We start from the raw sequence: 56,219 nt of genomic DNA, 5'->3' as shown, positions 1-56,219 counted from the left end.
CATATCGCAACCGCACAAACCTTCGGCACCAAATACTCCCGATCATTCGCCAAAACCGGCAACTGAATGTTCATGTCAATTCCTTTCAGTTCAGGAGGCGCTTGTGCTGTCGCCCCGTATCCTTTGAGTGTTTTGATTACTTCGCCCGGTTCACCGCCGCGCGCAGCCATCCCGAGAGAAACTCGGCAATCAGCACCATGACGATGATCGACAGGATGATTGCCGCAACCCGCAGGTTTTCGAGCTGCTGCACGTTGCGCTTGAGGTACCAGCCCATGCCGCCGCCGCCGAAGAACCCGACGACGGTCGCCGCACGAAAGGCCACGTCCCAAGTGTAGATGGCGATGCCAGTAAAGGCGACGCGGACTTGCGGGACAACGGCGAAAAGAAAGACCTGGAAAGAACTGGCACCAGCGGCACGCATGGCCTCAACAGGCCCCATGTCGATCGCTTCGATCTCATCGGCGAAGAGCTTTCCGGCAAACCCGATGCAGAACATTGTCAGTGCGCTGACCCCAGCCAGCATGCCGAAGCCCAGAACCGACACGAAGAGGATGGTCCAGATGGTTTCGTGAATGGCCCGGCAGGAGATCACACCCAGGCGGCCCAGCGGAAACAGGACGCGGCGATTGGGTGACACGTTCCAGGCCGAGAACCAGGCGAGGGGGATCGCCAGGCATACGCCCGCAAACCCGCCGAGAAACGACATTTGCAGCGTATCGAGAATGGATGCGAGATAGCCCCAGTCGAGCACGTATTCGAGATCCGGCGGGTAGTAGCGGTCGCTGACGACACCGGCGAACCGGCCGAGCGCGCCGATGAGCAGCCCGATATCGACATTTAGGAAATGGAGCGAATAGCCCAGAAACAACAGGATGAGCAGGAGCGTGCCGTGTTTGTAGAGGGATTCGGGGTATTTGTAGCGCGACCACTTGGGTGCATCTGCGGCGCCGATTGTGTCGGGTGTGGTGGTTTGTTCGGTCATCTCTACCCCCTCAGATCACGGCTTTGCGCAGGTAATGCGAGATCACTTCACCCAGCAGGATCAGCAGCAGGATCGCGACGATCACCATCGACACGCCGCTGTAGTTGAAGCTGTTCATCTGGCGGAAGAAGAGCAGGCCAAGGCCACCGGCGCCGACCAGTCCCATCACCGCGGAGCGGCGGATGTTGATGTCCCATTCAAAGATCACCGTGGCCAGGACCACTGGATAGATCTGCGGCAGGATGCCGTAATACATCACCTGAAACTGGTTGCCGCCCACGGCGCGGATTGCCTCGACCGGCTTGGCGTCGATGTTTTCGATCGCCTCTGCGGTGATCTTGGAGATGAAACCCACCGAGCGCATCGCGATGGCCAGAATGCCGGGCAGGGCGCCCAGGCCCACGGCGCTGACGAAGATGAGCGCCCAGACGATTTCGTGCACCGAGCGGCTCAGCACCATCAGGAAGCGGCCCACGGGATAGAGGATCGCCTTGCTGGGTGTCACGTTTGCCGCCCCCAGCCACGCGACCGGAAGGGAGAAGAAGCACCCCAGGACCGTCCCGACACAGGCCATCATGAAGGTCTCCAGGGTCGGTATTACCAACTCGGGCAGCAGGCCCAGATCGAGGCTGAAATACCGGCCAACCGAGGCCAGAATGCCATTGCGGCCACCGATGCGGGACCAGTCGGTATCTTCGATGATGGTTCCCTGCACGCACCACCCGATGAAGACCAGCACGAGCGCCCAGATCAGGCCCATCTTGAGGAACCGTTTGCGGCGCAGGTCGCCTTGCTGCGCAAGTGCTGCCGGAGAGACGTCGATGGCAGTCATGCCTATAGTACCTCCATCTCGTAGATGACATCCAGATCAGCGTCGCGCATGGTCTCGGTGGCGCCATCGAATTTCTTGTAGCCGTCTTGCAACCCGATGATCCGGTTGCAGAATTCCTTGGCCAGTTGCACATCATGAATGTTGCACAGCGCCGGGACCTTGAGTTCGCGCGCGATGTCGCGGATGAGCGCCATCACCTCGCGGGAAATCTTCGGGTCAAGTGCCGAAGTGGGCTCATCCAGCAAAAGCAATTTCGGACGTTGCATCAGGGCGCGGGCGATGCCGACGCGCTGTCGCTGACCGCCGCTCAACTCATCGGCGCGCTTGTTGATGTGGTCGCTCAGGCCGACACGGTCGAGATAGTAGAGCGCCTGTTTCACGTCGTCCTGCGGGAAGGCACGGAAAAAGGACCGGATATTGCCGGTATATCCCAGGCGCCCCGACAACACGTTATCCATGACCGACATGCGGTTGATCAGGTTGAACTCCTGAAAGATCATGCCGACATTCCGGCGCAGGTTGCGCAGGGCCTTGGCGTTCAGGCTGCAGACATCTTCACCCAGGAGGCGGATGCTGCCAGCGGTCGGTTCCACCAGGCGGTTGACGCAACGGATCAGCGTTGATTTGCCGGCACCGCTTGGCCCGATGATGGCGAGGAAATCGTCATCCTGCACCTCGAAATCAATGCCCTTGAGAATTTCCGGACCCTTGGCGCTATAGCGTACTTTCAGGTCCTTGACGGTCAACACAGCCATGTCATTCCTCCCTGCCGACGGTCCGACCCGATTGCGCGGGTCAGACCGGGCTTTGCCTTACTTCTTGGCGTCTTTGGCCGCTTTGAGGGCCCGAATGATGTCATAGTCCTCATCCGTCATGGCGACGAATTTGCTGGCGTTGACGTTTTCGAGATACTGCTGGCCTTCCTCGCTTTCGCTTAGTGTCAGGAACGCACCGGTGATCTGATCCACCAGGTCATCGCAGAGCTTGCCCGACACCACGAAGGGATCCTGCGGAATGACCGGCGAGGACCAGATCACGTTGTAATCCTCCATCTTGGCCAGCCCGCGATCAATCACGTTGTCGAGGCGGTGGGTGGCGACAAATGCGACGTCAACCTGTTCTTCCAGCACGGCAATCGCCGAGAGGTCATGGCCGCCGGTGTAGACCACGCGCGAGAAGTGATCTTCGAGCTGTGCGCCGATCACATCGGTAAACGACACCCGCGGCAGCAGGTTGCCCGAGGTCGAGGCCGGGTCGGTCAAACCGACGACCTTGCCTTCGAGATCCTCGATCTTCTCGATCCCGGAATCCGAGCGCGAGACCAGCACGGCCTTGTAGCCGGGGCCTTCCTCCTGGAAATGGCCGGGGTGCTTGGCATATGTGGCGAAGACCTTGAGGGTGGGGTCTTTTTCCTGGGCGATCACGTAGGAATAGGGGCCGTGCATGCCGATATCGACAAACCCGCCCAACATCGCCTCGACGACGGAGGCATAGGATGTGGGCAGGAAGAATTCGACCTCCTTGCCCGTGGCGGCCTCAAGCTGGTTCACCATGGGCTCGTAAAGTGACAGTTCCTGCGTGGTTTCCTCGGTCGGGATCATGGAAAACCGCAAGACCTCCGGGTTCTTGCACTCGTTGGCAGCGACTGCCCCGGCCGCAGCAATCGCCACACCGGAAATCGCCAGTTTGATAACGTTGCTAAATTTCATTTCTTTCTCCTTCGTGTTGGATGGATAGTGGCGGGTTGTTCCCGCCTTGTCGTTCACGCGGCTGACAATCTGATGACATCCTGCTGTTCAGCGGCGGTGATGAAGTTTTCCTTGGTGCCGACGAAATTCTTGCCGCGTTCCCCGGCGAAGGCCTCGTCGATGATGCCGGCGCAGCTTTGGTGCGGAATGCCATGATCGGCGAAACGTGTGCCCACACCCAGATCGTTGAGGAATGTCGCCAGGTGGTCCGCCCCGGCATTGAGATCGGCGCCAAAGATCTCCTGCAGGGCCGCCTCGCGGAAACCGCCCATCCCGATGACCGACCGCAAGACCGTGGGCAGGGTGAACGAGCAGGCGATGCCGTGCTGGACACCCCAACCGAGGGTGATCGGATAGGACAGGTTATGTGCGATGGCGGTTTTCGTATTCGAAAACGCCAGCCCCGCGCTCAGCGACGCCTCCGCCATGTCACTGCGCAGGTCCAGATTGCCCGGATCCCGCATCACGCCGGGCAGGGCCCGCATGATGAGCTTCGACGCCGCAACCGCGTGGCGTGCGGAGACCGGGTTGGCGTTCACGTTCCAGATGCTTTCCAACGAATGCGAGAGCGCATCAAGCCCCGTCGCCATCGTCAGGCCGATGGGTTTTTCCAGCATGAGTTGCGGGTCGACAAGCGCGGTTTCCGGGTAGAGACTTGGATGCGCAAGCGAGAATTTCTTGCCCTGCGCCTCGTTCCAGACGGTCGCCCAGCAGGTGACCTCGCTGCCGGTGCCGGCGGTTGTCGGGACGGCGAGAACCGGGAGAAAGGACAGGGCATCTGCGCCGGTCTTGGTTTCCAGATAGCGCGCGACATGGCCGAAATCACCGTTTGCCGCTGCAAACACCTTGGCCGAATCGATGACCGAGCCGCCACCCAGGGCGACAATGACCTCGATGGTCTCAATGTTCTCCGCAAACCGCGCGCATTGATCTTGAAGAAGCGTGTAATCGGGATTGGGGGCCACATCGGAAATCGTCAGAACGGGCGCGCCCGCTGCGGCCTGCAGCTTTTCCGAGAGAGCCGCGAAGGGCGGCTCCGGATAGGTCACCAGCGCATAGCGCCGCCCGTTGATGAGATCAGCAATCTTTTCAAACGTGCCGGATCCGAAAGTGACGTTGACCGGATTGCTGTATGTCCACATGGCATCCCTCATACATGGTGGGTTCCGAACTGGATTGGTTCGTTGCACCGCAGTGTGAGGTGAAAACAGATATCTAACAAATTGATTATTTGTATATTAACTATATACTGGGTGAATGATTAAACTTGCCTTGCGGTCATTCCACGCTGTGGCCCGTCACGGAGGGTTCTCCCGTGCCGCCAAAGCGCTCCATATCAGTCAACCGACATTGTCGACGCAGGTAAAGGCGCTGGAGGAACGATACGGTGTCGATCTGTTCCGCCGTTTCGGGCGCAAGGTCGAATTGACGGTGCCGGGCAGGGAGCTTTTCGAGATCACGTCGCGGCTGGACCAGGCCGAGCAGGACGCCGAGAACCTGCTCGATTCCTTTCGTGGGTTCAACGCGGGTGCGCTCAATATCGCGGCCGTTGGACCGTTTCACGCCACGGACATGATCGTGGCCTACAAGCAGAAATATCCGTTGATCGACATCGAAGTGCGGTTTGGCAACTCATCGCGTTGCTTTGAACGGATTTTGGCCTTCGAGGCCGATGTCGGCATCATTGCCGAGGTACCGGCGGACCCGCGGGTCAAGACCCTGCCTTACAGCGCCCATGACGTGGTGATCTTCGTGAATTCGGATCATCCGTTTTTTGACCGCGACAGCATCACGATTGCCGATCTGGAAGGGCAGAAGGTGATCCGGCGCGAAGCGGGCTCGACCACCCGCGTGGCCATTGAAACGGCGCTTCAGCAGCGCGGTGTGTCGGTCGAGACGGTTCTGGAACTGGGTAGCCGCGAGGCGATCTGGAAAGCGGTCGAGCAGGGGCTTGGCCTTGGCTTCGTGGCGGATTTCGAATTTGTGCCGCACCCCAACCTTCGCGCGATCCCGATCACGGATGTCGAAGTGCAGACGAAGTACTACCTCGCATTCCTGGCTGAACGCCGGCAGTCGCGGCTGATCGATTCCTTTTGCGAGGTGGCAATCAATCGCATCCGGGCGGACCAGACAACCGCGCTTGTTTGACCGGCAGTACGTCGCCTTTCGTGGTCGGCGTCGATGCTCTGGCGTTTGGAGTTTATCGTTTTGGCGAACTCCGTGACGGCTCAAGCGGCAATCCGCGGGGCAGGCGTCTCAAGTCCAGCGGATCGCAGGGAAACCCCTCAGCCCGACCAATCACCGGGCTGATCCAACCGGGCATACCCGATCCGACATGCCCGATACGGAGACCGCGGGCCGGTCGCGACCTTGCCGGCCCGAAGGTGTTTTTGGGGACGAACGGGTTGGGGTCGATCGTCCATAACGGGCGCAGCGATGGTGACTTAGGGCTTGGCATCATCGCCAGAATCGGCATGGCTATAACTGCCACCATCATCGACCGACCGATCACCGCATGGAGCCGGGAGCGTCAGGAAGAATTGGGACAGGGGACAACATGACAAAACATCAGGACCTGCCACTCACGAGTTCCCATTGGGGAACCTACCGCGCCCGGGTCAGCAATGGCCGGGTGCAGGAACTGCTGCCCTTCGAGCATGACCGCGATCCGTCGCCCATCGGACCCGGCATCCTGGATGTGCAACACGGTCCCACACGGATTGACGCGCCAATGGTACGCCAAAGCTGGCTCGAAGGCGGGCCGGGGACGCGGACCGACCTGCGCGGTAGCGATCCTTTCGTCGAGGTGAGCTGGGAGGAGGCCAACAAGCTGGTGGCGGCAGAGTTGACCCGCGTGCGTCAGACCCACGGCAATCGCGCGATCTTCGGCGGCTCCTATGGCTGGGCCAGTGCCGGGCGCTTTCACCATGCCCAAAGTCAGCTCAAACGGTTTCTCAACTGCATCGGCGGCTATACCGGGTCGAAATTCACCTATAGCTTCGCCGCGGCCGAGGCGATGGTCCCCCATATCCTCGGCAGTTTCCGCGCCTATCTCGATACCTGCACCAGCTACGATTCCATTCGCGACAACACGCAGCTATTTGTCTGCTTCGGCGGTGTGCCCCTCAAGAACGGACAGATCAGCCAGGGCGGGACAGGCTGTCATATTCAACGCGACGCGCTGCTTGCGGCGGGGCGGGCGGAGATTGATTTCGTCAACATCAGCCCCCTCAAGTCCGACCTGTTGGACGAGGTGGGCGGCGAATGGCTGGCGCTGAGACCCAATACCGATGTGGCGCTGATGCTCGGGCTGGCCCACACGCTGGAGGCCGAAGGATTGGCCGATTACGCCTTCCTTGAGCGGTACACGGTCGGGTCCGGTCAATTCCTGTCCTACGTCATGGGCGAAAGTGATGGCGTCGCCAAGACCGCCGACTGGGCGGCGGACATCACCGAGATCCCGGCGGAGACGATCCGCGCCTTGGCGCGCCGCATGGCGGCGGAACGCACGATGATTTCCGTAAGCTGGTCACTCACCCGGCAGGACCACGGCGAACAACCGTTCTGGGCCGCGATCGCGCTGGCGGCGATGCTGGGGCAGATCGGCCTGCCCGGCGGCGGTTTCGGTTTCGGCTATAGCGCGATGAACTTCATCGGCGGCAGGTTCACCATCCTGCCGGGCGCCTCCTTCCCACAAGGCAAGAACGCGGTCAGTGATTTCATCCCGGTGGCGCGGATCACCGACCTTTTGACTCGGCCCGGGGAACCTTTCGATTTCGACGGGGTGCGTTATGAATACCCCGATATCCGGCTGGTCTGGTGGGCGGGGGGCAACCCGTTCCACCACCATCAGGATCTGAACCTGCTGATGGAGGCCTGGACCCGCCCCGAAACGGTGATCGCCAATGAATGGTGCTGGAACAGCCTCGCCAAACGCGCCGATATCGTGCTTCCCTGCACGACGCCGCTGGAGCGGCAGGACATCGCCATGACCCCGCGCGATCCCTATGTCGTGTCGATGTCGAAACTGACCGAGCCCTACGGTCAGGCGCGCGATGATTTCGAAATCTTCGCAGGCATCGCCCGCGAGATGGGTGTCGAGGACCGCTTTGGCGAGGGGCGCAGCTCTGCCGAATGGCAGCGGGAAATCTACGATCAGACGATCACCCGGGCCAGGGGGGCGGGAATTGATATCCCCGACTATGAGAGCTTCATTCGAAAAGGCTGGTTCAAACTCGACGATCCCCCCGATCCGGTTGTGATGCTGAGCGATTTTCGCGCCGATCCCGTGGCCAATCCGCTTGCGACGCCCAGTGGCAGGATCGAAATCTTCTCTCAGACCGTTGCGGATTTCGGGTATGACGATTGCCCCGGTCATCCGGTTTGGCGCGCGCCCTATGAATGGCTCGGCAACGCGGATCGCTACCCGCTCCACCTCTTGTCGAACCAGCCCAAGGACAAGCTGCATTCGCAGTTTGACCATGGCGGTGTAAGCCGCGCCAAGAAGGTCGCGGGCCGTGAACCGGTCCATATCCACCCCGAAGACGCCGCCGCGCGCGGGTTGAAGGACGGTGACATTGTGCGGCTCTTCAATGACCGTGGCGCCTGTCTGGGTGGGGTTGTGACCGACGCGGATCTGCGCCCCGGCGTGGTGCAGATGAGCACTGGCGCCTGGTACGATCCGGATGAGACCGGGCTCTGCAAACATGGCAACCCCAATGTGCTGACTCGTGATAAGGGGACGTCGAAGCTGGGGCAGGGACCAAGCGCGCATTCCTGCCTGGTCGAGATCGAACGCTATACCGGCGCGCCGCCAACGGTCACGGCCCATGACGCGCCCGAAATCTTGCGACCGGAAACACCCGACGCCCCCGAGGTTCAAGAATGAGCGAGCTACAGGAAGCGTCTGATCTGTCAAACAGCGTGGCGATCAGCCCCGGCGCCTTCGAACAATCGCCTTTTGGCGCCCGCACGATCCCCGAACGCCCCGACCCCTGAGCGAGAGACGCCATGCACACCAATACCGAAGCCGAGCTGTTGGCACCGCAGGACTGGATTTTCCCCGTGCCCATTGCCTACGGTCCCGGCCGCCTGTCCGAGATCGGAACGCGCTGTAGGTCGATGGGGCTGCGCAATCCGCTCATCGTCACGGACCGGGGCAGTGCGGGCCTTCCCTTTATCGGCGCGCTGAAGGGCTTTCTTGCCGATGCCGGGCTTCGGTGTGATCTTTTTTCCGACATCTCTCCCAACCCGCGCGATGACGAGATCGGTGCGGGGCGCGCGCGATATCGCGTCGGCGGGCATGATGCGATCATTGCCATCGGCGGCGGCAGTGCGATGGATGGTGGCAAGGCCATCTGCCTGACGGCGAATAACGATGTCGATCTGTGGGATTTCGACTACCTCAAGCCGGTGCCAGAACTCGGGGCGGCTCAACCGTTTCCGATACTCATCACCATCCCGACGACCGCAGGGACCGGCGCGGAGACCGAGGCCACGGCCATGGTCACCCATGTGGAAAAGGGCATGAAGTTCTGCATTGACCACCCTGACGTCAGGCCCGCATTGGCGTTGCTCGACCCGGAGTTGACCGTTGCCCTGCCGGCCAACCTCACGGCCTGGACCGGGGCCGACGCGATGACCCATGCGATCGAGGCCTATATCGTGCCGGGGTTCAATCCGCTTTGCGACGGTATGGCGTTGGAGGGGTTGGCGCTTATCGCGAGGTGGCTGCCCGTGGTCATGCGCGAGCCAGGGAATGTCGCGGCGCGCGGGGGGATGCTGGTCGGATCGTGCCTCGCGGGTGTCGCGTTCCTCAAAGGGCTGGGGCTGGTACATGCGATCTCGCATATGGTGGGGGCCGAGTATGACACGCAACACGGGCTGACCAACGCCATCATCCTGCCGGTCGTGCTGCGCTTCAACCTTCCCGGTCTGGAGGGCAAGGTGGCGCGGATGGCCGACGCCATGGGGTTGCAGGATCGCACGGTCGAGGCGTTCATTGCCGAGATTGAGCGGATGCTTGACGAGATTGGCATCCCGACATCGCTCGGGGAAATCGGTGTCCCGTCTGACTGCGCTGAGCGGATATCGGAGAAGGCGATGCACGACAGCGCCGCCGGTACCAACCCCCGTGTTGCGACAGCGGATGAGGTGCGCAATCTGGTCGAAATCGCCATCGCAAAGGCCCGATGAATGTATCGGAAGTTTTGATGTCTGACCGTATGTTTCGTCCAAGACGTAGTTTCATTTTCACGCCTGGTGTGCGGCCCGAGATGTTTTTGAAGGCGTTGGCCAGCGGTGTGGATATTGTTGTGTTGAGTTGGACGATGGGGTTGCGCCGAAGGACAAGGCGGCGGAGCTGCGCTGCCAGAACGGTTTTGACGCGATGATCTATGCGCGCTCCCGCGTGGTGCATGCCTCGGCGGCGGGGTGGCGATTTGATCGACGTACCGTTCCTGGATCCGCGACACATCATCCACCAGGGACCGGCTGTCGTGCCAATCTCGCGCAACCTGCACTGACATGGACCCTCCCCGCGGTTCAAGACGCTCCCGCATTCGCAGGGTATCGCCAGCGGGAGGGTAGAGTCATCCGTTTGATTTATCGGGAGAATTGACGGGGCGGAGAGAGGGCAGGTAAAGACGAACCGATCGCAAACGGCATCATGGTAGGCCCGGAGGGAATACGGAGTGGTATTAAATTCAATCAGTTAAGTTGGCTAACGTTGAATAAATGCACGTTGATCTAACAAGTTGTTTTTTTAACATGGCTAACCCAGAATTGCTTAAGGTTGTTGGTGGAATTTAACTCCTAAATCCCAATACCAACGGCACAAGTAATTTAAATTGCATGCAATTTGAGGGTTGGACAGATGAGTGCCAAATACATGGAAATCAACAGCATTTATTCCAAGAATGAAATCAAAGCCGTAATTGGACTAATTGGCCTCACGCAAAAAGAAGATGAATACAAAGCTCTAGTCAATTCGCGATTGGCTGCAACACCGAACTACAACCTCAACAAAGAGAGTTTAGAAGCAGGTTGTTTTGATGGTCACGATTTCTTCTTTTTAGTTTCTGCTCTTATGAACGATGTAAACGTCAGGCTTGATGCAATAACGAGGATGCTGACAAACTTATGTAATGCTGGAGTCGTAATGGATCGCAAGTTATTCGATCGTTATGGACCCAAGCCACGTTATTTTTGGAAAAAAGACGCGATAAAATCTCTGACAGAGCTTGGCATCATCGACAACTTAATGTTGGGGCCGTCACATATAGTACAGAAGTATCAAGCCAGCGTACCTCCGATCTTTGTAGAAAAAGATGGTGATAAAAATATAGGAACCGGCTTTCTTACAATAGGCAATACCGAGTTTTCTGACCACGTAGTCGTTACTGCCAAACATGTCATCGATCCTGCAGAAGGAAATATGTTTCTTTCTTTCGGTACTCCCAAAGGCACAACTTACAAACCTTTGCGAGATGAATGGTACTTCCATACCAAGTTAGATCTCGCCGCCATGCCAGTAACAATATCTGGAAACCCGATACCAATTTTTCCGCATGGAAGCGCCCCAGTTTTCTCTAAAACAATTACCTTAGGCTATCCGCATGTAGCCCGAACAAAGGAGGCATATCTATTGGCGCATGCGGGCGAGCTGAATGCCGTCGTTGAAACCTATCACAACGAACCCCGGCTCTTGATTTCCAATATGGTTGCGCCTGGAAATAGCGGGGGTCCGATTCTGGATGAAGCAGGTTTATGTATAGGGATGGTAACTGACGCATTGGAGGCTAAACACAATAAGGACTCTTACAACGTCAACGCTGCATTGCCAGCCCATGTCATTCGCGAATTTCTTCTTTCACTGAAGGCGACTTAGAGTGTACGTGAAATAAGAGTAGCACGAGAATGGCACTCCTTGTTGGACTGCCATGTTTGAATAAATTCAATACATTATAAGAAATTTGGCTGACCAATATTGGTTAGCCAACACCTCGCAGGAAAAAAACAATGATTTCAAATGCCTGAAGAGGGTGGTAGGCCCGGAGGGACTCGAACCCCCAACCAAAGCGTTATGAGCGCTCTGCTCTAACCAATTGAGCTACAGGCCCGACCTGTCGCCCGTGGTAGAAAGCATTCCTGCTGAGGTCAAGCGTCTGTGGTTGCATTTCCCGCGCTGGACCGGGCGAGCCTTTTTCGCCTAAGAGGCGGCATGCGGGACGTCTTGATCTTTTTCGCGGTTTCAATCCCGGTCTTGCTTGGCCTGCAAACGGTCTGGGCCGACTTTCGCGCGGCGTCACCGGACTCGGCGGCGGTCTTGCTGGTATCCGCTCTGGGCTGGGGCATGTATCTATGGGGCTTGCTGATTGGTGATTACTTGCGAGAGCGGCCGTCAATCGACCTGATCCTGTTGCTCGCGCTGGTTCCCGTGCTTGTCACATTGATTTACGCGATGGTTTTCCCGGTTGCGGCACGGTTTCTGGTTGCCCGGCGCGGGGCAGCGGACTAGAGAAGCCGCAAGACCCAAGCGGAGCGGCCAAATGACCCAGAAAAAGAACGGTGTGACCTATGCCGATGCCGGTGTGGATATCGACGCGGGCAATGCGTTGGTGGACCGGATCAAACCGGCGGCCAAGCGGACGACGCGACCTGGTGTCATGGCGGGGCTGGGCGGGTTCGGCGCGCTTTTCGATCTCAAAGGGGCGGGGTATGTCGATCCGATCCTTGTGGCTGCGACCGATGGGGTTGGCACCAAGCTGCGTATCGCGATTGATACCGGCAACGTGGATGGCGTGGGCATCGACCTGGTGGCGATGTGCGTCAATGACCTCGTGTGTCAGGGGGCGGAGCCGCTTTTCTTCCTCGACTATTTTGCCACCGGCAAGCTCGATACCGAGAGCGCGGCGCGGATCATCGAAGGCATCGCCGAGGGCTGCGTGCGCTCGGGCTGCGCGCTGATCGGTGGTGAAACAGCGGAGATGCCAGGCATGTACCCGGATGGTGATTTCGACCTCGCGGGCTTTGCAGTGGGCGCGATGGAGCGGGGAGCGGACCTGCCCGCAGGCGTCGCTGCGGGTGATGTCCTGCTCGGGCTGGCGAGCGACGGGGTGCATTCCAACGGCTATAGTCTCGTGCGCAAGCTGGTCGATATGTCGGGGTTGGGCTGGGACGCTGATTGCCCCTGGTCCGATGGGTCGCTTGGTGCAGCTCTGCTGACGCCGACGCGGCTTTATGTGAAACAGGCGCTTGCGGCGGTTCGGGCAGGGGGCGTGCATGCGCTGGCCCACATCACTGGCGGTGGCCTGACCGAGAACATCCCGCGGGTTCTGCCCAACGAAATGGGCGTGGCCATCGACCTTGACGCCTGGACGCTGCCACCGGTCTTCAAATGGCTGGCGGATCAGGGCGGCATGGCCGAGGCCGAGATGCTCAAGACCTTCAACTGCGGTATCGGCATGGTGCTGTCGGTTGATGCTGACCGCGCGGATGGCTTGCAATCGCTGCTTGAAGAGGCGGGCGAAACCGTCTGCCGGCTGGGCCATATCACGGACACGCCCGGTGTGCGCTATAGCGGGGCGCTGATTTGACGAAACGGGTGGCGATCCTGCTGTCGGGGGGCGGGTCCAACATGGTTTCGCTGGTCGAGAGCATGGTGGGCGATCACCCAGCGCAGCCTTGCTTGGTCCTGTCGAATAACGCCGATGCGGGTGGGTTGCAGAAAGCCTCTGACCGCGGAGTTGAAACCGCCGTGGTGGATCACTGCCCCCATGGCGAGGATCGGGCTGCGTTCGAGGATGTCTTGCATGCGCGCCTGATGGAGGCCCGTCCCGATATCGTTTGTCTGGCGGGGTTCATGCGGGTTCTGACCGAGGGGTTCGTGAGCCGTTGGCAGGGGCGGATGATCAATATCCACCCCTCGCTTCTGCCGAAATACCGTGGCCTGAACACCCACGCGCGCGCCCTTGAAGCGGGCGACAAGGAGGCAGGATGCACGGTGCATGAGGTCACGCCCGCATTGGATGACGGGCCGCTCCTGGGGCAGTCCCGCGTGCCGATCCTGGACGGCGATACGCCCGAGATATTGGCAGCGCGGGTGCTGGCGCAGGAACATGTGCTCTACCCGGCGGTGCTGCGGCGCTTTGCGGCCGGTGACCGGCGGATGATTTCGCTACCCTAACCTTCCGGGGCAGTTGCATTTGTCGCGCGCAGGCCTATACACGAACCTTCCAAGACCGTCGGGAAAGTCAGAAAAAACCATATGAAAACGATCACCACGACCCAGGACCTGGCTGCCTTCTGTCAAAAAGCTGCAACCCATGATTATGTGACCGTCGATACGGAGTTTCTGCGCGAGCGGACCTATTACTCCAAGCTGTGCCTGGTGCAGCTTGCGGTGCCTGGGGACGACGAGGATGACGCCGTTCTGGTCGATCCGCTCGAAGGAGATCTGTCGCTTGAGCCGCTTTACGAGCTCTTTCGCGATCCATCGGTCGTCAAGGTATTTCATGCGGCGCGGCAGGACCTCGAGATCTTCTATGTCGATGCCGGCGTGATACCGATACCGCTTTTCGACACGCAGGTGGCGGCGATGGTTTGTGGTTTCGGCGAGCAGGCGGGGTACGAGACGCTGGTGCGCAAGATCGCCAAGCAGCAGCTCGACAAGACATCGCGTTTCACCGATTGGTCGCGCCGCCCGCTGACCGACGCGCAAAAGAGCTACGCGCTGGCCGATGTGACCCATCTGCGCGGGATCTACGAGTTCCTGGCCGAGAAGCTGCGCGAGAACAACCGCGAGAAATGGGTGGCCGAAGAGCTCAGTATCCTGACCGATCCGGACACCTATATCACCCATCCCGAAGATGCCTGGAAGCGGGTTAAGACGCGCAACAACTCGGGCCGGTTCCTGGCGATCGTGCGCGAGCTGGCGCAGTTTCGCGAAAGCCACGCGCAGGCGCGCAATGTGCCGCGCAACCGGGTGTTCAAGGATGACGCGCTTGTCGAGCTGGCCTCGACCAAACCGGCGACGCATCAGGATCTGGGCCGCTCGCGCCTTCTTCTGCGAGAGGCCCGCAAGGGAGAGATCGCCGACGGCATCCTGGCGGCGGTCAAGGCGGGGCTGGCCTGCGCGCCCAAGGATCAGCCCAAGGCCGATACAAGGCAGGACAAGCTGCAGGTCAACCCGGCGCTGGCGGATCTTTTGCGGGTGCTTCTGAAAGCCAAGACCGAAAGCTATGGCGTCGCGCCCAAGCTCATCGCGAACGCGGCCGAGTTGGACCAGATTGCCGCCGGTATCCGTGATCTTCCGTCGCTCTCGGGCTGGCGGGCGGATGTGTTCGGCAAGGACGCCCTGCGCCTCTGCAAGGGCGAGGTGGCGTTGACCGCGGCGGGCAGCACCATCAAGATCATCGAACTTTAGGCTGCGCTACAGCATCCGACGCACCATCTGCGGGACCAAACACCACGCACCGCGTTGAAATCTTTGATTTCAGGCAGCTTTACGTGTTCAGGATTTTTAGCGTTTTGTGACCCGCTCGTTCCGGGCGCCGATCACGCGGATCGTCCGGGTGGCCGCCAGATCGTTATTGGAGACAAAGCGCGCCGCGTGGATGGTGCGTTGCCGGGGCTGCCCTTGCGGTTGGTTGGTGGGCTGCACCGCCAGGAGTTTGAAGGTCAGCACGCCATCGACCGGATCGCCTTCGGTGTCGGAAATCAGGCGGACGTCAAACGCCCCTTGCCGCAGCGAGATACCGCTCACGTGCACGATGGCGCCCGCGGTGGTGCGTTCGACCTTGAGGTCGGTGATCTGATCCACGGGGGTGCCGGTATAGATTTCGCGGCGGTCCCGGCGGCGGATCGTGGTCCGTTCGGGGATCAGTGGATTGGCCGCATCGGTGGTCGTTGCAACCGGTACCGACCGGCTGCCGCCGAACCAGTTGCCCGGGTTCAGCCGCGAGTCGCGCAGGCGCGAACAACCAGACAACACAATCGACGAAATCAACAGAACTGCAACAAATGTCCGCATCGAACCTGCCCCCTTTACCTTCCATCGGGTTACCCCATCACGTCCGCGTTGAAAAGACAGAAGGTGGGGCTGGACCTTTGGCGGGTGCGCGCTTAGGTGTTTTGGCATCATCTGAAGGACCGCAAGACCATGGCCACCGCCGCGTTTGAAGACATCGTTGCCGATTTCGAATTCCTCGAGGATTGGGAAGACCGCTATCGCTATGTCATCGACCATGGCAAGGCGATGGATGCGCTGGATGAGGCGCTCAAGGTGCCGTCCACCAAGGTCGACGGCTGCGCCAGCCAGGTCTGGCTGCATCCACGGATCGAGAATGGTGTGTTTTCCTTTGACGGCGACAGCGATGCGCTGATCGTGCGCGGGCTGATCGCGGTGCTGCGCGCGCTTTATAACGGGCTGCCGGTGGCGGACGTGCCGCGCGTCGATGCGGGCGGTGAGTTGGCGCGTCTTGGTCTCAACGATCACCTGTCGGCGCAACGTTCCAACGGGTTGCGGTCGATGATCGAACGTATCCGCCTCGTGGCCGCCGAAGAGGCGCAGGGCTGAGGCGAGCCTCGTCGCTTTACGACAAATCCCGCAGCGCTGTTTCCAGATCGCCGTAGCCGGTAAACCGGTACTCAAAGGTCAAACCCAGCCGTTCGGCGCACTCGCGGGCCTTGTCGACGAGGGCGTCATCCTTGATCTGCGCCTGGTAGACCAGCTTGGTGTAATTCCCGAATATCATGTCGCGCAATTCCGGATGACGGTCAAGGCCCATGGGTTTCCACACGAAAGCATCGAATTGTTTGACCAGGAAATCGGTCAGGTAGAACGCGGTGATTTCACCCTCTTCGGTGCGCTCGGCAAAGGCCTCATTACCCTCGAAAAACGAATAACAATGCGGCCCCGCGACCATCTTGACGCCAAGTTCCGCGCATTTCGCCTGCAATTGCCCGCCGGTGCCGCAATCGGCATAAACCACGAAGATCTCGTCATAGTCGGCGCGGTGTTTCGCAACCGCCTCCTCGACCGCCTCGGTGATCTTGTCGGGGTAGAGGTGGTACTTGGCGGGCAGGCAGGCGAGCGTCATGTGATCCCAGCCATTGGCCTTGTTGATCGCCAGGATCTCGCGCGCAAGCGCCCCGCAGGCGATCAGCAGGATGCGCCCGGATTTGCCGGTCGTGCTCAGCCCTTCCTGGGTGAGGGTTTCGTCACTGGGCAGCATTGAGGCGCACCGCTGTACCATAGGCCACGATCTCCGATGCCCCGCCCTTGATCGACGAGGTTTCCATGCGCAGCGCCACGATGGCGTCAGCGCCAAGCTCCTGCGCCTGCACCACCATCCGGTCAATCGCCTGCTCCCGGGCTCCGGCCATCAACGAGGAATAGCCCCGCATTTCGCCGCCCACGAGGTTTTTCAGGCTGGCCACGATATCGGTGCCCAGGTGTTTGGCCCGGACGGTCGAGCCGCGCACAAGCCCGAGGGTTTCGACGACTTCACGTCCCGCGATGTCCGGTGTGGTTGCAAGCAGCATTGTCAGTGATCCATCTTGTCATAGTGGTCTTCTTCGGCATTCCCCACCCGTTCGGCGATGACACGGTAAATCACGTAACCGACCAGCGCCGCGGGGATAAGCGCGGTCCAGCCATAGGGAATGTTGATCGCCGCCGCCAGCAACAGGCCGAGCCAGACCGTCACCCCCGCCGCGATGCAGACGCAAACAAGGATCAGCACCAGTTTGTCCAATGGCATTTCGATCTCCTTTCCCCTGAGATAGGCATGCCCGCCAAACAAGAAAACCCTGCCGCAGGGGCAGGGCTTTGGTTTTCATTCGCCAATTGACCCGCCCTTGGGCTTAGCCTGTTGCGCCCTGGTTGTGTTTGCGCGACATAAAATCCTTGGCGGTTTCCACGGCAACAGCGGCGTCGCGGCAATAGGCGTCGGCACCGATGGCCTTGCCGAATTCCTCGTTCAGGGGGGCGCCGCCCACCAGGACGATATAGTCATCGCGCTTGCCCTGTTCGACCATCGTGTCGATCACGACCTTCATATACGGCATGGTCGTGGTCAGCAGGGCGGACATGCCCAAGATGTCGGGCTCCTCGGTCTCGAGCGCCTCAAGGTAGTTCTCGACCGGGTTGTTGATGCCCAGATCGACCACCTCGAAACCGGCGCCTTCCATCATCATGCTGACAAGGTTCTTGCCGATGTCGTGAATGTCGCCCTTGACGGTGCCGATCACCATCTTGCCCACGCGGGGCGCACCGGTTTCGGCCAGAAGCGGCTTGAGGATGGCCATGCCGCCCTTCATCGCGTTCGCAGCCAGAAGCACTTCGGGCACGAAGAGGATACCGTCGCGGAAATCCTTGCCGACGATGGTCATCCCGCCAACCAGCGCCTCGGTCAGGATGTTGTAGGGTTCCCACTTGCGCTCAAGAAGGATGTTGACGCCTTCTTCGATCTCTTCTTTGAGACCGTCGTAAAGGTCATCGAACATCTGCTGGACAAGTTCTTCGTCGTCCAGTTCCGACAGGATGATGTCGTCTTCTTCGTCTGACATTACCGATTTCCTCGATCATGGGCGCGCTCGGGGCGCGTCGTTTCGTTACCAAACCAATCGCCAATTTGTCGCAGGCGCACTGTGCAAATTGCGACATGAATTCTTCTGCAACCGACTTATAGGCCGAATTTGGTGAATTCGAAATTGAAAAACCTTCATGGTCTATATGGTGTTATTGCAAATGTTCGCTAAATGTTCCAGATTGCGGAAATGGACGATGAAACCAACCTTGATCCTGCCATTCGCGCCGTCGGCCGCGGGGCTGTCTCCAACCGTGTGGGCAGGTTCGAAGCCGTGGATCGGTCGGTTGTCGACGACGGCTGGGCAAGGCAAGAGGATGAGCAGATCCTGCGCACGGAGGTGCGTTTTGAACGCCCGCGCAGCCTCATCACCTATAACCGGTCGCCCGATCTCCCGTTTGACCGGTCGATCAATCCCTACCGGGGATGCGAACATGGCTGCGTCTATTGTTTCGCGCGCCCGACCCATGCGTATCTGGGGTTCTCTCCGGGGCTCGATTTCGAAACCCGCCTGATCGCTCGGCCTGATGCTGCCCTTGTTCTGGAGCAGGAGTTGCGCAACCGCCGGTACAAGCCGCGCCCAATTGCCATCGGCACCAATACCGATCCTTATCAGCCTATTGAAAAAGAACATGAAATCATGCGTGAATGCCTGTTGGTTCTGCGTGATTTCAACCATCCGGTCGCGATCGTGACCAAGGGCACGTTGATCGAACGGGATCTCGATATCCTCGGGCCGATGGGGCAGGCGGGTCTTGCGCGGGTCGGGGTGTCGGTCACGACACTTGATGCGCGCCTGTCGCGGCTGCTGGAGCCGCGCGCGCCCGCGCCCAAGCGGCGTTTGGCGATGATCCGGGCGCTGACCGAGGCGGGCGTGCCGGTGCGGGTTATGTCCTCGCCGGTCATTCCGGGCCTGACCGACGCCGAGCTTGAGGCGATCCTTCAGGCGGGCGCCGAGGCCGGGGCGGATGCGGCAAGCTGGATCATGCTGCGCCTGCCGCGGGAAGTGTCGCCCCTGTTTCAGGAATGGCTGGCGCGGCATTATCCTGGCCGCGCGGGAAAGGTAATGCGCCTTGTCCGCGATATGCATGATAGCAAGGATTATGACCCTGAATGGGGCCGACGCCTGCGTGGCACCGGGCCTTATGCGGCGCTCGTCGCGCGGCGGTTTGAAGCGGCGGCACGCCGGTTGGGTCTGGATGAGGCGCAGCCGGCCCTGCGCTGCGATCTGTTCGAGGTGCCACTCAGTGAGGGGGATCAACCGTCGTTGTTCGCCTAGCGGTATAATTGTTTGGAAGGCGGCTTTGAATCTGAAGCGGAAGCTCGAGTTCGGACCCCGCGCAGAATCAAGGCCGAAGGCCGCCGCGCGATCGCCAGACCGCCCGCAAGGGCTGGCGATTTGGAAAGGTTGCGCAACGAATTTTGGCTTTTCGGACTTGGCGAAGATAAATTGCATCTGAACACGGTTGTTCGCCACCCCGCGGTCTGGCCATCGCGCGGCTCATTCTTGGATGTCCGCTTTGTCCGCTTAGCCGCCATTTATCTTATCGCGAAATTGACCAACTATTTGCTTCAGATGACCGGTTTGAGCCCCTGCGGACATAGCAAGTCGTCCCCGCGCGGAATCAAGCCCGAAGGGCGCCGCGCATCGCCGACGCGCTCCCATGCGGCGGCGATTTGGCCGGGGTTCGCGCAATACGTCGAATTTTTTCGGGCTTGGCAAAGATAAAGTGCCAGGAAATCCCCGCCGGATCGCCTCCGCGCGCGTCGTCAATACACGGCTTGGGTGTGGCAACTCAAACGGCAGCTTTGTCCGCATGCCGTCAACGGATTGCGGCTTGTCCTGCCTATCCCCGGCGGCGGCGCTTCCGGCGGGGGGCGGGTTCGTCCTCTCCTGTCCCGTCAGCCGCGGATGAGAACGCACCAAGCGCGTTTGTGATCTGATCCAGTGTCGGGCGTCCGTTTTGTGGACGGGTTTCCAGCGCCTCGCGCATTTTCGAGATGTGTTCCGGCATCGTCCCGCAGCAACCACCAATGATTGTCGCCCCGGCATCGCGCGCCAAGACTGCATAATCCGCCATCAAATCGGGGGTGCCATCATAGTGGATATGCCCATCGACATATTTGGGGATGCCGGCATTGCCCTTGGCCACGATTGGCCGCTCGGTGCCTTGGGCCACGAAACCCAGAACCGTGCGCAGAAGGTCCGACGCGCCGACCCCGCAATTGGCCCCGAAAGCCAGCGGCGGATTGTCGAGCTTTTCGACCATTGTCGCCATGTCGGCGGAGGTCAGGCCCATCATCGTGCGGCCCGCCGTGTCAAAACTCATCGTGCCGCACCAGGGCATGTCGGCCAGTTTGAAGGCTTCGGCGGCGGCACGGTATTCTTCCGGTGCGCTGATCGTCTCCAGCCAGAGCACATCGGCACCGCCATCCTTGAGCCCCTCGGCCTGCTCGTGAAAGATCTCGACCGCCAGTTCATGGGTCAGTGCGCCCATCGGCGCCATGATTTCACCGGTCGGGCCGACGGAGCCTGCGACGACGATATCGCGGTCGGTTTTGTCCGCGACCTCCCGCCCGATCTCGGCCGAGATCCGTGACAAGGCGTTTGCCCGCTTCTCCTCGCCATGCAGTTTCAACCGCGCTGCGTTGCCGCCGAAGGAGTTGGTCAGGAAGACATCGCTTCCGGCATCGACGGTGGATTTGTAGAGGTGTTGAATGCGGTCGGGATGCTGATCGTTCCAGATCTCGGGCGCCTCGCCGGATTCCAACCCCATGTTGAAAAGGTTCGTGCCAGTCGCGCCATCGGCCAAAATCCAATCGCGCGTTTCCATCAGCCGGCTCAGGGCGTTTGTCATGTCTTGATTTCCCACATGCGTTGCGGATCACCATGTGTCATGTTTGCGATATGGAAGCAAACTCATAATCTTCATGATCTGTTTGAATGGAATTTGTATTTGGCCGATGGATCGCCAGCATGACATCGGCCAGCGCCACCCCCATGGCGAGCCAACTTGTGGAGAGCGCATAGAGCGGTTCGCGACGCCCGCCAAAGCAGGTCTTGAAACGACAGAGACCCGCCTGGCTTTGCGATGCGGGAATCCAGCGATGGAATGGGGATTTAGGATCGCGCGGTGGCAGGGCTGCCAATGACAGCCGAGTGTAGCTTTCCCGAGCGGCGTGGTCGATTGCGGCCCGGATCAGCAGATGCATCGTGCCGTCCGGCGCATCAGCCCCCAGGCGCATCAGGTCTAGGCAGATCTCATGGTTGGAGCTGTGGAAGCTGGCGAAGCCCACCAGAACGTCGCGTTGATAGGCCAGAAGTACGAGCTGATGGCGCAGGTAGTCCGGGCAGAAGACCCCTATCGAAAACCCGCGGGCGGGGCCGGACCGGGCCTGCCATTCGGCGTCGATGGCGCGCATATGTGGGACGGGCAGGGTGGTGGCCATCCGGACGGTTATCCCGGCTTTGTCGGCCTGACGGAGCTTGCGGCGTAACTGCCGGAAGGGCGCGCCATCGGTCGTGAATCCTTGCGGATCAAGGACCACTTCATCGCAGATGTGCAGTGCTTTCAATCCCGCGCGGCGACAAGGCGCTGCGTGGCGGGCCGAAGCCTTGTAGATCAGAGCGGAGCGGTTGCTTCGACGCGCGGCCCGGAGAAGAGCGGGCAGTGCCCGGTGCGCCTCTCCGTTCAAGGGATCGAAAAGCGCGACCTGGGCTTGAGGTGTGGTTGTCACCGCAAGCGTGGTCCCATCATGGTGCAGCGCCCAGGCACGGTTTTGTCGGCTTACACCGAGTTCGGCCCTGGTTGCTTCGCGCAGATCGGTTTCGTGGATGGTGGTGTGTGTTTCCTCGGCCGCGGAGGCGGTGAAGGGCCGATGGAGAATGGCCATCGCGATGATCCCGGGCAGCGCATAGTAGATCAGCCTGAAGGCGACGATCCCCGCCATGATTTCGGTCTGGGGCAAGGTCGGCAGCAGGGTCAGCACGATCAGCTCAAATGGTCCGACACCGCCGGGTGTTCCGGTGATGAGGGCGGCCGTCAGGGCCAGCAGAAAGACCGGAAAGAGCGTTGCAAACCCAAGGTCGATGCCGGATGGCATCAAGATCCAAAGCGCCGCGGCGGCGCAAAGCGTGTCGATCAGGGCAAGGGCCGGAAATAGCAGCATCGCCCGGAGCGGCAGGAGTTTGAATGACCAGCTGAATATCATCAAGTATGGATTAAGTATGGACCTTACGAGTATGAAAATGAGTGATAATCCGATGATCATGGCGGCAACGCGAGGGATGACTTCCACCGGACCGATCAGCGTCGTTGCGGCGATGACGCCGATCAGGCCAAAGAGAAACCAGCCGGTCACACTCAGGGTGATGCGGGCGGCCAGTGACGGCCTCAATCCTGGCAGGGTACGCCATCGCGCGAGCGTTCCGACGAATACCCCCATGCCGAATAACTGCGCCAAGGCGATTGCTGCGCTGCCCGAGATGGCCGACGACCGGGCGTCGTAGCCGGTGTCATAGTGGCGATGAACCAACACGTCATATTGCCCCACGGCCCAGAAACTGATTGCCGTGGCAAGAGCGGCGAGCACCCATTGTCCGACATGGAGCCGGGTAAGGGCATGACCGATCTCGGACAGAGCGCCCGCGCCCATCTGCCGTTGAACCAGCCACAGACATACCGCACCGATGAGCAACGGCAGGCATAGCTTGGCCAACGGCCATCGGCGCAGGTTTCCGCCTGCCCATTGATTTTGCATGATAATCCCCGCCATCTACCAGGCGGGCAGGGTAGGCAGGCAGGCTTTCGCACATCTTAACAGATAAAGATGTCGTTAAAAAAAGCGCGCCCGTGAGGACGCGCTCGATCAGCAGTCTGAGCCTTGGATCAGACTTCGTTCATGATCTGCCCTTTGGCCTCGATCAGAAGTGCCGCCATCTTGTCGCGGATCGTGTCGGCATCGGCCAGATCGCCCAAATCGCCCGCGACCTTGCGTACGACGTCCTCGATACCCGCCTCTTCGAAATCCGATTTGACGACTTCCTTGGCGTATTCATCCGCCTCCGAACCGGTCTTGCCCAGGAGTTCCGCAGCCCAGAGACCCAGCAGTTTGTTGCGGCGCACCTCGGCCTTGAAGGTCATCTGCTCATCATGAGCAAACTTGTTCTCAAATGCGTTTTCGCGGTCGTCGAAGGTGGTCATGGCCGTTCCTTATGCAAGAATTTCGTTGTTCTAGATATGGCTGCCCGGTGGCGAAACCGCAAGGGGTTTGATCCCCGGTCTAAACCGGTACCCGGACGCATTGGCGGCCATCGCAAGGCCGGTCATTCGCGCAGGGGTCGCCCGTCATTGTATTGATCGGTTTAGGTCAAGATTACGACACTTTCGCGCGCGACGAATGCTCTCGTTGAATTATGATAAAGAGGATCATTCACATGGGCATGTTTTCCAAACTCCGCAATGGCGGCAAGGCACAGGCATCACAATCCGAGGAGATCGCGCGCGGCGTGTTGTCCATGCCGATGCTTGTGGCCGCGGCAGATGGCCAGATCGACGAGGCCGAGGTCAACCAGATCCTGAACATGTGCAGCTATAGCCCGATTTTTCATGCAATCGGCGCGCAGCGGACGCTGGAACTGGGCAAAGAAATTGTCGCGCAGCGTGCCAATGAAGGTGCCGAGGCGGTATTTGCCCGCGCGCTGCAGGCCCTGCCGGCCGCCCAACGGGAAACCGCGCTTTGCTTCGCGGTGCGCGCGGCGCTGGCGGATGGTCATTTCGATCAGAGCGAAAAGGACATGCTGATCGCCATGGGCGAACGCATGGGCGTCCCGGCGGAGAAATTCGTGCAGATTTTCGACGTGATGGCCATGATGCAGCGCCCCGCTGCGGCGTGAGCGACCGGAGGCTACCGTCATGAGCAATAAGGCCGATCAGGCGGACGAGAGCAAGGCCAGTTTCGCCGCCTACATTCTTCTATCCGAACCGATCCAGTTCAACACACTGGAGATTGCCGAGGCACTGGCCGAAGATTATCCCAGCCTTGAAGCAACCGAGCTCTTTGCCAAGAGCGGTCAGGAGGGTTTCGACTGCGATACCGACCAGTTCATCACAGCGCCGCTGATGATGGTGGACGGGCAGGACAAGAACACTGTCCTGCTGGTGCGTTTGCCGGGTTATGGTACCTGGGATCCGGCGGCCATTCCTCCCCGGCAGATGATCAATTGTCCCAACATCAAGGACGCATTGGCGCGCAACCGGTCATATATCTGCGTTTCGGTGTCGACCAGGTCCGACGACCTGACCGACCGGTTCCGGGCGGCGCGACTGGCCTCCTGCGTGGCGGCGGTTTTCGCGCGTCTTCCGGTGGCCTTGGCGGCTTATTGGGAGAGTGGCGACCACTTCCTGTCGCCCGAAGCCGTGGTCAACATGGCCGACAAGGCGGTTTCCGGCGATTGGCCGACAAAGGAATGGATCGGGCAGAACCTGGCGCGGGATACCTCGTTCGACCCGCCCGCGGCGCAATCCTGCACCAACGGGCTGCGGCATTTCCTCGACTACGAGATCAGCTATGCCAAGGCGCCGGTCGGGCTGGACGAGGCGGCGATGTGGCTTTGGTCAACCTCCGAGATGGCGCTGGCCTTTGGCAACAAGTTCGAAGATGGCCACACGATCGGCCTCGAAGGCGTCGCGCCCAAGGACAGTCACCTGCTGCGCCGTGCCCCCAAGGGTTTTCAGGGGTCCGAGCATGAATTGCTGGTGATGTTCCACCCGAAGTCCTACGCCAATCATGAAGAGATGTTCGGCCCGCACAACCTGCGACCGCACCCCAATCCCGAGGAGGCGTATGTGCAGCCCAATTACGGCTTCTTCAAACGCATGCTGCACGGGATGCGCACAAGTTAGATAGACCGTACGCCCTGTCTTGCGGCAACCCGTCCCATGCACTATGAGGGCGCAAAGACCACGGGGATTGTCCCTTGGTCCAGCGACGAGGTGTGCATGGCACGGCGCAAGAAGATTTACGAAGGCAAGGCAAAGACACTCTATGAAGGCCCCGAGCCCGGCACGATCATCCAGTATTTCAAGGATGATGCGACCGCGTTCAATGCCGAAAAGAAGGCCGTGATCGAAGGCAAGGGCGTGCTCAACAACATGCTCTGCGAATACTTCATGACCGGGCTGTCGAATATCGGTGTACCGAACCACTTCCTCAAGCGGCTCAACATGCGTGAGCAGCTTGTGCGCTCCTGCGAGATCGTGCCGCTGGAAGTCATCGTGCGCAACTATGCCGCCGGGACCATGGCCAAACGTCTGGGCATGGATGAAGGCACGCAATTGCCCCGCCCGATCGTGGAATATTGCCTCAAGGACGATGCCCTGGGCGATCCGCTGGTAACCGAAGAGCATATCGCCGCCTTCGGCTGGGCAAGTCAGCAGGACATGGATGATATCCTGAGCCTCGCGCTTCGGGTGAACGATTTCCTGTCGGGGATCATGTATGGCGTGGGCATCAAGTTGGTGGATTTCAAGATCGAGATTGGCCGCGTTTTCGAGGGCGATTTCCAACGCCTGATCGTCGCCGATGAGATCAGCCCCGACAGCTGCCGCCTGTGGGATATCGAGACCGGCCAGAAGCTCGACAAGGACGTGTTCCGCCGCGACCTCGGCAGCCTGACTGACGCCTACACCGAAGTCGCCACCCGCCTGGGCGTCATGCCAAAGGGTGCGACACCAATGATCCGGCCCACGCTCATCAACTGACGGGGCAGGGAGTACCTAACCGGCGCCGTGACGCGCCACCGGAAAAATGGGGTAAATCCGATGAAAGCACGCGTGCATGTCATGCTGAAAAACGGGGTTCTGGATCCGCAGGGGGAGGCGGTGCGGCATGCGCTTGGCTCGCTCGGGTTTGATGGGGTCGAGAAAGTGCGTCAGGGCAAGGTGATCGAGCTTGATCTGGCCGAGACCGACGAAGCCTCGGCCCGCGAGACGGTCAACGAGATGTGCGAGAAGCTCCTCGCCAATACCGTGATCGAAAGCTACTCGGTGGAGTTGGTCTGATGCACGCAGCGGTCATTGTTTTCCCCGGATCAAACTGCGACCGCGACCTTGCCGTGGCGCTGGAGAAGGCGGGGGCCAAGGTCTCCATGGTCTGGCACAAGGATACGGACATGCCCGCGGGCGTGGATTTCATCGGGGTACCGGGCGGGTTTTCCTTTGGCGATTACCTGCGCTGCGGCGCGATTGCCGCGAATTCGCCCATTTGCCGGTCGGTGATCGCCCATGCGAACAAGGGCGGCTATGTCTTTGGCGTCTGCAACGGATTCCAGATCCTGACCGAAACCGGCCTGCTGCCCGGCGTTTTGCTGCGTAATGCGGGTCTGAAGTACATCTGCAAGCCCGTGGGCCTTACGGTGGAGACAGCCGACAGCGTCTATACTGGCGGGTATGCCAAGGGGCAGGTCATCACCGTGCCGATCGCGCATCACGACGGCAATTACAATGTCGATGCCGAAAACCTGGCCCGCCTCAAGGGCGAAGACCGGATTGCCTTCACCTATACCGACAACCCCAACGGGTCGGTGGACAACATCGCCGGTGTGCTATCGGAAAATCGCCGGGTGCTGGGGATGATGCCCCATCCCGAACGCATGGCAGAGGCCTTGCACGGCAATGCCGAGGGGGCGACGCTCTTTGCCCATGTCGTGAACCAGCTTGTGCATGCCTAAAGCCTTGAGGCGACGCGCGGGCGGGCGTATCCTAACACGATGATGCGCCCCAAGGCAGACAAAGCCGATCAGCGGCAGGACAACCGGCCACGCACCTTCAGTTGGAAGGCGCGGGGGGCGTTGCTGTTGCTGATGGCGGTGGCCATTGCGATCGTCTTTGTCACCAATCGGCTGCTGACCGATCGTTTCACGGAAAACACCCGCAACCGGGCGGAATTGCGGCTGGTGCTCTATGGCGGTAACCTGCTGTCAGAGCTGCGTCAGAATGCGATTGTGCCACAGCTTCTGGCGCGTGACCCGGCGCTTATCATCGCGCTGAATTCCGGCGATTACACCCAATCAACCGCGCGTTTGATCTCGTTCATCGAGGAGATCGGCGCCAAGACGCTGACGCTTCTCGACAAGGACGGGCGCACGGTCGCGTCGACCGACCGCAACTCCCTGGGCGAAAATCATCAGCAATCGCCCTATTTCGTGGACGCTCTGCGCTCCGCCGATACGGTGTTCAAGGTGCTGGAGAATGAGGCCGGGCAATACCGGTTCTTCTACTCCCGCAGGATCGAAAGTCAGAACCAGCTTGCCGGTGTGATCGTGGTCGAGGTGGACCTGGCCAAGTATGAACGCGCCTGGTCGGGGATTTCCGATGCGGTTCTTGTGACCGATAGCGAGGGCAAGATCATCCTCTCGACGGAGCCGCGCTGGCGTGGGCTGAGCGAGGAGGACGCGCTGGCCCGCCAACCGGTGACCAGCGCCATCGAACGCGCCATCCAGGCGACGCAGGATTGGACGACGCTGCCCGCGGATGCCTATCTGCAAGGCGAGGCGGTGATGCGGGTCGAGGGGCGTGTAGCCTTCCGCGGGTGGCGCATCGCGAGTTTCACAACCTACAAGAGCGTTAGGGAAAAAGTGAATGGTTTCCTCGCGCTGGAAATCATGGTCTTTGCGATTCTCCTGGCGCTGGCCTTCTATTTCCTGAACCGGAAAACCGTGCTTCGGATGGTGCTGTTTCAGCGTGAATCGGCAGAGCTTCGCGCATTGAACGCGAGGCTGCAGCGGGAAATCGCCGAGCGTGAAAGGGTGCAGGAGAACCTCGCCGTGGCGGAACAAACCCTTGCCCAAAGCTCCAAACTGGCGGCCCTGGGCGAGATGTCCGCGGCGGTCAGTCATGAGCTCAATCAACCGCTCGCGGCGATGAAAACCTACCTTGCCGGTGCGCGGCTCCTGCTGCAGCGCAATCGCCCGGATGAGACCCTTTCCTCGTTCCAGCGGATTGACGATCTTATCGAACGGATGGGCGCGATTACCAAGCAGCTCAAGTCCTATGCCCGCCACAACGCGGACGCTGTAGAGCCTGTAAACATGGGTGATGCGCTGGCTTCCGCCCTTGCGATGATGGAGCCGCAACTGCGCCAACGCCAGGTGACCATCGAACGGACCCTGCCGGAGCAGACGGTGCAGGTGATGGGCGACCGGGTGCGCATCGAACAGGTGATGATCAACCTTCTGCGCAACGCATTGGATGCCACCGAGGCCGTGGATGACCCGAAGGTCGAGATTATCCTTGTCGCCGGTGAGACCGCGTCACTGACCGTGCGGGACAACGGGCCGGGCATCACCGACCACGACAATCTGTTCGAACCGTTCTATACTACGAAGAAGCCCGGTGACGGCGTTGGCCTGGGGCTTGCCATTTCCTCGGGGATCGTGAACGACCTTGGGGGCCGGCTGACCGCACGCAACGGTGCGGCCGGGGGGGCTGTATTCGAAATGCAGCTGCCCATATTACCAGAAGAGACCCGTGCAGCGGAGTGACCTGCCATGCCAAGTGCCATGAAAATCGCGATTGTCGACGACGAAAAAGACATGCGCCAATCCATCAGCCAATGGCTGGCCCTTTCCGGGTATGACACCGAAGCCTTTGCCAGCGCCGAGGATGCGCTCAAGAAGCTCGGACCCGATTACCCCGGTATTGTCGTCACTGACATCAAGATGCCCGGCATGGACGGGATGCAGTTCCTCAAGAAACTGATGGGCTCCGACAGTTCGCTGCCGGTCATCATGATTACCGGTCACGGCGATGTGCCGATGGCGGTCGAGGCGATGCGCATCGGGGCGTATGATTTCCTCGAAAAGCCGTTCAATCCTGACCGGATGAACGAGTTGGCCAAGAAGGCGGCGAATGCCCGTCGTCTGACCCTCGATAACCGTGCGCTCCGCAAGGAGTTGAGCGACGGTGGGCAGTTGATGAAAAAGCTCATCGGCGCGAGCCCGGTGATGGAGCGCCTCAAGGAAGATATCCTCGATCTGGGACAGGCCGATGGCCATGTGCTGATCGAGGGCGAGACCGGGACCGGCAAGACCCTTGTGGCCCATGCGCTGCATGCCGTGGGGGCCCGTGCGGGCAAGAAATTCGTCCTCGTGCCGTGCTCGGCCTTCGAGGAAGACGCGCTGATGAAGCGGCTTTTTGGACCGATGAACCCCGAAGATACGCAGCTTCCAGCGGTGGAAGAGGCCCGTGGTGGCACGCTCGTGCTCGAAGATATCGAGGCGCTGAGCGATACGGCACAGGCGCGTCTGCTGACCTTCATGAACGAAGAAGGCACGCCGCCCGAAACCCGCATTGTCGCGATCTGCAACATGCAGGAGCAGGACCGCACCTGCGAAGACGCCCTGCGCCCGGACCTGTTCTATCGCCTGGCCAGCTTGCGCATCACCGTACCGCCGCTCCGGCAGCGGGGCGAGGACATCCTGACGCTTTTCACCCGCTTCGGCGATCAGTTTGCCGATGATTACGGCTGCGAACCGCCGAAGGTCAGCGCGCAAGAGGCAGCACAGCTCCTGCAAGCGCCGTGGCCCGGCAATGTGCGCCAGCTTTTCAACGTGGCGGAACGCGCTGTGCTGCAATCGCGCCGTGGCTCCGGCACCATCGCGTCGCTCCTGATGTCCGACCACCAGGAGATGCAGCCGGTGATGACGACCGAGGGCAAACCGCTCAAGGAATATGTCGAGGCGTTCGAGCGCATGTTGATCGACAACACCATGCGCCGGCACAAAGGCTCCATCGCCGCGGTGATGGATGAGCTCTGCCTGCCGCGCCGGACCCTGAACGAAAAGATGGCCAAGTACGGATTGCAGCGGTCGGACTACCTGTAAGGGGCGCCGACGAGGCGGTTGCGCGGGGATTTGCGCCCCGCGCTCGCCATGACGGCTTTGATAACACACCGAAAATTTCGCATGGTCCCATATATGTTACGCGCGATTTTCGCGTCACCATGCGTTTTGGCCATTGTAATTTCACCACTTCCCGCTTTAGTGTGATCTGACGGCAGGGGTTCAACCGAACCGCGCCCGATGAGATTCGCTGCATCAGAAAGCAACCGGGGTGATCCCGCGCTCCTGAGCAGACCGATTGGGCCTTGGAAAACAGGGTCAAATACATGCCTGTCGCCGACAAACCGGCAAGAGCAGGCCCCAAATGGGCGCTAACGCAAGGCGCCGGAGAAGAAACGCGATGAAGCGCGCGAGGCAACAAGACATCAGAGCAGGGGCCGTAATCGGCACCGATGATGCGCTTTTGCCGTATGCGCCTGCCATCGCCCTTATCAGACATTGCCCGCAACCCGCCGCCCCACCAGGGCAGGTGCGATTGCCGCGATGCAATTGGACATCATGGCTAAGAAAATGCTTATCGACGCCACCCACGCCGAGGAAACTCGGGTCGTGGTGGTTGATGGAAACAAGGTTGAGGAGTTCGACTTTGAATCCGAGAACAAACGCCAGCTAGCTGGCAACATCTACCTCGCAAAAGTTACACGGGTTGAACCGTCGCTGCAGGCGGCTTTCGTGGACTATGGCGGAAACCGTCATGGGTTCCTGGCCTTTTCGGAAATCCACCCCGATTACTACCAGATCCCCGTTGCGGACCGCGAAGCCCTCATGGAAGAGGAGCGCGCGTATGCCGAAGCGATGAAGGCGCGCGACGAGGAAGAGGAAAAGCCCAAGAAACGCCGCTCGCGGTCTCGCTCGAAATCCAAGGCCGAGAAGACGACGTCGGAGGATGCGGTCGTCACCGCCGATCTGGAAGACAGCCAGATTTCCGGCATGGAGACCATCGACCTCGGCGATGACGCGCTCGACCCGGATGAAGGCACGTCGCCCATGGAGGTCGTGGCGGAAACCCCCGTGGAAGAACCGCTCGACGATCAGCCCGAAGCCGACGCCGTAGAGGCCGCCGCGGAGACAGAGGCCGAAGCCGACGAGTCCGATGATGCCAAGGCAGCCGCCGGGGGTGATGACGCGGATGAAGCTGACGGCGGTCACGACGACGATGACGACGAGGCGGAGGACCCCAAGGCCAATGCGTCGGCCAAGGACGAGACCATCGAATCCGTCGCTGACGAGGATGACAGCGAGGACATTCGCCCGCCGCGCAAACCGCGCCCGCGCCGTTACAAGATCCAGGAAGTCATCAAGGTCCGTCAGATCCTTCTGGTGCAGGTCGTCAAGGAAGAGCGCGGCAACAAGGGTGCGGCGCTGACCACCTACCTGTCGCTGGCGGGCCGGTACTGCGTCCTCATGCCCAACACAGCGCGGGGTGGCGGTATCAGCCGCAAGATCACCAATGCCGCCGACCGCAAGAAGCTCAAGGAAATCGCCAACGAGATCGACGTGCCGCAGGGTGCAGGCCTCATCGTGCGCACCGCGGGTGCGAAGCGGACGAAGTCCGAGATCAAGCGCGACTATGAATACCTGCAACGGATGTGGGAGCAGATCCGCGAGTTGACGCTGAAATCCATCGCGCCGACCAAGATCTACGAGGAGGGCGACCTCATCAAACGCTCGATCCGCGATCTCTATAACCGCGAGATCGACGAGGTGCTGGTCGAAGGCGAACGTGGCTATCGCATCGCCAAGGACTTCATGAAGATGATCATGCCGTCCCACGCCAAGAACGTGAAGCACTATGCCGACGCGATGCCGCTTTTTGCGCGCCACCAGGTGGAGTCGTACCTGTCGGGCATGTTCAACCCGACTGTGCAGCTCAAATCCGGCGGCTATATCGTCATCGGTGTGACCGAGGCGCTCGTGGCCATCGACGTCAACTCGGGCCGCGCCACCAAGGAAGGCTCGATCGAGGAAACCGCGCTCAAGACCAACCTGGAGGCCGCCGAAGAGGTGGCGCGCCAGTTGCGCCTGCGTGACCTAGCGGGCCTCATCGTTATTGACTTCATCGACATGGACGAGCGCCGCAACAACTCCGCCGTCGAAAAGCGGATGAAGGACAAGCTCAAGACTGATCGCGCCCGTATTCAGGTCGGCCGAATCAGTGGCTTTGGCCTGATGGAAATGTCGCGGCAACGCCTGCGGCCCGGCATGATCGAAGCCACGACGCAGCCGTGCCAGGCTTGCCATGGGACCGGGCTTATCCGGTCGGATGACAACCTTGCGCTCAGTATTCTGCGCCAGATCGAAGAGGAAGGCACCCGCCGCCGGTCGCGTGAGGTCCTGGTCAAATGCCCCGTGGGCATTGCCAATTTCCTGATGAATCAGAAACGTGAGCATGTCGCGCAGATTGAAGCGCGATACGGGTTGTCGGTGCGGATCGAGGGTGATCCGATGCTGATCAGCCCTGATTTTGCGCTGGAGAAATTCAAGACGGCGACCCGCAAAGTGCCGGAAGCGTCCGATGCCGTGGTCTCAGTCGACAGTTCGCTGATGGACGATATCGACGAAGAGGCCGAGGCGGTACAGGACGAAGCGCCGAGTGCGACGCCCGAAGAAGACGAAAACCGGCCCAAGAAGCGTCGTCGCCGTCGCCGCCGTCGGAAATCCAAATCCGATGCGGCAGCCGATGGACAGGCAGCGGAGACCGAAGGTAACAGCGAAGCGCAAGCGGACTCCGGTGACACGTCAGCGGGACCTGAGTCGGATGCCGCCGCTGACGCAGCACCTGCCGAGGAGGTAGCGGAAGCGCCAGAGACCGCTGAGGCCGCAGAGGCCGAAGAAGCCCCCAAGGCCAAACCTAAGCGCACTCGCAAACCGCGCAAGAAGGCTGAAGCCGCACCTGCGGCCGAAGAAGAGGCCAAGGAAGAGGCCGCAGAGCCGGCGCCAGAACCCGAAGAGAAGCCCAAGAAGCGGCGGTCACGGGCCAAGAAGAAGGAGCCGGAGGCAGCCGAAGCCCCGGCACCGGAAATGGCGGAGGCGGCAGCAGAGCCCGCAGCGATCATCGCCGAGCCTGTCAGTGACGTGGCCGTGGCCGAAGCCCCGCAGACCGAACCAGCACCGGAACCTGCGCCCGAGCCTGTTGCGCAGGAGACGCCGGATCCGAACAAGCCCAAGCGCAAGGGCTGGTGGTCGTTGGGGCGCTAGAGCGTTCGCCGGTCGAGGTAACCGACCTTAACATCGGCGCATAGAATGCTAGAAACGCGGAGCCTTTCCGGCTCTGCGTTTTTCGATTCACGAAAGTTAAAGAGATCTACTGAACCTCGTCTCAGATAAATTCGTAACGATTCCGACCGCCGTGTTTGGCCCGGTAAAGCGCCTTGTCCACATCCTTGATGACACGCTCGGGGTCGGTTTCATCCAAGGGCATGATGCTGATCCCGATGCTGACCCCGATGTTGATGGTGTTCCCGGCGATGATGAAGGGTCTTTGAACCTCCCTGAGGATGGCCGCTGCAATCCCCGTGGCGGTTTCTCGGGTAACATTCGTTGGAGCCTCCAGGATGATGGCGAATTCATCACCTCCGATCCGGGCGATCATGTCGGAGGTCCTGACACATCCCCGGAGCCGATCGGTGACGACCTCCAGTAATTCGTCGCCCACCGGATGACCGAAGGTATCATTGACGCTTTTGAATCGGTCAAGATCGAGCAGCATAAGCACGGTGGAGTGCCCCGGCGTGGCGTCCTCATCAAACACCTTCGAGATGCGTGAATTGAAGGCGAGCCTGTTGGGCAGGCCGGTCAGCGTATCGTGCAGGGCCGCATGTTCGATCCGTTCCGCGGCCAGTGTTTGTGCCGAGATATCCAAATGCGTGCCAACAAAGCCGCCGCCGGGCATCGGCGCATGGGTGGACGAGATCACCTTGCCCTGCCGCGTCCTGAACTCCATCACGACCGTCTCATTCTGCTTGAGGTTCCGGGCGAGTTCCGCCAGGTGCTTGTCGATATCTCCGGGAAAATCACCCCGGTTCTTTTCGCATTGCAAAAGGTGCCGGAACGGGACACCGGGATAGATCTCGCGCGGCGGTTTTTCAAAGATTTCGATGTATTTCTGATTCCAGATCGTCAGGTTCATATCCCGGTCGAAAACACTGACCCCGATCCCCATGCTGTCGATAACAGCTTTGGTGTTCCAATGAACATCAACATACATTTTACGCGTACCCCAACCCGTTGGGCGGCAAGAAAACACACCACAAAGCCGCCTACAGGCTGGTTTAAATCAGATGACCGGGGGGCCAACCAGCGGCAAAAGATGGTGATTTCATGTCTTTTCGAGCGGATTTTAGTCGAATTTTTTTGATTGGCTTGGCCGGCGTCATCACGGGTTATGTTTGCAGGTCAAACACTCTTGCGCAGCACATAGATCTGATGATCAGTCCCGTCCTCGGTCGACACCAGTGTATGACCGGTCTCGCCGGCGTAATGCGGAACGTCGACCACGGCGGCCGGATCATCGGCCAGAAGCCGAACCTCATCGCCCGGGTCCAATGACTTGATCCGTTTGGCCAATTTCAGAACGGGCAGGGGGCAAAGCAGCCCGCGTGCGTCAATCTCAATCGTCTTCATGGGCGCGACATAAGCGCCATGTCACGTCCTGTCCACAAGGTTGTGACCAAAGGGCGCGTGACGCGGGCCAGGGAATTGACTATGTGGGGGAAATGTTCGGCATAGAAATCATCGACGCAAGCCTTTTGCCCGCCATGATCGTGGCGTTGTTGGCAGGTGTGATTTCGTTTCTGAGCCCCTGTGTTCTGCCGATCGTCCCGCCGTACCTGGCCTATATGAGCGGCGTGACCCTGAACGACCTGGCCAGCAGTGGCACTGAGCGCGCCCGCGCCACCGTTCCGGCGCTTTTCTTCGTTCTTGGGCTTTCGACGGTCTTTCTGTTCCTGGGCTTTGCCGCCTCGGCCATCGGCACGGCGTTCTTGCAGTACCAGGGCACGTTCAACACCATCGCTGGCATCCTCGTGATGGGGTTCGGCGCGCATTTCATCGGCATCTACCGCCTCGGGTTCCTGGACCGCGAGGCGCGTATGGATGCAGGCGACCGGGGCGGGTCGGCCTTCGGCGCCTACGTTCTGGGCCTGGCTTTCGCCTTCGGCTGGACGCCGTGCATCGGCCCGCAACTGGGCGCGATCCTGTCGCTGGCCGCCTCCGAAGGCTCGGTGCCGCGCGGGACGTTCCTTCTGGCGATCTATGCCATCGGTCTGGGCGTGCCGTTCCTGCTCGTCGCCGCCTTCCTGCCACGCCTGACCGGCGTCATGGGCTGGATGAAACGCCACATGGAGCAGATCGAACGCTGCATGGGGCTGCTGCTCTGGACCATTGGCCTCTTGATGCTGACCGGCGGCTTCTCGGCCTTTTCCTTCTGGCTGCTGGAAGTGTTCCCGGCGTTGGCCAATATCGGATAATCCTACCGCTTCTGAAAATCCTGCGCTAACGTCGCGCCCATGAGCAGCCGAACAGTGCGCCGCAGGCACGTTTTCTATATCCCGGGCTATGACCCGATCCACCCGCGCCGGTACCGCGAACTCTATCGCAAGGAAGGTGCGGCGCAGGCGGCGATCTCGGGGTATGAGATCGCGCTTTCGCCGGGCGACCCCCAAGGGCGTTACGGCTGGCACGTCACGGCAACGATGGACGGTACCCGGACAGAGACCGGTATCGAGACGCTGATCTGGTCCGATATCGTGCGTGGCAGCATGGATCACGGCATCGCCAGCAGCTATGCGCAGATGCTGCGGACCGCGTGGATCTACATCTCGACCGGCACGCTCTTTCGCCTGATGCGGCTGCGCAAGGGGCCGGTGGTTGCCGCGCTCTATCCGGTGGTTTTCATGCTGTTGCAGCTCGTCTTCGCGGTGCTGATCGCATCAGTGGTCACCTGGGGCGGCAAGCTCGCCCTGTTGCCTTTTCTCGGGACGCCTGGCCATGGGGTCGCGCTGGCGTTCGGCGTGGCGCTTGGGTGGTCTCTTCTGAACTGGTTCAAGAAACATGACGGGCGGTTCTTCACCTATTACCTGATGCACAATTACGCCTATTCGGCGCAGTTCCACGGCGCCAACCCGCCCGAGCTTGAGGCCCGCATGGCCGAATTCACGGCCGAGATTGCCGGGGCGCTTACCGAAGACGTCGATGAGGTGCTTGTGGTCGGGCATTCATCTGGCGCGCATCTGGGCGTGTCAATCCTTGCCGACCTGATCCGGCAAGGCGGCGTGCCGGCAGACGGACCTGCGCTTTCCTTCCTGTCCCTTGGGCAGGTGGTGCCGATGGTGTCCTTTCTGCCCCGGGCGCACCGGCTTCGCGCTGACCTGCAATTTCTCTCCACGTGCGACGACATCACCTGGCTCGACGTCACGGCCCCGGGCGATGGCTGCGCCTTTGCGCTGTGCGATCCGGTCGCCGTGAGCGGCGTTGCAACAAAGGACAAACGCTGGCCGATTGTCATCTCCGCCGCCTTTACCCAGACCCTGAGCAAAGAGCGGTGGCAGGCGCTTCGCTGGCGATTTTTCCGGCTGCATTTCCAGTATCTCTGCGCCTTTGACCGGCCCGGTGACTACGACTACTTCCGGATCACCGCGGGGCCGATGACGCTTGGCGCGCGGTTCAAGGGCCGCGCGTCGTCGAAATCGCGGATCGAGGCGGCCGTTTCGTCTCACCGGAGTGTCACCCCGTGACAATGCCGCCCAAACCCCCGGCGCGCAGCGGGCGCGTGTCGCTCTGGCGCTATCTCCGGCTCTTCCGGCAGGACATCCTGTCGGCGCAACCGGCGCGTCTCTACCGGGCGTGGATGGCCGAATTCCGTACGCCTTTCTTCCGCTCCTACCTGTGTAATCAGCCCGAACTCGTTGATCTCGTGCTCAAGGACCGGCCAGACGATTTCCCGAAGTCCGACCGGGTGCGCGAGGGGCTGACCCCGCTTCTGGGTAATTCGGTCTTTGTGACCAATGGCAAGGTCTGGAAGCGGCAGCGGCGGATCATCGACCCTGCGTTCGAAGGCGGACGGTTGCGCGATACCTATCCCGCGATGTGGGCGGCCGGGCAGGCGGCGGTGGCCCGTCTAGCCCCGCTTGCGGATGGCGCGCCGTTGGAAGTCGAGGCCGAAACCAGCCATGCCGCCGCCGATGTGATCTTTCGCACGTTGTTCTCGATCCCCATTGAACATGAAACCGCGTCGCAGGTTTTCACCGCCTTTCGGGATCACCAACGCACCCAACCGGTGGTCAATCTGGGCGCGCTTCTGCCCCTGCCGCGGTGGTTTCCACGGTTGCACCGCCGCGCGACGCACCGGACCGCGCGGCATATCCGGGCGCTTATCACGGAGCTTACGGCGGCGCGCATGGCACAGATCCGCTCCGGTGAGGCACCGGATGACCTTGCTACCAAGATCATGACCACAGCCGACCCTGAAACCGGCGAGACCTTCAGCACCGAAGAGATGGTCGATCAGGTGGCGATCTTTTTCCTGGCGGGCCACGAGACCAGCGCGTCGGCGCTCGCCTGGGCGCTCTACCTGTTGGCAATGCACCCCGAGTGGCAGGAACGCGTGGCGCAGGAGGCGGAGGTTCTGGGCGATGATTTCGGGTTTTCCGATCTGTCGCGTCTACGTCTCTCGCGCGATGTGTTCCGGGAAACGCTGCGGCTCTATCCGCCGGTGCCGATGATGGTGCGGGAGGCATCGTGCCCGGAGCGGTTTCGCGACCGCGACGTGCCGAAAGGGGCGCAGATCGTGCTCAGCCCCTGGCATCTGCACCGGCATGAACGGCTGTGGGATAACCCCGACGGGTTCGACCCCGCGCGCTATGGCACAGAGAATGGCAAGAGCTGCCTGCGCCAGGCCTATATGCCGTTCTCCACCGGTCAGCGCGTCTGCCCCGGGGCGGGGTTTGCGATGATCGAAGGACCGCTTTTGCTGTCGATGCTGGTGCATGCGTACCGCTTTGAACTGGTTCCTGAAAAACCCGCAGAACCAGTGGCGCATCTGACGGTCAGAGGGAAGGAAGGTATCTGGCTGAGCCTGACTTGCCGCAACGGGTGAAGTGCGGACATAGCGGACATCCACGAACGAGCCGCGCGATGGCCAGACCGCGGGGTGGCGAACAACCGTGTTCAGATGCAATTTATCTTCGCCAAGTCCGAAAAACCTCTGTGCGGTGCACGACCCCACCCAATCGCCAGCCCTTGCGGGGGGGTGGCCATCGCGCGGCGGCCTTTGGCCTTGATTCCGCGCGGGTTTCGAACACGAGCTTCCGCTTCGGGCTCAAAGTCGTTATTCACCGAACTTGGATCGGCTTAGGCAGTGCCAGTTGCTCTTGCGGCTTTGAGCCAGACGGTTGCCAATGCCAGAGCTAAGATGGCATTCCAGCTTGCCATCGACAGGCCGAAAAGCGCCCAGGGGACCTCGTCGCAGCGCACGAGCGGCGCCGACATGACCTGTTCAAAGAGGTCATCTGCCGACAGGCCGGAAACGCCGGAGGAGGAGCATGACGCCGGACCCTCCCACCAGCCACGTTCGACGCCGGTGTGGTAGAGGCCGATGCCGGATGTCGCCAGCGCCGCCAAAGCGCCGACCAGAGGCAACCCGCGGCCGGGCAGGGCGAATGCCGCGACGCCGATGCCGATGGCTATGACATGCGGCCAGCGTTGCCAGATGCAGAGCTTGCAGGGCGGCATGCCGCCGATATGCTGAAACGCCAGCGCGCCCAGCATCAGCAGCACCGATCCAGCGGCGGCAAGAACGACCCATTTGCGCTCGGCGGTCATGATTACATATGCCTCACGAGATAGAACCCGCCGAACAGCAAAACCACGAAAAGGATGGTCATCAAGCCCAAACGCTTTTCGATGAAATCACGAATGGGTGAGCCGAACTTCCACAAAAGCCCCGCCACCAGGAAGAACCGCAAGCCACGCGCCAGCAGCGACGTGATGATGAACGTGGAAAGCGGCATGCCGGTCCAGCCGGACATGATGGTGATGACCTTGTAGGGAAACGGTGTGATCCCCGCGGTCAGCACGGCCCAGAACCCGAAATCGTTGAATCGGACGCTGAATTCGCCCATGGCGTCCGCTTTGCCGAGGGCGGTCAGGATGGGTTGGCCGATCTGGTCATACGCCAGCGCGCCGATGGCATAGCCCAGAAGCCCGCCCACGACGGAGGCAATCATGGCCACCGCGGCAACCAGCCAGGCCCGGTCAGGGCGCGCGAGGATCATCGGGATCATCAGCACATCGGGTGGGATCGGAAAGACCGAGCTTTCGACAAAGGCCACCAGCGCCAGCACCCACAGGGCGCGCGGGTGATCCGCCATGCGAATGGTCCAGTCGTAGAGTTTGCGGATCATGGGCGGCGGCGGTTCCTTTGGGTCATGCCGCCTCAGACCATGGCGGGCTTGGCGGGTCAAGCCCCGCGGTAGGCGGCAGCGGGCCAAAAAACCGCGCGCGGGTACTGGACGCCACCGCCGAGCTTGGATAGAGCTACGGACAGTGCCCAAGTGGCGGAATGGTAGACGCAGGGGATTCAAAATCCCCCGCCTTAACGGGCGTGCCGGTTCGAGTCCGGCCTTGGGTACCAACTCTCCGCAATCATTGCCCCATGATCCACGTCGATTCGTGGGGCAAATCGGCTTTGTTTCCATATGCGAAATGGTCCGCACCTTTCATAGGGATTGGATCGGATTTGGATCATCGGGATTTACCAATATGGCCAAAAAGTGTTCGCCCGTTGAGAGCCGTGATCCGGCGGTGCTGACCCCGGCCGCAAAATAAACCAGGGGTTGAATAAAATTTGCAAACTTCTGGAAAAACACTTGTTTATGCGCTTCACGCAACGTAAGGCAAAGGCAGTGAGTAATCCCAGGGTTGTTGAAACGTGCTTGTATTTGTTAACGAATTTGCTGCCCCGTCAGGAGATACCGACAAATTTCGAACAAATTTCGCTTTTTTGAAAACATCCATTTGGTACAACGGTCCTGCCCAACTGGGGGGCGATGTTTGTAGGTCACGGGGGCGACCGCACAAGACGCGCATCACCAAAGATGCGGGAGACGTGCGAACGCCATTGTCGTTGTGGCAATGCAGTGAACACGCTAGGGCGCGACGGGTTGTTGTCGCGATCCTCGCCACCGTCAACCGGTGGCTCTTCTCCCGACCGGCATCTGAGGTACGCGCAGGTAGCCAGATCCGGCATGTGCCGGGGACGGTACAGGTAAATGGTTTCTGTGGCCCGGCCCTTCGGCACCGGCCAGCCACAGCGTAGGAGAAGACGATGTCGAATAACTTCGATGACCCGAATGCGTCCAACCTGATTGGTCTGTGGGATTTTCTGAACAGCGGCCCCAAGAAAGATACCGGGCTTGCCGATGGCATTGCCCAGGATGGTCACCTGCAGGGCGATGCGTCGATCTCGGGCGGGGCTCTGCACACGGGCGGCTGCGGGATGTTCGAGGTGAATGGCGGGAATGACGCGCCGTTCAACCTTGCCGAAGGGACGATTGCCGTCGAATTCACGCAAAACGACCATATCGGTTCCTCACCGGATACGATTGTCAATCGCGGCGAACAGGCGGACGCGAACCAGGAGGGGTGGTTCGAGATTAGCGTCACCCGCGAAGGCGCCGTTCAGGTCTGGCACTGCGACAACGGGCATGATGTGAACCTGACCACCGGCCCGGGGTTCTTTGACGAAGGCGACACGATCAAGGCGAGCTACTCTTGGTCTCCGGATAACGGCTTGGTCTTTGAGGTGCAGAACCTGACACAGGGGACCGACGCGACCGTATCGGCGGAAAACCCCGGTCTGACCATGGATGTCACCGATAATGACGACGAAAGCTGGACTTTCGGCGCGCGGGAAACAGATGACGGCCAGTATGGCAATCATTTCGATGGCTCGATTAATTACGTGGCCATCTACAACACCGACATTTTGACCGGCGGCGGCCTTGGGCCCGAGGCGGCTGATGATCGTGCCACAGGAGATGAGGACACAAACATCGTTATCGACGTGCTGGATAATGACGATGATCCCGATGGAGATCCGCTGTCGGTCACGGCGGCCACGGATGGCGCCAACGGCACCACAGAGATCAACCCGGATGGCACGATCACCTACACGCCGAACGCCAATTTCAATGGCGAAGATACGTTCAGCTATACGATCAGCGATGGCAACGGCGGCGAAGACACCGCCACGGTCACGGTAACGGTCGATGCGGTCAACGACGACCCCGACGCCGCGGATGATGGTGCGGCGACCGGTTTCCAGGCCGATGTAGTCATCGACGTTCTGGACAATGACGATGATGTGGATGGCGACCCGCTGACCGTGACCGAGGCCGGCAATGGCGCCAATGGCACTACCACGATCAATCCCGACGGCACCATCACCTATTCGCCCAATGACGGGTTCACCGGCACCGACACCTTCACCTACGCGGTCAGTGACGGTCAGGGCGGCAACGACACTGCCACCGTGACCGTGACAGTGGGCGCCGACATGCGCGACGGCATCGTCGAGGGGACGGCGGGCGATGACCTGATCGACGTGGCCTATACCGGCGACCCGGATGGCGACCGCATCGACAACATGGATGAAATCCTGCCCGGCGAAGGGCCGAATGACGATGTCGTGCGGGCGGGCCGCGGCGACGATACGATCCTTGCGGGTGAGGGTGATGACGATGTGCGCGCCGGGCGCGGTGATGACCTGGCCCTGGGCGGTGTCGGCGACGATGTGCTGCGCGGCAACCGGGGCGATGACACGCTGATCGGTGGCGCGGGCGATGACACGATCATCGGGGGGCAGGGCGCCGATGACCTTCTGGGCGGCGCGGATCAGGATACGTTCCGCGGCATTACCGACGGCGATGTGGTTGACGGCAACGAGACCGGCATTGATTTCGACACGCTCGACCTGACCGGCGCGGCGGAGGCGGAAAATCCCGGCGGTGGCCTGACCATCACCTATACCTCCGCGGATCAGGAGGACGGGTTTGTCGAGTTCACCGATGCCGATGGCAATGTCACCGGCTCGATGCAATTCGCCAATATCGAAAACATCATCCCTTGTTTCACGCCCGGATGCGTGATTGCGACACCGCGCGGTGAAAAACATGTCGAGGATTTGAAGGTCGGGGACCGGGTGATCACCCGTGACAACGGGCTGCAGGAAATCCGCTGGATCGGGAAGCGGCATCTGAACCGGCGGGAGCTGCAGCAGGCGCCGCACCTGAAACCCATCCTGATCCGCGCCGGATCTCTGGGTCATGACCTGCCGGAGCGTGACCTGCTGGTCAGCCCGCAGCATCGTATCCTTGTGAACAACGACAAGACCGCCCTTTATTTCGAAGAGCGCGAAGTCCTCGCGGCGGCCAAGCACATGACTGGTCTGGACGGGGTGGCGCAGGTGGAAACATCCGGCACAACCTACATCCATTTCATGTTCGAACAACACGAGGTTGTTCTGTCGAACGGATCCTGGACCGAGAGCTTTCAGCCCGGCGAACAGGTACTTGACGGGATGGGCGGCGCGCAGCGGGATGAGATTTTTGACCTCTTCCCCGAATTGCGCGGCGATGCCGGTATCCAGGGGTACCAGGCCGCCCGGAAGTCATTGAAACGGCATGAGGCGCGATTGCTGGTTGAATAGGAATGCAGCCGATTGGCCCCGGGGGGCGGGCCGATCATCGAAGTCGGACAGGGGCTGTTCCGGTTTCAAGATGGACAATCCCGGTCATTGGCCGGGATTGTTTCATTTCTGGCGCTCTAAGTGGTTGGATACTCAGTCGAGGCAGCCGGTGCGTTCGCGCCACTCGGTCCAGTCTTCGGGCGTGTCGAGGTCCGTGGTGGCGCGCCTGTCGGGCAGAGGGATCGTCATCACGTCCTCGCCCATCATGATGACCCGCGCCCCCTGATCCCCCGCCAACCCGCGCAGGGCGCCAAAGTATCGCCCCGGGAAGATTACCGGATGGCCGGCCCGTCCATCGCTGTCAGAGGCGCGCAGGATGGTCTTGCCGTCGAACTGCCGTATCATCGTGGTCAGGTCCGCGGTCTCGATCTCGGGGAGATCTGCCAGCAGGATCATCATGCTGTCCGCATCGTGGTTCCGGGCGAAGGTGACCGCGCCGCGGAGAGATGCGGACAGGCCTTCCTCCGCATGATCGACCACCATCAGGTGCAGTTTTTGCGCGGCCATCCCTTCGACAATCGCCTGCCGGTCCGGATTGTCGGGAGGCAGGGTGACGAGAACATCCATCCCGGTGGCAAGGGCCACTGAGACCTGCCTTGCGAGAAGGGGCTGGTTTCTGACGCATTCCAGGAGCTTGTCGCGTCCCCGCATCCTCGACGAGGCGCCGGCGGCGGGGATCACGATCAGCATCAGCCGCGCATCCGCGCGCCATCGGCGTCAAAGAGCGGTTCGGTGATGAGGCGGGCAGGGCACATCTCGCCCAGGATCTCGATCTCGACCTGCAGGCCGTCGCGGGCCCGCTCGGTCGGAATCAGGCCAAGCGCGATCGACTTGCCCGCATAATGCGAATATCCGCCCGATGTGCAGAAACCCTGCACCTTACCATCGATCCAGATCGGCTCGTAGGCAGCGACATCGGCATCCTGCGCCTCTACCTCGAATGCGCAAAGCCTGCGCTTGGCGCCGGTCTCGCGTTCTTCGGTGGCGGCTTCGCGACCAATAAAATCCATGTTCTTATCAAAACTCGTAAAGCGATCCATGCCGGTCTCACCGGGCGTATAGTCGGGTGAAAACTCATTGAGCCACGAACCGAAGAATTTGTCGAGCCTCAAGGACATCATTGCCCGCATGCCGAAGGGCCGCATCCCGTGGTTTTGCCCCTCGGTCCAGAGCGTGTCCCATAGCGCCCGCTGCGCCATCGGATCGCAATAAATCTCGTAGCCGAGATCGCCGGTGTAGCTGACCCGCTGCACGAGGCAATCGACCATGCCCACGGTGATATGACGCAGATCCATGAACCGCATGTCGCTCACCTCGTCGCGGGTGCAGGCCGAGAGCACGTCGCGGGCGCGCGGCCCCGCGATCTGGAACCCGTTCAGCCGGTCGGAGATGTTTTCGACGATCACGCCCTTGACCTCGTTCATCTCGAACCAGCGCATGTGATTGGCCTGCGCGCCGTAGGATGCGGTCAGTTGGAACGCTTCGTTGCTGAGGCAGGAGATCGTGAAATCTCCGATCAGCCGCCCTTTATGGCTGAGCATCGGCGTGAGGCTGATCCGCCCGGGCTTGGGCAGGCGTCCGGCCATGATCCGGTCGAGCCAGATGCGGGCGTTCTGCCCGGTCACCAGGTATTTGCCAAAATTATGCACCTCGTTGATGCCCACAGCCTCGCGCACGGCCTTGACCTCGCGCGCCGTGGCCTCGAACGCGTTTGATCGGCGGAAGGAGGGTGTTTCAAAACGCGGCTCATCGCCTTCGGCGAAATAGTTCACCACCTCAAGCCCGTATTGCTGCCCCCAGACCGCGCCCATCTTGTCGAAGACGTCATACATCGGCGTCTGCAGGAAGGGGCGCGCGGCGGGTAGTTCTTCGTTCGGATAGGCGACTGAGAACCGTTTCTGATAGTTCTCGATGACCTTGGGCCGCGTATACCCGGGCGTGATCCAGTCGCCATAGCGCGCCACATCCATCGCGGTCACGTCGCGCTCGCATTCGCCCTCGATCATCCATTGCGCCAGCATGAGGCCCACACCGCCGCCCTGGCTGAACCCGGCCATGACGCCACAGGCGGACCAGTAATTCTTCATCCCCGGCACGGGACCCACCAGCGGGTTGCCATCAGGGGCGAAGGTAAACGGCCCGTGGATCACTGATTTCACACCCGCGGCCTCAAGCACGGGGAAACGGCGATACGCAAATTCGATACTGTCCTCGATCTTGTCGAGGTCATCAGGCAGAAGCTCATGCCCGAAATCCCAGGGCGTGCCATCTACCGCCCAGGGTTTGCAGGGCTGTTCATAGAAGCCGATGCACAAGCCCCGGCCTTCCTGCCGCAGGTAGCTTTCGCCCGCCGGGTCCATCACATGCGGGTGCTCTTCGTCACGTTCATAGATCTCGGCGATCTCGTCGGTGACGATATACTGATGCTCCATCGGGTGCAGCGGCAGGTAGACGCCCGCCATCGCCCCCACCTCACGCGCCCAAAGGCCGCCGGCATTCACCACGTGTTCGGCATGGATGGTGCCCTTGTCGGTGACCACGTCCCATGTCCCATCGTCGCGCGGGTTGGTCTCGACCACCTTGCAATGGGTCTCAATGGTGGCCCCGCCCATACGCGCGGCCTTGGCATAGGCGTGGGTTGTCCCACTTGGATCGAGGTGGCCGTCAAGCGGATCGTAAAGCGCGCCCAGGATGCCGTCGGTATTGGTGATCGGGGCGATCTTGCGGATTTCATCGGGGCTGACGATTTCGGTCTCAAGCCCCATGTAGCGGTGCTTGGCTCGTTCTGCCAGCAGCATGTCGAACCGGTCCTTGTTATCGGCCAGCGTCATACCACCCACGTGGTGCAACCCGCAGGACATGCCGGTGATCTCTTCGAGCTCCTTGTAGAGCTTGATCGTGTACCCCTGAAGCGCGGCCATGTTGGTGTCGCCGTTGAGCGTGTGAAATCCCCCCGCCGCGTGCCATGTGCTGCCGCTGGTCAGTTCCGAGCGTTCGATCAGCATCACATCCGACCACCCGAGTTTGGTCAGGTGATAGAGAACGCTGCATCCGACAACCCCGCCGCCGATGACGGCCACTCTTGTGGTGGTTTGCATGAAATCCCTTCCCGATGGTTTGACACACCCTTTCCCAAGACCATCCTGACCTGCCCGCCTGAAAACGACAAGATCAGTCGCAAGTGGTGTGAATGTACCAAAATTGATCCAAACTCACCAATTTTGTACCTCATGACGAAAACCGGCAAAATCTGACGCATTCGTAAACCGTTTTTGGCGGGCTACGTCTAAGTTTGTCGTGAAAGGGCAAACACCGGCGGCGCAGAATCGGCACTCTGGCCCATAGGACAACAAGGGAAGAACCATGAAAACCCACGCACAGGCAGTAGTTATTGGTGGCGGCGTCATCGGATGCTCGATCCTCTACCACCTCACGAAATTGGGCTGGACCGATGTTGTCCTGCTGGAACGCGATGAATTGACTTCCGGGTCGACCTGGCACGCGGCGGCCAATATCCACGGTCTGCATGACAGCGCCAATATCTCGCGGCTGCAGCACTACACGATGACGCTCTACAACTCGCTCGAGGAGGAGACCGGCCAGTCCTGCGGCGTTTTTCAGCCCGGCTCGCTTTACCTCGCACAAACCGAAGCGCGCGAGCATCAGCTCAAGCTGCAGGCCGCGAAGGCCAAGCTCTACAACATGAACTTCTCGGAAATCACGCGCGAGCAGGCCGAGGAACTGCACCCGCTGGTCAATTTCGACGGTATCCGCTGCATCATGTGGGAACCCGATGGCGGCAATGTGGACCCCTCGGGCGTAACCAACGCCTATGCAGTCGGCGCGCGGCAGCGGGGGGCGGAGATTTACCGGTTTACCCCGGTGACCGGCACGACGCAGAAGCCCGACGGCACCTGGACGGTGGAGACGCCGAAGGGGAACATTGAGACCGAATGGGTCATCAATGCCGCTGGCCTCTGGGGCCGCGAAGTGGCGGCGCTGGCGGGCATCGAATTGCCCCTGCAACCGACGGAGCACCAGTATTTCGTCACAGAGACCATCGACGAGATCGACCAGATGGATCGCCGTCTGCCGTCGGTTGCCGACCGCGATGGCGAATATTACCTGAGGCAGGAGGGCAAGGGCCTCCTCATTGGCGCCTATGAGCAGGACATGAAATTCTGGGCCGAAAACGGCACGCCGCTGGATTTTGCCCATGACCTGTTCGCCGACGATCTCGACCGGATCATGGATAACGTCATGCGTGCAATGGACCGTGTGCCGGTGGCTGCCGAGGCGGGCGTCAAGCGCGTCATCAACGGGCCGATGATCTGGTCGCCTGACAGTAACGTGATCCTGGGTCCGGTGCCGGAGCTCAAAAACTACTTCGTCTGCGGCGGCATCATTCCGGGCTTCTCGCAATCGGCGGGCATGGGCCTCATGGTGGCGCAATGGCTCACCACCGGCGAGATGGAATATGACATGTTCCCCTGGGACATCGCGCGGTTCGGCCTCTGGGCCAACAACAAGGAATTCGTCAAGGCCAAGGTCGCCGATCAATATGGCCACCGTTTTGCGATCCATTACCCGAACGAGGAACGTGCCGCGGGCCGTCCTCTGAAAACCCGTCCGGTCTATGAGATGCAAAAGGAAATGGGCGGTGTCTTTGGCCTCAACTACGGCTGGGAGCACCCGCAATGGTTCGCCGGGGAGGCAGGCGCGAAAGACACTAACGGTTTCACCCGACAGAACTGGTGGGGCCCGGTGGGCGAGGAATGCAAGATGCTGCGTGATCGTGCGGGCATCATCGACATCTCGAACTTCGCCAAATACCGCTGCAAGGGGCCGGGGGCTTCGGACTGGCTCAATTCGGTCTTTGCCAACCGGATGCCCAAGGGCATTGGCCGGTCCTGCCTGACGCCGCTCATCGGGGTGCGCGGCGGGATTGCGGGCGATGCCACCGTGACCCGCGTGGCCGAAGATGAATTTTGGATCGTCTCATCCGGCATGGCCGAGCGGTATCACAAACGCTTCTTCGACTCTGTCCCGCTGCCTGAAGGCACCACGTTTGAGAGCTTCACCGAAGCCATGTGCGGCTTCAACGTCGCAGGCCCGAAGTCGCGCGAATTGCTGCAACGACTGACCAATGCGTCGCTCGCGACCGAGGATTTCCCCTTCATGCGCTCCCAGCAGATCGAACTGGCCGGGGTCAAATGCCTGGCGCTTCGGGTCAGCTTTACCGGTGATCTCGGGTGGGAGCTGCATTGCAACACCGAGGATCAGAAACGTCTTTACGAGGCCCTGATCGAGGCGGGCAAGGAGTTCGGTGCCGGTCCTGTGGGCGCGCGCGCGCTCATGTCGATGCGGGTCGAGAAAGGCTATGGCTCCTGGTCCCGCGAATATTCGCCCGAGTACTTCCCGCACGAAGTTGGCCTCGACATGCTCTGCAAGATGGACAAGGACTTCCTCAACAAGGCTGCGGCGCAGGAGGCGCTGTCAAAGCCCACCCGCGAAAACCTGGTGCTTATCCATATCGACGAAGAAGCGACAAAGGCGTCGAACGCGGATGCGACCGGCGGCGAGCCGATCTTCAAGGATGGCAAGGGAATCGGCCGCGTGACCTCGGGCACCTATGGCTACACCGTGGGCATGTCGCTGGCGCTTGGCTATGTCCGCACGGGCGAAGCCGCCCCGGGTGACGAGGTGGAGGTCATGGTACTGGGTCAGCCGCACAAGGCGCGTATCCTGCACGAGCCGCCATTTGATCCCAAGGGTGAGAAACTGCGTGCCTGACGAAACGAGGCACGGCAGATCAACGACCCCGAAAAAACGAAAAGGTGCGCCGTCGATGCGCACCTTTTTTTGTTGGTCCTGAATTGGCGGGGTCAGATCGCCGTCGCGGATTTTTTGTCGGTTGCCCCATTCCGGCCACGGGCGGTCACTCCTTGATCGTCATCTCGCCGAAGGTGACGGCATTCCCGTCGAGATCCTTTAGCACCCACCGTGCCGCGAAAAGCTGATGCTGGCGGGTTTCCCAACCGTTGTCGTCGCGCGTGAATTTGGGTCGCCACGATCCTTCGATCCGCGCCGGGTAGCGCAATGTGTTGACATCGACCGTGGTGCCGGCCTTTTCCGCCACCTTGCGCGCGTGGGTCAGTTTTGCCTGGAGCAGGGCGACGATCGGTTTGGCCTGTATCGTGCGCCGCCCGGGGAAAACCACTTCGATCGCGCTATTGCCTTCGATGAAACCCTTTACGATCAGGTCGTTACGCGAATTCTTGGCCGTAAGCGGCACCAGGTTCACGATCAACTGCACGATATCGTTCTTGAAAATGCCCCGGTCCTCATAGGCCGGGGTAATTTCCGAGGCGGGTTTGCGGCGTTCGAACATCATCCAACTCTGTTACTGGCGTAGACCACGGGTGACACGCCCGGCATTGCCGGGATGCGGCGGCAAAATAGCACCGAAACCGTTAAGGGAGGATAAATCCGGCCCGGAGAGGCCCGCAAAAACGCCACCCGGCCCGATGGCCTAAAGGGGCCGGATCTTGAGCCGGGTAATGCGGTTATCCTTGACCTCGACCACTTCGAAGCGGAAGCCGTGGAAACTGAAGACCTGCCCGACCACCGGGATGATCTGCGCCTCGTGGATCACCAGACCCGCAATGGTGTTTGCCTCTTCATCCGGCAATGTCCAATCGGTCGCGCGGTTCAGGTCGCGGATGGTCATCGCACCATCGACGAGGAAATTGTTATCGGTGGTCTGCTCGACGGGCAGTTCTTCGTCATCGTCGAACTCGTCGGTGATCTCGCCCACGATCTCTTCGAGGATGTCCTCAAGCGTGATGAGCCCTTCGAGCGTGCCATATTCATCGACCACCAAAGCAAAATGGCTGCGCATGCGCAGGAACTGACGCATCTGGTCATCGAGCGTCGTGGTTTCGGGCACGAAATAGGGCTTGCGTGCGACGCTGCACACATCGAACCTGTCCAGCGCGTCGAGCGAGGCGTTTGGTCCGGTCACCAGCTTGTGCATCGCGCGCAGCAGGTCCTTGGCATGCACAACGCCAATGATGTTGTCGGGGTCGTTGCGATAGACGGGCAGGCGGGTGTGGTTGCTCTTGAGGCATTGCCGCAAGATGGCCTCCGGGTCGGATTCCGCGTCGATCATCTCGATCTGCGAGCGGTGCAGCATGATCTCTTCAACGGCCCGCTCGCCAAGGTCCAGCGCGCCCAGGATACGGTCACGGTCTTCCTTTTCGACCACCCCTTCGGAATGGCCCAGGTAAAGCGCCCCGGCGATTTCCTCGCGCACGGCCAGGATATGGCTGTCCGGGTCGATCTTGACGCCAAAAAGGCTCAGGACACCGCGCACCAGCCATCGGACCATCGCCACGATCGGGGCAAAGACCTTGATGACATAGACGATGATCGGCGCCGTGCGGGAGGCCGCCGTTTCGGAATTGGTGATGGCATAGGTCTTGGGCAGCACCTCGGCGAAGATCAGCACCAGAAGGGTCATGATGAGCGTCGCCAGTGCCACGCCGCTTTCGCCAAAAAGCCGCGTGAACATCGCCGTGGCAAGCGACGCCGCCAGAATGTTCACCAGGTTGTTGCCCAGCAGGACCGAGCCGATGAGGCGTTCATTATCCTCGGTGATCTCAAGTGCCTTGGCCGCTCCCTTTGATCCTTTCTCCGCCTGCGCCCGCAATTTGCCGCGCGATGCGGCGGTCAGCGCGGTTTCGCTGCCCGAGAAATAGGCCGAGAGAACCAGTAGGGTGAGAATTGATGCCGATGTGACCCAGAATGCACCGTCGATCACGGGGGATGAACCTTCCATTGCTGCCTTTATCCTTTTATCCACTGTGGTTATGGGGTGCGCGCGCACGGCAATCAAGGGATCATCGGTGATGTTTGTGCAGGATCTGGGGCAATTGGACGGGCCGGTGCTCCTCTTTGGCGGGCCGTATTCGAATTTGCCCGCAACGCAGGCGCTGTTCGATGTCGCGCGGGATCGGGGCATTGGCGCGGATCACATGATCTGTACCGGTGACGTCGTGGCCTATTGCGCCGATCCGGCCGAGACCGTCGCGGCCATCCGGGCGTCGGGCTGCGCGATCGTCGCGGGCAATTGCGAGAAGCAGCTTGCGGCCAATGAGATGGATTGCGGCTGCGGGTTCGAGGCGGGCAGTGCCTGCGATTTGCTGTCTGCGGGGTGGTATGCCCACGCGGATCGCGCCATCGGGGCCGGGGATCGCGCCTGGATGGGTGGTGTGCCGGATATCGTGACCTTCATCCACCAAGGCCGCCGCGCGGCGGTGATCCACGGCGGCGTGACCGAGATCAGCCGGTTCCTCTGGCCCACCAGTCCGGAGGCCGAGTTCGAGGCAGAGATCGACCACCTGACGGGTCTGATCGGGGCGGTCTATATGGTGATTGCCGGGCATTGTGGCATCCCGTTTGTGCGATCCGTGGGGGCGGTGGACTGGATCAACGCGGGGGTGATCGGGATGCCGCCCCATGACGGTCGCCCCGAGACGCGTTATGCCGTCATGAGCGACGGCACCGTTACGATCGAGCGTCTGCGCTACGATCATGCGGTGGCGGCAGACCATATGCGCCAGCGCGGTTTGACCCAAGGCTATGACAATGCGCTTCTGAGTGGTTATTGGCCGTCGGAGGAGGTATTGCCGCCCGATTTGCGCCGTCCGGCCTTGGCCAGCGGGTGATGCTCCAGCACAAGGTCCTTCAACCGCTCGTCCAGCACATGGGTATAGATCTCGGTCGTGGCCACATCCGCATGGCCCAGAAGGGTCTGGATCGCGCGGAGATCGGCACCATTGGCCAGCAGATGGGTGGCAAAGGCATGGCGCAAGGTATGCGGCGTCACCTTGGCCGGTGAGACCCCGGCGAAGACCGAAAGCTCCTTGATCAGCATGTAGAACCGGTGCCGCGTCAGATGCCCGAGCTTGCCCTTCGACGGAAAAAGATAGGGCGAGGGTGGCGCGCCCTTGGCCCGCGCTGTCTCTTCGGCCTCATCTCGGAGCTGAAGCCAGACGGTGAGCGCCTCGCGCGCCGGCGGGGACAGGGGCACCATGCGTTCCTTGCCGCCCTTGCCGCGGATGAGCAGCAGCCGCGGATCGCCCCGCGCGGCGGCCACGGGCAGCGAGACCAGTTCGCTCACCCGCATGCCCGTGGCATAGAGCAACTCCATGAGACAGGTGTTGCGCTGACGGTCTGTGGCGCTGCGCGCGGACTGCCGGGCGGCGTCGAGAAGGCGATCCACCTCGGCCTCCGACAGTGTCTTGGGCAGGCGTTGATCGCGGCCCGGCCCCTTGATGCGAATGGCCGGGTTATCCTCGCGCAGCCGCTCTTCGAAGGCGAAACGATAGAGCTGCTTGATCGCCGAGAGGCGACGCGCGCGGGTGGATTTGGCAAGGCCCTGGGCATCGCACCAGATCAGGTAGGCTTCGACATCCTCCTGACCGGCTGTTGTCAGCGAACCGCCCTTACTGGCGAGCCAGGTCGAGAAGTCCTCCAGGTCGCGGGCATAGGCGGCCAGGGTATTCTGCGCGGCCCCAAGCTCGGCCGCCTGTGCCTCGAGGAAATTGCTGACCCAATGCCGGTCGGTTGCCATCACGTTTTCCCGAGGATCAGGACCTGCAGCGCGGCGCGGCGCGCGGTGTCCTCCAGCCCGAGAAACCGCAACGTGGCCAGCGCATCGGCCAGAAGGCGGGGATTGCCGTCCCGGGCACGCTCCAACTGGTTGGCGGCGCGCAGGATCGCCTCACCGATCTTGCCGTCGCGGATCAGCGCCGCCTGGTCCCGGCCCGGGCGAGATGCGTCAAAGCCGCGGGCAATGGCCTGCTCCTGGCCGGTTCGGGCCTTGGCGAGGTCCGGTATGCCCATGGTCAGACCAATCAGGAATTCCTGCTCCCGGTCGGGCGTGGCCAACATGTCCCTGGCCTGCTCGTAATCCTCCGACAGAAGCGTGATGGCAAAGGAAAGCGCCTGCGCGCCGGGGGGCAGTTCATGGGCGCGCAGCGGATTGGCGAAAAGCTGGGCGAAGCTCGTGTAAAGGCCACGGCTGCGCATCAGTTTCCAGGCGCGCGGCAAACTATTGGCGATCTTGTCGGGGGCATTGGCGTCGAGCGCCGCCTCAAGCGCCTGCACGGCGCGAACACGGTCCCAGACACCGCCCGATGCGGCGGGTTTGCGATCCGTGTAAAGACCAAGAAGCCGGTTTGCGGGCAGGGCGGATGTCCGCGACAGGCGCTCCGCCGCCTCGATCTCGGTTCGCCAGCCCGCGGTGTCCCGCAGATCGGCCATGGCAAACGCCCGCGGCAACCGGTTTGTCGGGTAGGGACTTCCCGCGGCCTCGAAGAGCCGGAAGGTCAGCGGGGTCATCTCGCGGGGTGGGGTTGGCAAGGCGGTGACCTCGATCATCTCGGGGTCGAGGAAGAGACCAAGCAGGACGGCGTCGGTTTCCGACAGCGAATCCAGCCCAACGGCAGTCTCGTAGGTCAGCGCCGCTGTGGGCCAGTCGCCGTTTCGCGCGGTGCAATAGATGCGCGCGGCATAGCTTTTGCTGAGCGCGGGGGCTTGGCGCAGGGATTTGCAGGCCTCATCCTCATCCCCGGTCAGCAGCGCCAGATCGAGCCAGGTGTCGAAAAGCGCGGGCGTCTGCGGCCCGGCGCGCTCAATAAGGGCCCGCGCGGGATCAATCGCGCCAAACTCAATAAGCGCGTCGACGCGGGCCGTGAGGAAACGGGTGCTGGTGCCCGCATCGGCGGGGGCATCGGCCTCGGTCAGCAGCAGCGTGTAGTAAAGCGCCTGAAGCGCCGGAAGCGGCTCGGCCGGAATGCGGCTCAACGCCTCGGTCAGATCGGAGGTGTGGCTGACCGTCCAGAGCGATGTGGGCAGGCCCGTCGTGCTCGAGGGCAGGAGGCCCACGGCATCGGCGCTCGCGGTCTCAAGCGGCATGACATCCACGCTTGGCGCGGCGGCGCTGTCGGCGATGTCGGGTTCGCGCGGCTGACCGGCGGGTTGGGCGATGGGGACCGCCACAAGCTCATCAAGCCAGTCGATCGCGGACAGGGGTTGCTGTTGCGCGAAGGTTGCAGTCCCGACAAAGGCACCCAGAAAGGCGGCTTTAACCGGTCTCAAGGATGATTTCCTGGCGAATCTCATCAGAGGGCGGCGTGAAATCCACCCCGAAAAACGGGCCGATATAGGCATAGCCGACCAGGCCAATAAAGGCCAAACAGGCCATATAAATCAGCCATTTAAGAAGTCGCAACATTGTCGTTCTGCCCGTTCTGGATATTCTTTTGTCAAACTATAACTGGCCTTTTGGGCAAGATCACGTCATTCAAGGGCAAAATATTGATTTTGGCAGGGGAGCGCCGAGGCGTGGCGGCGGCAGAAAGCTGGAAATTAAGGAAAACCGTCGTGCTGGTGGGCATGATGGGCGCGGGCAAGACGGCGGTCGGCAAGGCCCTCGCGGCGCGGCTTGACGTGCCGTTTCTCGATTCCGATGCCGAGATTGAAACCGCCGCGAACATGACCATCGCCGAGATCTTCGAGCGTGATGGCGAAGCTTTTTTCCGCGATCGCGAAACCGAAGTTCTCGACCGTCTGTTGGAGAACGCCTGCGGTATCCTGTCGACAGGTGGCGGCGCGTTCCTGTCGGCGCGCAACCGCGAACTTGTCTCGGCCAAGGGCGTGTCGGTCTGGCTCAATGCTGATCTCAACTTGCTATGGAACCGGGTAAAACACAAGAATACCAGGCCATTGCTGCGCACACCTAGTCCAAAACAGACGTTAACCGATATCTACAATCAACGCGTGCCGATCTATCGGCTGGCGGATTTAAGCGTCAAGGCGCAGCCGGATTATTCGATCGAAACGATGGCCGGACATGTGCTGAATGCGCTTGCGACCCGGCCCGATGTTCTGGAGGTTTTGTCATGATGGAAACGGTGCATGTCGGTCTGGGTGACAGGGCCTATGACATCGAGATCGGGCCAGGGCTGCTGGCCCGGGCGGGTGAGCTTATCCGGCCGCTCCTGAAGCGTCCCGAGGTCGCGATCATCACCGAAGAAAACGTGGCGCAACTGCATCTGGCCGGATTGCGCGCGGGGCTTGAGGCGGCGGGTATTTCTGCCACGGCCCTGACATTGCCGCCGGGCGAAGCCACCAAATCCTGGCCGCATCTTGAACGGTCGGTCGAATGGCTTTTGGCCGAGAAAATCGAGCGAAATGATGTGGTTATTGCCTTTGGTGGCGGCGTCATCGGTGATCTGGCGGGCTTTGCCGCAGCGGTGATGCGACGCGGGGTGCGGTTTGTGCAGATCCCCACGAGCCTTCTGGCCCAGGTCGACAGCTCGGTTGGCGGCAAAACGGGCATCAACGCTCCGCAGGGCAAGAACCTGATCGGGGCCTTTCATCAACCCAGTCTGGTCCTCGCCGATACCGAGGTGCTGGGGACGCTCACGGAACGCGATTACCTGGCCGGATATGGCGAGGTGGTTAAGTACGGCCTTCTAGGTGATTCTGAATTCTTTCAATGGCTTGAAGGGAATGCCTCACGTGCGGCGGCGGGGGATATGGCCGCGCGGATCGCCATCGTCAAACGCTCGGTCGAGATGAAGGCCGACATTGTCGTGCGCGACGAGAAAGAAGCCGGCGACCGGGCGCTTTTGAACCTGGGCCATACGTTCTGTCACGCGCTGGAGGCGGCGACCGGCTATTCCGACCGGCTCTTGCATGGCGAGGGGGTTGCCATTGGCTGTGCGCTGGCATTTGAGCTGTCGGCACGGCTCGGGCTGTGCTCGCAGGAAGATCCAAGCCGCGTGCGTGCCCATCTGCGCGACATGAAGATGAAGGTGGATCTAGCGGATATTCCAGGGGAATTACCGCCGCCGGATGCGCTGATCGAGTTGATGAAGCAGGACAAGAAGATGATGAGCGGGAAACTGCACTTCGTGCTGGCGCGCGGCATCGGGGAGGCGTTTGTCACCGCTGATGTGCCACTTGACGCGGTACAGTCGGTGCTCAGCGACGCCATGGATCAGCGGAGCCGCGCGGGGGGGTGATCTTGCCCGGTGCGGAGCCGGTAGCGTGTTCACCCGGTGCGGTTTGCGTTTCCCTTCAGAAGCCAGCCGAAAAGCAGCACCGCCAGGATCGACCCGACGATCTGGGCGATGATGAATGCGGGTACATCCGCGGGCGCGATCCCGGCGAATGTATCACTGATCCCGCGGCCGATGGTCACCGCCGGATTGGCGAAGGACGTGGACGCGGTGAACCAGTAGGCGGCGGTGATATAGAGGCCGACCAACCACGGCACCGCCTCGGCACGGAAGCGGATCCCGGCAAGAATGATGCCCACCAGGCCAAAGGTCGCGACGATTT

At 60.9% G+C, this 56,219-nt stretch carries 52 protein-coding genes and 2 tRNA genes (1 of these 54 only partly in view); 28 read left to right on the top strand and 26 right to left on the bottom strand.

What is annotated here, in order from left to right:
- Positions 1-136: 136 nt before the first annotated feature.
- From RBB29_RS15390 to psrA, 5 genes are read right to left on the bottom strand one after another with little or no spacing between them, the layout of a single operon-like run.
- Complete coding sequence (locus RBB29_RS15390) at positions 137-985, bottom strand: ABC transporter permease (RefSeq protein WP_306114555.1); 849 nt, start codon at positions 983-985, stop codon at positions 137-139.
- Positions 986-995: 10 nt separating this feature from the next.
- The gene (gene phnE / locus RBB29_RS15385; RefSeq protein WP_306114554.1) at positions 996-1,817 is read right to left on the bottom strand and encodes a phosphonate ABC transporter, permease protein PhnE; all 822 of its coding nucleotides are present in this window, start codon (positions 1,815-1,817) and stop codon (positions 996-998) included.
- A gap of 2 nt (positions 1,818-1,819) precedes the next feature.
- Entirely contained in the window at positions 1,820-2,572 is a 753-nt protein-coding gene (phnC, locus tag RBB29_RS15380; RefSeq protein WP_306114553.1) for a phosphonate ABC transporter ATP-binding protein, read from the bottom strand.
- A 57-nt stretch (positions 2,573-2,629) separates the two neighbouring features.
- Positions 2,630-3,526: a phosphate/phosphite/phosphonate ABC transporter substrate-binding protein gene (locus RBB29_RS15375; RefSeq protein ID WP_306114552.1), complete on the bottom strand. Its 897-nt coding sequence runs from the start codon at positions 3,524-3,526 to the stop codon at positions 2,630-2,632.
- Positions 3,527-3,579: 53 nt separating this feature from the next.
- Positions 3,580-4,707 carry an iron-containing alcohol dehydrogenase PsrA gene (psrA, locus tag RBB29_RS15370; RefSeq protein WP_306114551.1) on the bottom strand — a complete coding sequence of 376 codons (1,128 nt, stop codon included), beginning with the start codon at positions 4,705-4,707 and terminating at the stop codon, positions 3,580-3,582.
- A 115-nt stretch (positions 4,708-4,822) separates the two neighbouring features.
- Between psrA and RBB29_RS15365 the strand changes: the two genes are divergently transcribed.
- From RBB29_RS15365 to RBB29_RS15350, 4 genes are all read left to right on the top strand, one after another.
- Positions 4,823-5,713 carry a LysR substrate-binding domain-containing protein gene (locus RBB29_RS15365; RefSeq protein ID WP_306114550.1) on the top strand — a complete coding sequence of 297 codons (891 nt, stop codon included), beginning with the start codon at positions 4,823-4,825 and terminating at the stop codon, positions 5,711-5,713.
- Positions 5,714-6,122: 409 nt separating this feature from the next.
- Positions 6,123-8,453: a molybdopterin guanine dinucleotide-containing S/N-oxide reductase gene (locus tag RBB29_RS15360; protein ID WP_306114549.1), complete on the top strand. Its 2,331-nt coding sequence runs from the start codon at positions 6,123-6,125 to the stop codon at positions 8,451-8,453.
- 122 nt (positions 8,454-8,575) lie between these two features.
- The gene (locus tag RBB29_RS15355; RefSeq protein ID WP_306114548.1) at positions 8,576-9,760 is read left to right on the top strand and encodes an iron-containing alcohol dehydrogenase; all 1,185 of its coding nucleotides are present in this window, start codon (positions 8,576-8,578) and stop codon (positions 9,758-9,760) included.
- 679 nt (positions 9,761-10,439) lie between these two features.
- Positions 10,440-11,453 carry a serine protease gene (locus RBB29_RS15350; protein ID WP_306114547.1) on the top strand — a complete coding sequence of 338 codons (1,014 nt, stop codon included), beginning with the start codon at positions 10,440-10,442 and terminating at the stop codon, positions 11,451-11,453.
- Between the two features lie 155 nt (positions 11,454-11,608).
- Here RBB29_RS15350 and RBB29_RS15345 read toward each other — a convergent pair.
- Positions 11,609-11,685 (bottom strand) — tRNA-Ile (locus tag RBB29_RS15345).
- Positions 11,686-11,786: 101 nt separating this feature from the next.
- Between RBB29_RS15345 and RBB29_RS15340 the strand changes: the two genes are divergently transcribed.
- The 4 genes from RBB29_RS15340 (at position 11,787) to rnd (ending at position 14,990) form a co-directional block, all read left to right on the top strand.
- Entirely contained in the window at positions 11,787-12,083 is a 297-nt protein-coding gene (locus tag RBB29_RS15340) for a hypothetical protein (protein WP_306114546.1), read from the top strand.
- A gap of 31 nt (positions 12,084-12,114) precedes the next feature.
- Positions 12,115-13,161, top strand: a complete 1,047-nt coding sequence (purM, locus tag RBB29_RS15335) for a phosphoribosylformylglycinamidine cyclo-ligase (protein WP_306114545.1) — start codon at positions 12,115-12,117, stop codon at positions 13,159-13,161.
- On the top strand, positions 13,158-13,751 hold the full coding sequence (gene purN / locus RBB29_RS15330; protein ID WP_306114544.1) for a phosphoribosylglycinamide formyltransferase: 594 nt from the start codon (positions 13,158-13,160) through the stop codon (positions 13,749-13,751). Before purM ends, purN begins: the two co-directional genes overlap by 4 nt.
- An 81-nt stretch (positions 13,752-13,832) precedes the next feature.
- The gene (gene rnd, locus RBB29_RS15325; RefSeq protein WP_306114543.1) at positions 13,833-14,990 is read left to right on the top strand and encodes a ribonuclease D; all 1,158 of its coding nucleotides are present in this window, start codon (positions 13,833-13,835) and stop codon (positions 14,988-14,990) included.
- Between the two features lie 96 nt (positions 14,991-15,086).
- Here the strand turns inward: rnd and RBB29_RS15320 are convergent, their stop codons facing one another.
- Positions 15,087-15,596, bottom strand: coding sequence for a hypothetical protein (locus RBB29_RS15320; protein ID WP_306114542.1), 510 nt, complete (start codon positions 15,594-15,596; stop codon positions 15,087-15,089).
- Between the two features lie 129 nt (positions 15,597-15,725).
- Here RBB29_RS15320 and RBB29_RS15315 point away from each other — a divergent pair, with 129 nt between their 5' ends.
- Positions 15,726-16,142: a SufE family protein gene (locus RBB29_RS15315; RefSeq protein ID WP_306114563.1), complete on the top strand. Its 417-nt coding sequence runs from the start codon at positions 15,726-15,728 to the stop codon at positions 16,140-16,142.
- 16 nt (positions 16,143-16,158) lie between these two features.
- Here the strand turns inward: RBB29_RS15315 and RBB29_RS15310 are convergent, their stop codons facing one another.
- The 4 genes from RBB29_RS15310 to RBB29_RS15295 all read right to left on the bottom strand — a co-directional run bounded on the left by RBB29_RS15310 (position 16,159) and on the right by RBB29_RS15295 (position 18,136).
- The gene (locus RBB29_RS15310) at positions 16,159-16,800 is read right to left on the bottom strand and encodes a DUF1638 domain-containing protein (RefSeq protein ID WP_306114541.1); all 642 of its coding nucleotides are present in this window, start codon (positions 16,798-16,800) and stop codon (positions 16,159-16,161) included.
- Positions 16,787-17,110 (bottom strand): YbjQ family protein, encoded by a 324-nt coding sequence (locus RBB29_RS15305; protein ID WP_306114540.1) that lies wholly within the window; start codon positions 17,108-17,110, stop codon positions 16,787-16,789. The genes RBB29_RS15310 and RBB29_RS15305 overlap by 14 nt, the downstream gene beginning before the upstream one ends.
- A gap of 2 nt (positions 17,111-17,112) precedes the next feature.
- On the bottom strand, positions 17,113-17,328 hold the full coding sequence (locus tag RBB29_RS15300; protein WP_306114539.1) for a hypothetical protein: 216 nt from the start codon (positions 17,326-17,328) through the stop codon (positions 17,113-17,115).
- A 103-nt stretch (positions 17,329-17,431) separates the two neighbouring features.
- Positions 17,432-18,136, bottom strand: coding sequence for a B12-binding domain-containing protein (locus RBB29_RS15295; protein WP_306114538.1), 705 nt, complete (start codon positions 18,134-18,136; stop codon positions 17,432-17,434).
- Between the two features lie 210 nt (positions 18,137-18,346).
- Between RBB29_RS15295 and RBB29_RS15290 the strand changes: the two genes are divergently transcribed.
- Together RBB29_RS15290 and RBB29_RS15285 are read left to right on the top strand one after the other, a co-directional pair.
- Entirely contained in the window at positions 18,347-19,435 is a 1,089-nt protein-coding gene (locus tag RBB29_RS15290) for a PA0069 family radical SAM protein (protein ID WP_306121176.1), read from the top strand.
- Positions 19,436-19,447: 12 nt separating this feature from the next.
- Positions 19,448-19,885, top strand: a complete 438-nt coding sequence (locus RBB29_RS15285; protein ID WP_306114536.1) for a hypothetical protein — start codon at positions 19,448-19,450, stop codon at positions 19,883-19,885.
- Between the two features lie 118 nt (positions 19,886-20,003).
- Here RBB29_RS15285 and bmt read toward each other — a convergent pair whose 3' ends face one another.
- The 3 genes from bmt to RBB29_RS15270 all read right to left on the bottom strand — a co-directional run bounded on the left by bmt (position 20,004) and on the right by RBB29_RS15270 (position 23,360).
- Positions 20,004-21,014 (bottom strand): betaine--homocysteine S-methyltransferase, encoded by a 1,011-nt coding sequence (gene bmt, locus RBB29_RS15280; RefSeq protein ID WP_306114535.1) that lies wholly within the window; start codon positions 21,012-21,014, stop codon positions 20,004-20,006.
- A 37-nt stretch (positions 21,015-21,051) separates the two neighbouring features.
- Positions 21,052-22,917, bottom strand: a complete 1,866-nt coding sequence (locus RBB29_RS15275; protein ID WP_306114534.1) for a phosphatidylglycerol lysyltransferase domain-containing protein — start codon at positions 22,915-22,917, stop codon at positions 21,052-21,054.
- Between the two features lie 128 nt (positions 22,918-23,045).
- The gene (locus RBB29_RS15270; RefSeq protein WP_306114533.1) at positions 23,046-23,360 is read right to left on the bottom strand and encodes a DUF1476 domain-containing protein; all 315 of its coding nucleotides are present in this window, start codon (positions 23,358-23,360) and stop codon (positions 23,046-23,048) included.
- Between the two features lie 233 nt (positions 23,361-23,593).
- Here RBB29_RS15270 and RBB29_RS15265 point away from each other — a divergent pair, with 233 nt between their 5' ends.
- The 8 genes from RBB29_RS15265 to RBB29_RS15230 all read left to right on the top strand — a co-directional run bounded on the left by RBB29_RS15265 (position 23,594) and on the right by RBB29_RS15230 (position 33,256).
- Positions 23,594-24,052: a tellurite resistance TerB family protein gene (locus RBB29_RS15265; protein WP_306114532.1), complete on the top strand. Its 459-nt coding sequence runs from the start codon at positions 23,594-23,596 to the stop codon at positions 24,050-24,052.
- 19 nt (positions 24,053-24,071) lie between these two features.
- Positions 24,072-25,061 carry a hypothetical protein gene (locus RBB29_RS15260; protein WP_306114531.1) on the top strand — a complete coding sequence of 330 codons (990 nt, stop codon included), beginning with the start codon at positions 24,072-24,074 and terminating at the stop codon, positions 25,059-25,061.
- Between the two features lie 96 nt (positions 25,062-25,157).
- Positions 25,158-25,919: a phosphoribosylaminoimidazolesuccinocarboxamide synthase gene (gene purC / locus RBB29_RS15255; RefSeq protein ID WP_306114562.1), complete on the top strand. Its 762-nt coding sequence runs from the start codon at positions 25,158-25,160 to the stop codon at positions 25,917-25,919.
- A 60-nt stretch (positions 25,920-25,979) separates the two neighbouring features.
- Positions 25,980-26,219 carry a phosphoribosylformylglycinamidine synthase subunit PurS gene (purS, locus tag RBB29_RS15250; RefSeq protein WP_306114530.1) on the top strand — a complete coding sequence of 80 codons (240 nt, stop codon included), beginning with the start codon at positions 25,980-25,982 and terminating at the stop codon, positions 26,217-26,219.
- Positions 26,219-26,887: a phosphoribosylformylglycinamidine synthase subunit PurQ gene (gene purQ, locus RBB29_RS15245; RefSeq protein ID WP_306114529.1), complete on the top strand. Its 669-nt coding sequence runs from the start codon at positions 26,219-26,221 to the stop codon at positions 26,885-26,887. The genes purS and purQ overlap by 1 nt, the downstream gene beginning before the upstream one ends.
- A gap of 39 nt (positions 26,888-26,926) precedes the next feature.
- A complete protein-coding gene (locus tag RBB29_RS15240; protein ID WP_371931508.1) occupies positions 26,927-28,699 on the top strand; it encodes an ATP-binding protein in 1,773 nt (590 codons plus the stop codon).
- 6 nt (positions 28,700-28,705) lie between these two features.
- Positions 28,706-30,040, top strand: coding sequence for a sigma-54 dependent transcriptional regulator (locus RBB29_RS15235; RefSeq protein WP_306114528.1), 1,335 nt, complete (start codon positions 28,706-28,708; stop codon positions 30,038-30,040).
- Positions 30,041-30,556: 516 nt separating this feature from the next.
- Positions 30,557-33,256 carry a ribonuclease E/G gene (locus tag RBB29_RS15230; protein ID WP_306114527.1) on the top strand — a complete coding sequence of 900 codons (2,700 nt, stop codon included), beginning with the start codon at positions 30,557-30,559 and terminating at the stop codon, positions 33,254-33,256.
- A gap of 121 nt (positions 33,257-33,377) precedes the next feature.
- Here the strand turns inward: RBB29_RS15230 and RBB29_RS15225 are convergent, their stop codons facing one another.
- Together RBB29_RS15225 and RBB29_RS15220 are read right to left on the bottom strand one after the other, a co-directional pair.
- Positions 33,378-34,265: a diguanylate cyclase domain-containing protein gene (locus tag RBB29_RS15225; RefSeq protein ID WP_306114526.1), complete on the bottom strand. Its 888-nt coding sequence runs from the start codon at positions 34,263-34,265 to the stop codon at positions 33,378-33,380.
- 188 nt (positions 34,266-34,453) lie between these two features.
- Positions 34,454-34,681 carry a sulfurtransferase TusA family protein gene (locus RBB29_RS15220; RefSeq protein WP_306114525.1) on the bottom strand — a complete coding sequence of 76 codons (228 nt, stop codon included), beginning with the start codon at positions 34,679-34,681 and terminating at the stop codon, positions 34,454-34,456.
- A gap of 92 nt (positions 34,682-34,773) precedes the next feature.
- Between RBB29_RS15220 and RBB29_RS15215 the strand changes: the two genes are divergently transcribed.
- From RBB29_RS15215 to RBB29_RS15205, 3 genes are read left to right on the top strand one after another with little or no spacing between them, the layout of a single operon-like run.
- Positions 34,774-35,526 (top strand): cytochrome c biogenesis CcdA family protein, encoded by a 753-nt coding sequence (locus RBB29_RS15215; protein WP_306114524.1) that lies wholly within the window; start codon positions 34,774-34,776, stop codon positions 35,524-35,526.
- A 39-nt stretch (positions 35,527-35,565) separates the two neighbouring features.
- Complete coding sequence (locus tag RBB29_RS15210; RefSeq protein ID WP_306114523.1) at positions 35,566-36,792, top strand: hypothetical protein; 1,227 nt, start codon at positions 35,566-35,568, stop codon at positions 36,790-36,792.
- A 2-nt stretch (positions 36,793-36,794) separates the two neighbouring features.
- Positions 36,795-38,153, top strand: a complete 1,359-nt coding sequence (locus RBB29_RS15205; RefSeq protein ID WP_306114560.1) for a cytochrome P450 — start codon at positions 36,795-36,797, stop codon at positions 38,151-38,153.
- A gap of 254 nt (positions 38,154-38,407) precedes the next feature.
- Here RBB29_RS15205 and RBB29_RS15200 read toward each other — a convergent pair whose 3' ends face one another.
- Together RBB29_RS15200 and RBB29_RS15195 are read right to left on the bottom strand one after the other, a co-directional pair.
- Positions 38,408-38,878, bottom strand: coding sequence for a disulfide bond formation protein B (locus RBB29_RS15200; protein WP_306114522.1), 471 nt, complete (start codon positions 38,876-38,878; stop codon positions 38,408-38,410).
- A 2-nt stretch (positions 38,879-38,880) separates the two neighbouring features.
- Positions 38,881-39,459 carry a YqaA family protein gene (locus RBB29_RS15195; RefSeq protein WP_306114521.1) on the bottom strand — a complete coding sequence of 193 codons (579 nt, stop codon included), beginning with the start codon at positions 39,457-39,459 and terminating at the stop codon, positions 38,881-38,883.
- 144 nt (positions 39,460-39,603) lie between these two features.
- Between RBB29_RS15195 and RBB29_RS15190 the strand changes: the two genes are divergently transcribed.
- Both RBB29_RS15190 and RBB29_RS15185 read left to right on the top strand, forming a co-directional pair.
- A tRNA-Leu gene (locus RBB29_RS15190) sits at positions 39,604-39,689 on the top strand.
- A 693-nt stretch (positions 39,690-40,382) separates the two neighbouring features.
- Positions 40,383-42,764 (top strand): Hint domain-containing protein, encoded by a 2,382-nt coding sequence (locus RBB29_RS15185; protein WP_306114520.1) that lies wholly within the window; start codon positions 40,383-40,385, stop codon positions 42,762-42,764.
- Between the two features lie 132 nt (positions 42,765-42,896).
- Here RBB29_RS15185 and RBB29_RS15180 read toward each other — a convergent pair whose 3' ends face one another.
- Both RBB29_RS15180 and RBB29_RS15175 read right to left on the bottom strand, forming a co-directional pair.
- Positions 42,897-43,493 (bottom strand): nucleotidyltransferase family protein, encoded by a 597-nt coding sequence (locus RBB29_RS15180; RefSeq protein WP_306114519.1) that lies wholly within the window; start codon positions 43,491-43,493, stop codon positions 42,897-42,899.
- Positions 43,493-45,901 carry an FAD-dependent oxidoreductase gene (locus RBB29_RS15175; RefSeq protein ID WP_306114518.1) on the bottom strand — a complete coding sequence of 803 codons (2,409 nt, stop codon included), beginning with the start codon at positions 45,899-45,901 and terminating at the stop codon, positions 43,493-43,495. Before RBB29_RS15175 ends, RBB29_RS15180 begins: the two co-directional genes overlap by 1 nt.
- Positions 45,902-46,166: 265 nt before the next feature.
- Between RBB29_RS15175 and RBB29_RS15170 the strand changes: the two genes are divergently transcribed.
- A complete protein-coding gene (locus RBB29_RS15170; RefSeq protein WP_306114517.1) occupies positions 46,167-48,596 on the top strand; it encodes an FAD-dependent oxidoreductase in 2,430 nt (809 codons plus the stop codon).
- Between the two features lie 145 nt (positions 48,597-48,741).
- On the opposite strand, the gene RBB29_RS15165 is transcribed toward RBB29_RS15170, so the two are convergent.
- Together RBB29_RS15165 and RBB29_RS15160 are read right to left on the bottom strand one after the other, a co-directional pair.
- The gene (locus RBB29_RS15165; protein WP_306121175.1) at positions 48,742-49,197 is read right to left on the bottom strand and encodes a hypothetical protein; all 456 of its coding nucleotides are present in this window, start codon (positions 49,195-49,197) and stop codon (positions 48,742-48,744) included.
- Between the two features lie 138 nt (positions 49,198-49,335).
- On the bottom strand, positions 49,336-50,643 hold the full coding sequence (locus tag RBB29_RS15160) for an HlyC/CorC family transporter (protein WP_306114515.1): 1,308 nt from the start codon (positions 50,641-50,643) through the stop codon (positions 49,336-49,338).
- Between the two features lie 70 nt (positions 50,644-50,713).
- On the opposite strand from RBB29_RS15160, the gene RBB29_RS15155 reads away from it, so the two are divergent.
- Complete coding sequence (locus RBB29_RS15155) at positions 50,714-51,532, top strand: metallophosphoesterase (protein ID WP_306114514.1); 819 nt, start codon at positions 50,714-50,716, stop codon at positions 51,530-51,532.
- Here the strand turns inward: RBB29_RS15155 and RBB29_RS15150 are convergent.
- From RBB29_RS15150 to RBB29_RS15140, 3 genes are read right to left on the bottom strand one after another with little or no spacing between them, the layout of a single operon-like run.
- Complete coding sequence (locus RBB29_RS15150; protein WP_306114513.1) at positions 51,469-52,440, bottom strand: site-specific tyrosine recombinase XerD; 972 nt, start codon at positions 52,438-52,440, stop codon at positions 51,469-51,471. The two genes, RBB29_RS15155 and RBB29_RS15150, sit on opposite strands and share 64 nt — an antisense overlap.
- Positions 52,440-53,969: a hypothetical protein gene (locus tag RBB29_RS15145; RefSeq protein ID WP_306114512.1), complete on the bottom strand. Its 1,530-nt coding sequence runs from the start codon at positions 53,967-53,969 to the stop codon at positions 52,440-52,442. Before RBB29_RS15145 ends, RBB29_RS15150 begins: the two co-directional genes overlap by 1 nt.
- Positions 53,956-54,105, bottom strand: coding sequence for a hypothetical protein (locus RBB29_RS15140; RefSeq protein WP_306114511.1), 150 nt, complete (start codon positions 54,103-54,105; stop codon positions 53,956-53,958). The genes RBB29_RS15145 and RBB29_RS15140 overlap by 14 nt, the downstream gene beginning before the upstream one ends.
- Positions 54,106-54,155: 50 nt before the next feature.
- On the opposite strand from RBB29_RS15140, the gene RBB29_RS15135 reads away from it, so the two are divergent.
- Positions 54,156-54,776 (top strand): shikimate kinase, encoded by a 621-nt coding sequence (locus RBB29_RS15135; RefSeq protein ID WP_371931507.1) that lies wholly within the window; start codon positions 54,156-54,158, stop codon positions 54,774-54,776.
- Positions 54,773-55,900, top strand: coding sequence for a 3-dehydroquinate synthase (gene aroB, locus RBB29_RS15130; RefSeq protein WP_306114510.1), 1,128 nt, complete (start codon positions 54,773-54,775; stop codon positions 55,898-55,900). Before RBB29_RS15135 ends, aroB begins: the two co-directional genes overlap by 4 nt.
- A gap of 29 nt (positions 55,901-55,929) precedes the next feature.
- Here aroB and RBB29_RS15125 read toward each other — a convergent pair whose 3' ends face one another.
- Positions 55,930-56,219, bottom strand: partial view of an MIP/aquaporin family protein gene (locus tag RBB29_RS15125; protein WP_306114509.1) — the final stretch only. 385 nt of this gene lie beyond the right edge of the window; only the last 290 of its 675 coding nucleotides appear in the window; the start codon falls outside the window, past its right edge; its stop codon occupies positions 55,930-55,932.

Source organism: Roseovarius sp. MMSF_3359 (genome assembly GCF_030733385.1).
Taxonomy (GTDB): Bacteria; Pseudomonadota; Alphaproteobacteria; order Rhodobacterales; family Rhodobacteraceae; genus Roseovarius.
Note: the sequence above shows the minus strand (reverse complement) of the source record. Positions and strands in the feature narration are given on the sequence as shown.

Coding starts and splice junctions, on each gene's coding strand:
- RBB29_RS15215 (WP_306114524.1), top strand. CDS start 34,774: ATGTTCGGCATAGAAATCATCGACGCAAGCCTTTTGCCCGCCATGATC.
- RBB29_RS15355 (WP_306114548.1), top strand. CDS start 8,576: ATGCACACCAATACCGAAGCCGAGCTGTTGGCACCGCAGGACTGGATT.
- RBB29_RS15210 (WP_306114523.1), top strand. CDS start 35,566: ATGAGCAGCCGAACAGTGCGCCGCAGGCACGTTTTCTATATCCCGGGC.
- purS (WP_306114530.1), top strand. CDS start 25,980: ATGAAAGCACGCGTGCATGTCATGCTGAAAAACGGGGTTCTGGATCCG.
- RBB29_RS15240 (WP_371931508.1), top strand. CDS start 26,927: ATGATGCGCCCCAAGGCAGACAAAGCCGATCAGCGGCAGGACAACCGG.
- RBB29_RS15350 (WP_306114547.1), top strand. CDS start 10,440: ATGAGTGCCAAATACATGGAAATCAACAGCATTTATTCCAAGAATGAA.
- RBB29_RS15230 (WP_306114527.1), top strand. CDS start 30,557: ATGGCTAAGAAAATGCTTATCGACGCCACCCACGCCGAGGAAACTCGG.
- RBB29_RS15205 (WP_306114560.1), top strand. CDS start 36,795: ATGCCGCCCAAACCCCCGGCGCGCAGCGGGCGCGTGTCGCTCTGGCGC.
- bmt (WP_306114535.1), bottom strand. CDS start 21,014: ATGACAAACGCCCTGAGCCGGCTGATGGAAACGCGCGATTGGATTTTG.
- RBB29_RS15155 (WP_306114514.1), top strand. CDS start 50,714: ATGTTTGTGCAGGATCTGGGGCAATTGGACGGGCCGGTGCTCCTCTTT.
- RBB29_RS15320 (WP_306114542.1), bottom strand. CDS start 15,596: ATGCGGACATTTGTTGCAGTTCTGTTGATTTCGTCGATTGTGTTGTCT.
- phnC (WP_306114553.1), bottom strand. CDS start 2,572: ATGGCTGTGTTGACCGTCAAGGACCTGAAAGTACGCTATAGCGCCAAG.
- RBB29_RS15310 (WP_306114541.1), bottom strand. CDS start 16,800: ATGCTGCCCAGTGACGAAACCCTCACCCAGGAAGGGCTGAGCACGACC.
- psrA (WP_306114551.1), bottom strand. CDS start 4,707: ATGTGGACATACAGCAATCCGGTCAACGTCACTTTCGGATCCGGCACG.
- purQ (WP_306114529.1), top strand. CDS start 26,219: ATGCACGCAGCGGTCATTGTTTTCCCCGGATCAAACTGCGACCGCGAC.
- RBB29_RS15265 (WP_306114532.1), top strand. CDS start 23,594: ATGGGCATGTTTTCCAAACTCCGCAATGGCGGCAAGGCACAGGCATCA.
- RBB29_RS15295 (WP_306114538.1), bottom strand. CDS start 18,136: ATGTCAGACGAAGAAGACGACATCATCCTGTCGGAACTGGACGACGAA.
- purM (WP_306114545.1), top strand. CDS start 12,115: ATGACCCAGAAAAAGAACGGTGTGACCTATGCCGATGCCGGTGTGGAT.
- RBB29_RS15220 (WP_306114525.1), bottom strand. CDS start 34,681: ATGAAGACGATTGAGATTGACGCACGCGGGCTGCTTTGCCCCCTGCCC.
- RBB29_RS15160 (WP_306114515.1), bottom strand. CDS start 50,643: ATGGAAGGTTCATCCCCCGTGATCGACGGTGCATTCTGGGTCACATCG.
- phnE (WP_306114554.1), bottom strand. CDS start 1,817: ATGACTGCCATCGACGTCTCTCCGGCAGCACTTGCGCAGCAAGGCGAC.
- RBB29_RS15225 (WP_306114526.1), bottom strand. CDS start 34,265: ATGTATGTTGATGTTCATTGGAACACCAAAGCTGTTATCGACAGCATG.
- RBB29_RS15175 (WP_306114518.1), bottom strand. CDS start 45,901: ATGCAAACCACCACAAGAGTGGCCGTCATCGGCGGCGGGGTTGTCGGA.
- RBB29_RS15200 (WP_306114522.1), bottom strand. CDS start 38,878: ATGACCGCCGAGCGCAAATGGGTCGTTCTTGCCGCCGCTGGATCGGTG.
- RBB29_RS15315 (WP_306114563.1), top strand. CDS start 15,726: ATGGCCACCGCCGCGTTTGAAGACATCGTTGCCGATTTCGAATTCCTC.
- RBB29_RS15390 (WP_306114555.1), bottom strand. CDS start 985: ATGACCGAACAAACCACCACACCCGACACAATCGGCGCCGCAGATGCA.
- RBB29_RS15180 (WP_306114519.1), bottom strand. CDS start 43,493: ATGCTGATCGTGATCCCCGCCGCCGGCGCCTCGTCGAGGATGCGGGGA.
- RBB29_RS15170 (WP_306114517.1), top strand. CDS start 46,167: ATGAAAACCCACGCACAGGCAGTAGTTATTGGTGGCGGCGTCATCGGA.
- RBB29_RS15165 (WP_306121175.1), bottom strand. CDS start 49,197: ATGATGTTCGAACGCCGCAAACCCGCCTCGGAAATTACCCCGGCCTAT.
- RBB29_RS15260 (WP_306114531.1), top strand. CDS start 24,072: ATGAGCAATAAGGCCGATCAGGCGGACGAGAGCAAGGCCAGTTTCGCC.
- RBB29_RS15270 (WP_306114533.1), bottom strand. CDS start 23,360: ATGACCACCTTCGACGACCGCGAAAACGCATTTGAGAACAAGTTTGCT.
- RBB29_RS15150 (WP_306114513.1), bottom strand. CDS start 52,440: ATGGCAACCGACCGGCATTGGGTCAGCAATTTCCTCGAGGCACAGGCG.
- RBB29_RS15300 (WP_306114539.1), bottom strand. CDS start 17,328: ATGCCATTGGACAAACTGGTGCTGATCCTTGTTTGCGTCTGCATCGCG.
- RBB29_RS15365 (WP_306114550.1), top strand. CDS start 4,823: ATGATTAAACTTGCCTTGCGGTCATTCCACGCTGTGGCCCGTCACGGA.
- purC (WP_306114562.1), top strand. CDS start 25,158: ATGGCACGGCGCAAGAAGATTTACGAAGGCAAGGCAAAGACACTCTAT.
- RBB29_RS15360 (WP_306114549.1), top strand. CDS start 6,123: ATGACAAAACATCAGGACCTGCCACTCACGAGTTCCCATTGGGGAACC.
- RBB29_RS15375 (WP_306114552.1), bottom strand. CDS start 3,526: ATGAAATTTAGCAACGTTATCAAACTGGCGATTTCCGGTGTGGCGATT.
- RBB29_RS15340 (WP_306114546.1), top strand. CDS start 11,787: ATGCGGGACGTCTTGATCTTTTTCGCGGTTTCAATCCCGGTCTTGCTT.
- aroB (WP_306114510.1), top strand. CDS start 54,773: ATGATGGAAACGGTGCATGTCGGTCTGGGTGACAGGGCCTATGACATC.
- RBB29_RS15290 (WP_306121176.1), top strand. CDS start 18,347: ATGGACGATGAAACCAACCTTGATCCTGCCATTCGCGCCGTCGGCCGC.
- rnd (WP_306114543.1), top strand. CDS start 13,833: ATGAAAACGATCACCACGACCCAGGACCTGGCTGCCTTCTGTCAAAAA.
- RBB29_RS15235 (WP_306114528.1), top strand. CDS start 28,706: ATGCCAAGTGCCATGAAAATCGCGATTGTCGACGACGAAAAAGACATG.
- RBB29_RS15305 (WP_306114540.1), bottom strand. CDS start 17,110: ATGCTGCTTGCAACCACACCGGACATCGCGGGACGTGAAGTCGTCGAA.
- RBB29_RS15185 (WP_306114520.1), top strand. CDS start 40,383: ATGTCGAATAACTTCGATGACCCGAATGCGTCCAACCTGATTGGTCTG.
- RBB29_RS15275 (WP_306114534.1), bottom strand. CDS start 22,917: ATGCAAAATCAATGGGCAGGCGGAAACCTGCGCCGATGGCCGTTGGCC.
- RBB29_RS15195 (WP_306114521.1), bottom strand. CDS start 39,459: ATGATCCGCAAACTCTACGACTGGACCATTCGCATGGCGGATCACCCG.
- RBB29_RS15140 (WP_306114511.1), bottom strand. CDS start 54,105: ATGTTGCGACTTCTTAAATGGCTGATTTATATGGCCTGTTTGGCCTTT.